This window comes from Corynebacterium nasorum, from assembly GCF_022345765.1.
Lineage (GTDB): Bacteria > Actinomycetota > Actinomycetes > Mycobacteriales > Mycobacteriaceae > Corynebacterium > Corynebacterium kefirresidentii.
The window spans coordinates 1-56,546 of sequence record NZ_JAKRDR010000017.1 but is presented as its reverse complement, the minus strand read 5'-3'; the positions used below and the strand labels follow the sequence as shown (position 1 = coordinate 56,546).

The 56,546-nt window shown below is 59.3% G+C and carries 53 protein-coding genes, 2 tRNA genes and 1 other RNA gene (1 of these 56 running past the window's edge); 27 read left to right on the top strand and 29 right to left on the bottom strand.

The annotated features are described in order from the left end of the window. The 7 genes from sucB to MHK04_RS10535 all read left to right on the top strand — a co-directional run. Positions 1-601, top strand: part of the annotated coding region (sucB, locus tag MHK04_RS10565; protein WP_239227066.1) for a 2-oxoglutarate dehydrogenase, E2 component, dihydrolipoamide succinyltransferase (this coding region is incomplete at its 5' end). Its footprint begins 573 nt before the window's first position; 601 of its 1,174 annotated nt are in view. Between the two features lie 292 nt (positions 602-893). Beyond that, positions 894-3,737, top strand: a complete 2,844-nt coding sequence (gcvP, locus tag MHK04_RS10560; RefSeq protein WP_239207510.1) for an aminomethyl-transferring glycine dehydrogenase — start codon at positions 894-896, stop codon at positions 3,735-3,737. Between the two features lie 2 nt (positions 3,738-3,739). Beyond that, positions 3,740-4,852, top strand: a complete 1,113-nt coding sequence (gcvT, locus tag MHK04_RS10555; protein WP_239207509.1) for a glycine cleavage system aminomethyltransferase GcvT — start codon at positions 3,740-3,742, stop codon at positions 4,850-4,852. Positions 4,853-4,888: 36 nt separating this feature from the next. Continuing rightward, positions 4,889-5,281, top strand: coding sequence for a glycine cleavage system protein GcvH (gcvH, locus tag MHK04_RS10550; protein ID WP_239207508.1), 393 nt, complete (start codon positions 4,889-4,891; stop codon positions 5,279-5,281). A gap of 80 nt (positions 5,282-5,361) precedes the next feature. After that, positions 5,362-6,171 carry a lipoyl(octanoyl) transferase LipB gene (gene lipB / locus MHK04_RS10545; RefSeq protein ID WP_239207507.1) on the top strand — a complete coding sequence of 270 codons (810 nt, stop codon included), beginning with the start codon at positions 5,362-5,364 and terminating at the stop codon, positions 6,169-6,171. Positions 6,172-6,292: 121 nt separating this feature from the next. Further along, positions 6,293-7,357 carry a lipoyl synthase gene (gene lipA, locus MHK04_RS10540; protein ID WP_023021157.1) on the top strand — a complete coding sequence of 355 codons (1,065 nt, stop codon included), beginning with the start codon at positions 6,293-6,295 and terminating at the stop codon, positions 7,355-7,357. Positions 7,358-7,438: 81 nt separating this feature from the next. Further along, positions 7,439-8,224 carry a DUF4191 domain-containing protein gene (locus MHK04_RS10535; protein WP_239207506.1) on the top strand — a complete coding sequence of 262 codons (786 nt, stop codon included), beginning with the start codon at positions 7,439-7,441 and terminating at the stop codon, positions 8,222-8,224. Between the two features lie 76 nt (positions 8,225-8,300). On the opposite strand, the gene MHK04_RS10530 is transcribed toward MHK04_RS10535, so the two are convergent. Next, positions 8,301-8,774, bottom strand: coding sequence for an RDD family protein (locus MHK04_RS10530; RefSeq protein ID WP_023021155.1), 474 nt, complete (start codon positions 8,772-8,774; stop codon positions 8,301-8,303). Between the two features lie 118 nt (positions 8,775-8,892). Between MHK04_RS10530 and glnA the strand changes: the two genes are divergently transcribed. The 3 genes from glnA (at position 8,893) to MHK04_RS10515 (ending at position 11,988) form a co-directional block, all read left to right on the top strand. Continuing rightward, a complete protein-coding gene (gene glnA, locus MHK04_RS10525; RefSeq protein WP_239207505.1) occupies positions 8,893-10,326 on the top strand; it encodes a type I glutamate--ammonia ligase in 1,434 nt (477 codons plus the stop codon). Positions 10,327-10,567: 241 nt separating this feature from the next. After that, positions 10,568-11,533 carry a TDT family transporter gene (locus tag MHK04_RS10520; protein WP_200288844.1) on the top strand — a complete coding sequence of 322 codons (966 nt, stop codon included), beginning with the start codon at positions 10,568-10,570 and terminating at the stop codon, positions 11,531-11,533. A 74-nt stretch (positions 11,534-11,607) separates the two neighbouring features. Then, entirely contained in the window at positions 11,608-11,988 is a 381-nt protein-coding gene (locus tag MHK04_RS10515; RefSeq protein ID WP_023021152.1) for a hypothetical protein, read from the top strand. Here the strand turns inward: MHK04_RS10515 and MHK04_RS10510 are convergent. The 4 genes from MHK04_RS10510 to thrC are packed head-to-tail and all read right to left on the bottom strand — an operon-like array spanning position 11,985 to position 14,963. Continuing rightward, a complete protein-coding gene (locus tag MHK04_RS10510; RefSeq protein WP_200288843.1) occupies positions 11,985-12,530 on the bottom strand; it encodes an NUDIX hydrolase in 546 nt (181 codons plus the stop codon). The two genes, MHK04_RS10515 and MHK04_RS10510, sit on opposite strands and share 4 nt — an antisense overlap. Before the next feature lie 29 nt (positions 12,531-12,559). After that, positions 12,560-13,348, bottom strand: coding sequence for a trypsin-like serine protease (locus MHK04_RS10505; RefSeq protein ID WP_239227063.1), 789 nt, complete (start codon positions 13,346-13,348; stop codon positions 12,560-12,562). A gap of 22 nt (positions 13,349-13,370) precedes the next feature. Further along, entirely contained in the window at positions 13,371-13,517 is a 147-nt protein-coding gene (locus MHK04_RS10500; RefSeq protein WP_200288841.1) for a hypothetical protein, read from the bottom strand. 3 nt (positions 13,518-13,520) lie between these two features. Continuing rightward, positions 13,521-14,963 (bottom strand): threonine synthase, encoded by a 1,443-nt coding sequence (thrC, locus tag MHK04_RS10495; RefSeq protein WP_239207504.1) that lies wholly within the window; start codon positions 14,961-14,963, stop codon positions 13,521-13,523. Between the two features lie 39 nt (positions 14,964-15,002). Here thrC and MHK04_RS10490 point away from each other — a divergent pair, with 39 nt between their 5' ends. Beyond that, a complete protein-coding gene (locus tag MHK04_RS10490) occupies positions 15,003-16,310 on the top strand; it encodes an MFS transporter (RefSeq protein ID WP_239207503.1) in 1,308 nt (435 codons plus the stop codon). A gap of 14 nt (positions 16,311-16,324) precedes the next feature. Here the strand turns inward: MHK04_RS10490 and MHK04_RS10485 are convergent, their stop codons facing one another. The 6 genes from MHK04_RS10485 to MHK04_RS10460 all read right to left on the bottom strand — a co-directional run bounded on the left by MHK04_RS10485 (position 16,325) and on the right by MHK04_RS10460 (position 22,725). Next, a complete protein-coding gene (locus MHK04_RS10485) occupies positions 16,325-17,032 on the bottom strand; it encodes an AAA family ATPase (protein ID WP_200288839.1) in 708 nt (235 codons plus the stop codon). A gap of 10 nt (positions 17,033-17,042) precedes the next feature. Further along, positions 17,043-17,261, bottom strand: coding sequence for a hypothetical protein (locus tag MHK04_RS10480; protein WP_023021145.1), 219 nt, complete (start codon positions 17,259-17,261; stop codon positions 17,043-17,045). Between the two features lie 145 nt (positions 17,262-17,406). Continuing rightward, positions 17,407-17,910: a hypothetical protein gene (locus MHK04_RS10475; protein WP_023027875.1), complete on the bottom strand. Its 504-nt coding sequence runs from the start codon at positions 17,908-17,910 to the stop codon at positions 17,407-17,409. After that, positions 17,867-18,211, bottom strand: coding sequence for a Cgl2226 family protein (locus MHK04_RS10470; protein ID WP_239207502.1), 345 nt, complete (start codon positions 18,209-18,211; stop codon positions 17,867-17,869). The genes MHK04_RS10475 and MHK04_RS10470 overlap by 44 nt, the downstream gene beginning before the upstream one ends. A 97-nt stretch (positions 18,212-18,308) precedes the next feature. Further along, on the bottom strand, positions 18,309-21,380 hold the full coding sequence (locus MHK04_RS10465) for a bifunctional [glutamine synthetase] adenylyltransferase/[glutamine synthetase]-adenylyl-L-tyrosine phosphorylase (RefSeq protein ID WP_239207501.1): 3,072 nt from the start codon (positions 21,378-21,380) through the stop codon (positions 18,309-18,311). Between the two features lie 7 nt (positions 21,381-21,387). After that, complete coding sequence (locus MHK04_RS10460; RefSeq protein ID WP_023021141.1) at positions 21,388-22,725, bottom strand: glutamine synthetase family protein; 1,338 nt, start codon at positions 22,723-22,725, stop codon at positions 21,388-21,390. A gap of 192 nt (positions 22,726-22,917) precedes the next feature. Here MHK04_RS10460 and MHK04_RS10455 point away from each other — a divergent pair, with 192 nt between their 5' ends. Then, complete coding sequence (locus tag MHK04_RS10455; RefSeq protein WP_023021140.1) at positions 22,918-23,976, top strand: DUF2786 domain-containing protein; 1,059 nt, start codon at positions 22,918-22,920, stop codon at positions 23,974-23,976. 135 nt (positions 23,977-24,111) lie between these two features. Then, a complete protein-coding gene (locus MHK04_RS10450; protein ID WP_200288836.1) occupies positions 24,112-25,842 on the top strand; it encodes a CYTH and CHAD domain-containing protein in 1,731 nt (576 codons plus the stop codon). A gap of 59 nt (positions 25,843-25,901) precedes the next feature. Here the strand turns inward: MHK04_RS10450 and MHK04_RS10445 are convergent, their stop codons facing one another. Further along, complete coding sequence (locus MHK04_RS10445; RefSeq protein ID WP_049361312.1) at positions 25,902-26,090, bottom strand: hypothetical protein; 189 nt, start codon at positions 26,088-26,090, stop codon at positions 25,902-25,904. A 259-nt stretch (positions 26,091-26,349) separates the two neighbouring features. Here MHK04_RS10445 and MHK04_RS10440 point away from each other — a divergent pair, with 259 nt between their 5' ends. Continuing rightward, on the top strand, positions 26,350-27,624 hold the full coding sequence (locus MHK04_RS10440) for a galactokinase family protein (protein WP_023021137.1): 1,275 nt from the start codon (positions 26,350-26,352) through the stop codon (positions 27,622-27,624). A gap of 12 nt (positions 27,625-27,636) precedes the next feature. Here the strand turns inward: MHK04_RS10440 and MHK04_RS10435 are convergent, their stop codons facing one another. The 5 genes from MHK04_RS10435 to MHK04_RS10415 all read right to left on the bottom strand — a co-directional run bounded on the left by MHK04_RS10435 (position 27,637) and on the right by MHK04_RS10415 (position 32,511). Next, a complete protein-coding gene (locus tag MHK04_RS10435) occupies positions 27,637-29,031 on the bottom strand; it encodes a ribonuclease catalytic domain-containing protein (protein WP_239204450.1) in 1,395 nt (464 codons plus the stop codon). A gap of 25 nt (positions 29,032-29,056) precedes the next feature. After that, an RNA gene (gene rnpB / locus MHK04_RS10430) (RNase P RNA component class A) lies at positions 29,057-29,506 on the bottom strand. Positions 29,507-29,521: 15 nt separating this feature from the next. Beyond that, complete coding sequence (locus tag MHK04_RS10425; protein WP_239207500.1) at positions 29,522-30,655, bottom strand: bifunctional RNase H/acid phosphatase; 1,134 nt, start codon at positions 30,653-30,655, stop codon at positions 29,522-29,524. After that, positions 30,655-31,371: a zinc ribbon domain-containing protein gene (locus tag MHK04_RS10420; protein WP_023021134.1), complete on the bottom strand. Its 717-nt coding sequence runs from the start codon at positions 31,369-31,371 to the stop codon at positions 30,655-30,657. The genes MHK04_RS10425 and MHK04_RS10420 overlap by 1 nt, the downstream gene beginning before the upstream one ends. Then, complete coding sequence (locus tag MHK04_RS10415; protein ID WP_239207499.1) at positions 31,372-32,511, bottom strand: Nif3-like dinuclear metal center hexameric protein; 1,140 nt, start codon at positions 32,509-32,511, stop codon at positions 31,372-31,374. A gap of 95 nt (positions 32,512-32,606) precedes the next feature. Between MHK04_RS10415 and MHK04_RS10410 the strand changes: the two genes are divergently transcribed. Together MHK04_RS10410 and MHK04_RS10405 are read left to right on the top strand one after the other, a co-directional pair. Next, entirely contained in the window at positions 32,607-33,098 is a 492-nt protein-coding gene (locus MHK04_RS10410) for a low molecular weight protein-tyrosine-phosphatase (protein ID WP_239207498.1), read from the top strand. A gap of 10 nt (positions 33,099-33,108) precedes the next feature. After that, positions 33,109-34,113: an SURF1 family cytochrome oxidase biogenesis protein gene (locus tag MHK04_RS10405; RefSeq protein WP_239207497.1), complete on the top strand. Its 1,005-nt coding sequence runs from the start codon at positions 33,109-33,111 to the stop codon at positions 34,111-34,113. Positions 34,114-34,331: 218 nt separating this feature from the next. On the opposite strand, the gene MHK04_RS10400 is transcribed toward MHK04_RS10405, so the two are convergent. Beyond that, a tRNA-Val gene (locus MHK04_RS10400) sits at positions 34,332-34,404 on the bottom strand. A gap of 68 nt (positions 34,405-34,472) precedes the next feature. Further along, positions 34,473-34,871 (bottom strand): DUF3052 domain-containing protein, encoded by a 399-nt coding sequence (locus MHK04_RS10395; RefSeq protein WP_023021130.1) that lies wholly within the window; start codon positions 34,869-34,871, stop codon positions 34,473-34,475. A gap of 337 nt (positions 34,872-35,208) precedes the next feature. Between MHK04_RS10395 and aceE the strand changes: the two genes are divergently transcribed. Then, positions 35,209-37,956, top strand: coding sequence for a pyruvate dehydrogenase (acetyl-transferring), homodimeric type (aceE, locus tag MHK04_RS10390; protein WP_023021129.1), 2,748 nt, complete (start codon positions 35,209-35,211; stop codon positions 37,954-37,956). Between the two features lie 115 nt (positions 37,957-38,071). Here the strand turns inward: aceE and MHK04_RS10385 are convergent, their stop codons facing one another. Further along, a complete protein-coding gene (locus MHK04_RS10385; RefSeq protein ID WP_023021128.1) occupies positions 38,072-39,070 on the bottom strand; it encodes an alpha/beta fold hydrolase in 999 nt (332 codons plus the stop codon). 27 nt (positions 39,071-39,097) lie between these two features. On the opposite strand from MHK04_RS10385, the gene MHK04_RS10380 reads away from it, so the two are divergent. Both MHK04_RS10380 and MHK04_RS10375 read left to right on the top strand, forming a co-directional pair. Then, positions 39,098-39,391 (top strand): acyl carrier protein, encoded by a 294-nt coding sequence (locus MHK04_RS10380; protein ID WP_023021127.1) that lies wholly within the window; start codon positions 39,098-39,100, stop codon positions 39,389-39,391. Beyond that, positions 39,388-40,173, top strand: coding sequence for an HAD-IIA family hydrolase (locus tag MHK04_RS10375; RefSeq protein ID WP_023021126.1), 786 nt, complete (start codon positions 39,388-39,390; stop codon positions 40,171-40,173). Before MHK04_RS10380 ends, MHK04_RS10375 begins: the two co-directional genes overlap by 4 nt. Before the next feature lie 82 nt (positions 40,174-40,255). On the opposite strand, the gene MHK04_RS10370 is transcribed toward MHK04_RS10375, so the two are convergent. Then, positions 40,256-40,666, bottom strand: a complete 411-nt coding sequence (locus MHK04_RS10370) for a hypothetical protein (RefSeq protein ID WP_239207496.1) — start codon at positions 40,664-40,666, stop codon at positions 40,256-40,258. A 501-nt stretch (positions 40,667-41,167) separates the two neighbouring features. Further along, positions 41,168-41,962 carry a serine hydrolase domain-containing protein gene (locus MHK04_RS10365; RefSeq protein ID WP_239207495.1) on the bottom strand — a complete coding sequence of 265 codons (795 nt, stop codon included), beginning with the start codon at positions 41,960-41,962 and terminating at the stop codon, positions 41,168-41,170. A gap of 156 nt (positions 41,963-42,118) precedes the next feature. Here MHK04_RS10365 and MHK04_RS10360 point away from each other — a divergent pair, with 156 nt between their 5' ends. After that, entirely contained in the window at positions 42,119-43,810 is a 1,692-nt protein-coding gene (locus MHK04_RS10360) for an alkaline phosphatase D family protein (protein WP_239207494.1), read from the top strand. Positions 43,811-43,956: 146 nt separating this feature from the next. Here the strand turns inward: MHK04_RS10360 and MHK04_RS10355 are convergent, their stop codons facing one another. Continuing rightward, positions 43,957-45,045, bottom strand: a complete 1,089-nt coding sequence (locus MHK04_RS10355) for an alkene reductase (RefSeq protein WP_239207493.1) — start codon at positions 45,043-45,045, stop codon at positions 43,957-43,959. Between the two features lie 143 nt (positions 45,046-45,188). Next, positions 45,189-46,796, bottom strand: a complete 1,608-nt coding sequence (locus MHK04_RS10350) for a mechanosensitive ion channel domain-containing protein (protein WP_239207492.1) — start codon at positions 46,794-46,796, stop codon at positions 45,189-45,191. Between the two features lie 147 nt (positions 46,797-46,943). Between MHK04_RS10350 and MHK04_RS10345 the strand changes: the two genes are divergently transcribed. Beyond that, positions 46,944-47,465, top strand: coding sequence for a hypothetical protein (locus MHK04_RS10345; protein ID WP_232212601.1), 522 nt, complete (start codon positions 46,944-46,946; stop codon positions 47,463-47,465). 24 nt (positions 47,466-47,489) lie between these two features. Here the strand turns inward: MHK04_RS10345 and MHK04_RS10340 are convergent, their stop codons facing one another. Together MHK04_RS10340 and MHK04_RS10335 are read right to left on the bottom strand one after the other, a co-directional pair. Further along, on the bottom strand, positions 47,490-48,545 hold the full coding sequence (locus tag MHK04_RS10340; RefSeq protein ID WP_239207491.1) for a trimeric intracellular cation channel family protein: 1,056 nt from the start codon (positions 48,543-48,545) through the stop codon (positions 47,490-47,492). A 106-nt stretch (positions 48,546-48,651) separates the two neighbouring features. Next, positions 48,652-48,725 (bottom strand) — tRNA-Ile (locus tag MHK04_RS10335). Between the two features lie 132 nt (positions 48,726-48,857). On the opposite strand from MHK04_RS10335, the gene MHK04_RS10330 reads away from it, so the two are divergent. The 4 genes from MHK04_RS10330 (at position 48,858) to MHK04_RS10315 (ending at position 53,273) form a co-directional block, all read left to right on the top strand. Continuing rightward, the gene (locus tag MHK04_RS10330; protein WP_239207490.1) at positions 48,858-49,763 is read left to right on the top strand and encodes a DUF5067 domain-containing protein; all 906 of its coding nucleotides are present in this window, start codon (positions 48,858-48,860) and stop codon (positions 49,761-49,763) included. 456 nt (positions 49,764-50,219) lie between these two features. After that, on the top strand, positions 50,220-51,035 hold the full coding sequence (locus tag MHK04_RS10325) for a PTS sugar transporter subunit IIAB (RefSeq protein ID WP_239207489.1): 816 nt from the start codon (positions 50,220-50,222) through the stop codon (positions 51,033-51,035). Positions 51,036-51,046: 11 nt separating this feature from the next. Continuing rightward, entirely contained in the window at positions 51,047-52,624 is a 1,578-nt protein-coding gene (ulaA, locus tag MHK04_RS10320) for a PTS ascorbate transporter subunit IIC (RefSeq protein WP_239207488.1), read from the top strand. A 37-nt stretch (positions 52,625-52,661) separates the two neighbouring features. Then, positions 52,662-53,273, top strand: a complete 612-nt coding sequence (locus MHK04_RS10315) for a hypothetical protein (RefSeq protein WP_239207487.1) — start codon at positions 52,662-52,664, stop codon at positions 53,271-53,273. A gap of 6 nt (positions 53,274-53,279) precedes the next feature. Here MHK04_RS10315 and MHK04_RS10310 read toward each other — a convergent pair whose 3' ends face one another. Beyond that, positions 53,280-53,762, bottom strand: a complete 483-nt coding sequence (locus tag MHK04_RS10310; RefSeq protein ID WP_239207486.1) for a MarR family winged helix-turn-helix transcriptional regulator — start codon at positions 53,760-53,762, stop codon at positions 53,280-53,282. Positions 53,763-53,862: 100 nt separating this feature from the next. On the opposite strand from MHK04_RS10310, the gene MHK04_RS10305 reads away from it, so the two are divergent. Next, the gene (locus tag MHK04_RS10305) at positions 53,863-54,282 is read left to right on the top strand and encodes an organic hydroperoxide resistance protein (RefSeq protein ID WP_023021113.1); all 420 of its coding nucleotides are present in this window, start codon (positions 53,863-53,865) and stop codon (positions 54,280-54,282) included. A gap of 54 nt (positions 54,283-54,336) precedes the next feature. Further along, positions 54,337-54,756: an organic hydroperoxide resistance protein gene (locus tag MHK04_RS10300; protein ID WP_023021112.1), complete on the top strand. Its 420-nt coding sequence runs from the start codon at positions 54,337-54,339 to the stop codon at positions 54,754-54,756. 83 nt (positions 54,757-54,839) lie between these two features. Here MHK04_RS10300 and MHK04_RS10295 read toward each other — a convergent pair whose 3' ends face one another. Both MHK04_RS10295 and MHK04_RS10290 read right to left on the bottom strand, forming a co-directional pair. Further along, on the bottom strand, positions 54,840-55,898 hold the full coding sequence (locus MHK04_RS10295) for an aminotransferase class I/II-fold pyridoxal phosphate-dependent enzyme (RefSeq protein WP_239207485.1): 1,059 nt from the start codon (positions 55,896-55,898) through the stop codon (positions 54,840-54,842). Between the two features lie 107 nt (positions 55,899-56,005). After that, on the bottom strand, positions 56,006-56,452 hold the full coding sequence (locus MHK04_RS10290) for a 6-carboxyhexanoate--CoA ligase (protein WP_239207484.1): 447 nt from the start codon (positions 56,450-56,452) through the stop codon (positions 56,006-56,008). Between the last annotated feature and the right edge of the window lie 94 nt (positions 56,453-56,546).

The following is a 56,546-nucleotide window of genomic DNA, read 5'->3' as shown; positions in this document are numbered from 1 at the left end:
CTGGGATATGCGCAAGAAGAACAAGCAGGCATTCATCGACAAGCACGGTGCCAACCTGTCCTTCCTGCCATTCATCGTGAAGGCTACCGCTGAGGCCCTAGTCTCCCACCCGAACGTCAATGCGTCTTATAACCCAGAAACCAAGGAGATGACCTACCACGCGGACGTCAACATCGCTATCGCTGTTGATACTCCGAAGGGTCTGCTCACCCCGGTCATCCACAAGGCACAGGACATGACCCTGCCGCAGATCGCGCAGCAGATTGCGGAGCTGGCTGATAAGGCCCGCAATAACAAGCTGAAGCCGAACGATCTGACCGGTGCTACCTTCACCGTGACCAACATCGGTTCCGAGGGCGCCATGCTCGATACCCCGATCTTGGTTCCGCCACAGGCCGGCATTCTGGGTACCGCAGCCATTGAGAAGCGTCCGGTGGTTGTCAACGAAAACGGCCAGGATGCCATTGCCATCCGCCAGATGTGCTACCTGCCATTCACCTACGATCACCAGGTGGTTGACGGTGCGGACGCAGGCCGCTTCATCACCACCATCAAGGATCGCCTGCAGACCGCGGACTTCCAGGCAGACCTCGAAGTCTAAAGGTTCTATCGCCGCTTAAAGCCTTCCAGCCCCACCGCGGGGCTGGGAGGCTTTTGCCATGTCTGGGGTGCCAAGTGGGGGTGATAGATCCGCCTTTAGCTGAACCATCCATCCCGTTTTATTCGAGGCTTTTCGCGGTCGTTCCCACTAAGCCCGTGGTGAGCGCCTTTGGAGCCACCTTAGACAGTGATGCGGTGCATAAAAGTTTCTCAAGGGGGATCGGCTCACCCATTATTAAACATATAATTAGGGCGGTTATAGCCATTGTCCCCCACTAAGGAGTCTCACTGACATGGAATTCATCTCCCGCCACCTAGGGCCGGATTCTACGGAGCAGGCCACCATGCTTGCGAAGGTAGGCTACGACAGCGTGGACGCGCTGGTCGATGCCGCCATTCCCTCCAAGATCCGCGCCGCAGAATTGCCTCAGCTTCCTGAGGCACTCTCGGAGGATGAAGCACAGGCTACGTTGCGGGAGTACGCCAACCAGAACACTGTGCTAAAGCCTTTCTATGGTCAGGGCTTTTCAGATACCCTTACCCCAGCGGTCATCCGCCGCGGTCTGCTAGAAGATGCTGGTTGGTATACCGCTTATACGCCGTACCAGCCGGAGATTTCCCAGGGGCGTCTGGAAGCGCTGCTGAATTTCCAGACCATGATTGAATCCCTCACTGGACTACCGATTGCGAATGCCTCTCTCTTGGATGAGGCTTCTGCCGCGGCTGAGGCCGTGGGCCTTATGTCCCGTGCGGTAAAGAAGGGCCGCCGTGTAGTGCTCGATTCCCGCCTGCACCCGCAGGTGCTTACCGTCGCCGCGGAGCGTGCCCGCGCGATTGACCTCGAGGTGGAAATCGTCGACCTGCGCGAAGGCCTCGTAGGCGAGGACCTCATTGGCGCCGTCATTGCCTACACCGGCACCGAGGGCGACATTTTTGATCCCTCTTCCCTCATCGAAGAGCTGCATACCCGCGGCGCGCTAGCCGCTGTGGTCACCGACCCGCTTTCCCTGCTTCTCTTGGAAGGCCCTGGCTCACTGGGCGCCGATATTGTACTCGGTTCCTCCCAGCGCTTCGGCGTGCCGCTCTTCTTCGGTGGCCCGCACGCTGCTTATATGGCGGTTACAGAAAAACTCAAACGGCAGATGCCTGGCCGCATCGTCGGTGTTTCTAAGGACGCGGATGGTCGCCCGGCCTACCGCTTGGCACTGCAGACTCGCGAGCAGCACATTCGCCGCGAGCGCGCCACCTCTAATATCTGTACTGCGCAGGCGTTGCTAGCTAATGTCGCCTCCATGTACGCCGTCTACCACGGTCCGCAAGGCCTCAAGGCTATCGCACAGCGCGTGCATGGGCTTGCCTCCAGCTTCGCCCAATCCGTCAAGGATGCCGGAAAGCAGCTGGTATCTGAAGACTTCTTCGATACAGTCACCGTCGCCGGCGTGGATGCCACCAGCATCAAGGAAAACCTCCAGAAGGAGGGATACCTCGTGCGCGCGATCGGTGAGGACAAGGTATCGGTGTCCTTCGGTGAGTCGGCGACTAAGGAGGACGTCGCCAAGCTAGCCCAAGCCTTCGGTGCCGAGGCGACTGAGGCTGACTTCGACCTGCCTAAGAGCCTGCAGCGCAGCCAGGAACCGCTCCAGCACGAGGTCTTCAACCGCATCCACTCCGAAACCCAGATGTTGCGCTACTTGCGCAAGCTGGCAGATAAGGACTTGGCGCTTGACCGCACCATGATCCCGCTGGGTTCTTGCACCATGAAGCTCAACCCCACCGCCGCCATGGAGCCGATTTCCTGGCCGGAATTTGCTGGCATCCACCCCTACGCCCCGGAAGAGACAACCGCCGGCTGGCGCGCACTGGTCGAGGAGATTGAAGGTTGGTTGGCCGAGATCACCGGCTATGCCAAGGTCTCCATCCAGCCCAACGCCGGATCCCAGGGCGAGCTGGCCGGCCTTTTGGCCATCCGCCGCTACCACGTAGCCAATGGCGATAACGAGCGCGATGTAGTACTCATCCCGGCTTCCGCACACGGCACGAATGCGGCCTCGGCTACGCTGGCTAACCTGCGCGTTGTGGTGGTAAAGACCGCGGACGACGGCTCTATTGATCTGGCGGATTTGGATGAAAAGATTGCCAAGCATGGCAACCACATCGCCGGCATCATGGTGACCTACCCGTCCACCCACGGGGTCTTTGACCCAGAGGTTCGCGATGTTTGCGATAAGGTCCACGCGGTGGGCGGCCAGGTCTACATTGACGGTGCGAATATGAACGCGCTGACCGGTTGGGCCCGCCCAGGGCAGTTCGGCGGCGATGTGTCCCACCTCAACCTGCACAAGACCTTTACCATTCCGCATGGCGGTGGCGGCCCAGGCGTGGGTCCAGTAGCAGTGGCCGAGCACCTTATCCCGTTCCTGCCCACCAATGCCGCGGATCCGCAGCTGGATGCAACCACTGCTACCCCGGTTGGGCAAGGTGTGCCTATTACCAGTACCAAGTACGGCTCGGCCGGTGTGCTGCCGATTTCCTGGGCATACCTAGCTATGAGCGGCGCGCAGGGACTTGCTCAAGCCTCCGCCCACGCAATTTTGGGCGCAAATTACCTGGCCAAGTCCCTGGAAGATTCCTTCCCTGTGCTCTACACCGGCAATGCTGGCTTGGTGGCCCATGAATGCATCCTGGATCTGCGCGCGCTTACCGACGCCTCTGGGGTCACCGCCGCGGACGTCGCCAAGCGCCTCGTAGACTTTGGCTTCCACGCCCCGACCCTGGCTTTCCCGGTGGCCGGCACCCTCATGGTGGAGCCCACCGAGTCCGAGGACTTGGGCGAGCTGGATCGTTTCATCGAGGCAATGCGCACCATCCGCGCCGAGATCCAGGAAATCATCGACGGCCAGGTGTCCTACGAAGGCTCCGTCATCCACCATGCTCCGTTTACCGCGGAGTCCGTTAGCGCCGATACGTGGGACTTTGTCTTCAGCCGGGAAAAAGCCGCTTGGCCAGTGAAATCCCTGCGCCACAGCTACAAGTACTTCCCGCCGGTGCGCCGCATCGACGAGGCCTATGGTGATCGCAACTTGGTCTGCAGCTGCCCGCCGCCGGAAGCATTCGATATCGACGATTCTGAGGAGTAAACATGACCGAACTTCTTACCTCCCCACTCAATGCCGAGCACGAGAAACTCGGCGCCACCTTTACGGCCTTCGGCCCATGGAACATGCCGCTGAAGTACCAGAACGAGCTAGACGAGCACCGCGCTGTACGCAACAGCGCCGGTCTATTTGACCTGTCTCATATGGGCGAAATCTGGGTCAACGGCGCCGACGCCGGCAAGTTCTTGTCCTATGCCTTCATCTCCAACTTTGAGCCCCTCAAGGTGGGCAAGGCCAAGTACTCCATGATCACCGCCGAGGACGGCGGCATCATCGATGACCTCATTACCTACCGCTTTGAGGAAGATAAATTCCTCGTCGTCCCGAATGCCGGCAACGCCGATACCGTGTGGGACGAGCTCAACAAGCGCGCCGAGAGCTTCGATGTCACCTTGAAGAACGAGTCCCGTGACGTGGCCATGATCGCCGTCCAGGGTCCTAAGGCCGCAGAAATCCTCGTCCCGTTGGTGGAAGACAATAAGCAGGACGAGGTCTACAACCTCGGCTATTACGCCGCCACCATGGGTAAGGTGGCGCGCACCTTTGCCATCATCGCGCGCACCGGCTACACCGGTGAGGATGGCTTCGAGCTCATTGTGTACAACTCCGATGCCGCGCAGCTGTGGGAAGAGCTGCTCAAGGCCGGTGCAGAATACGACCTCAAGCCGTGCGGCCTCGCCGCCCGCGATTCCCTACGCCTCGAGGCCGGCATGCCTCTTTACGGCAACGAGCTCTCCCGCGACATCACCCCGGTAGAGGCGGGCATGGCCCGTGCCTTTGCCAAAAAGGAGGCCGATTTCGTCGGCTCCGAGGTCGTCCGCCAACGCGCCGCCGAAGGCCCGCAGGTAGCGATCACCGGTCTCACCTCCGAGCAGCGCCGCGCAGCCCGCGCCGGTGCCGAGGTTTTCGTGGGCGATGAGAAGGTAGGCACGGTCACCTCCGGCCAGCCTTCCCCCACTCTGGGACACCCAGTGGCCATCGCGCTGCTGAATACCGGCGCGAACCTCGAGCCCGGCTCCGCTGTAGAGGTGGAGATTCGCGGTAAGCGCTATCCTTTTGAAGTAACCGCGTTGCCGTTCTATAAGCGCGACAAGTAAGCATCTTTTCAACCAGCCCGAAAGGACCACATCACCATGGCTAACCTTCCTCAAGATTTTTCCTACTCCGAAGACCACGAGTGGGTCAACGCTGCCGCCGATGCCGTTGCTGGCGCTACCGTGCACATCGGCATTACTTCCGTGGCTGCTGACCGCCTCGGTGAGGTCGTCTTCGCCGAACTGCCGGAGGTAGGCGATACCGTTACCGCCGGCGAGTCTTGTGGCGAGGTCGAATCCACGAAGTCCGTCTCTGACCTCTACTCCCCTGTCACCGGCACCGTAAAGGCCGTTAACGAGGATGTGCACGATGACTACGCTGTCATCAACAACGACCCGTTCGGCGAGGGCTGGCTTTTCGAGGTTGAGGTTGATGAGGCCGGCGAGCTCATGGATGCTGCCGCTTATGCATCCGCCAACGGCCTAGATTAATTCGACCCCACGCGGGAGGGTGTGCCACGCGCACCCTCCCGCTTTGCTTTGCCCACCGCACCAGAGGAAACTTTGAGTCTATGACTGCACCACGCGATCCTTTCTTCCCCGCCGAGCGTTCTATCCGCGCCTCCGATAAACCACTAGAGGTCCGTTTCTTGGGCCGGATGGACTACCAGGAGGCCTGGGACTACCAGGCCGAGGTAGCAGCCGCGCGCGCCAAGGGGGAACAAGACGATGTGGTGCTCGTAGTCGAACACCCCAATATCTATACCGCCGGCAAGCGCACCCAACCGGAAGATATGCCAGATAACGGCCTGCCCGTTATCACCGTTGACCGTGGCGGGCGCATCACCTGGCATGGCGAAGGCCAGCTGGTCATCTACCCCATTATCAAATTGGCCGAGCCCGTCGACGTCGTCGACTATGTCCGCCGCCTCGAGGAGGCCACCATCCAGACGGTCCGCCAGATGGGGGTAACCACCGCCGGGCGCATCGATGGCCGCTCGGGCGTGTGGGTTCCTTCCACTACCGAAGCCAAGGATCCCTCCGCTCCGAAGCGTGACCGCAAGATTGCCGCTCTTGGAATCCGCATTACTCGCGGGGTGACCATGCACGGTTTGGCGCTTAACTGCTGCAATACGCTGGAATACTACGACCACATCGTGGCTTGTGGCATCGATGACGCCGATGTCACCACCCTATCGCTGGAGCTCGGACGCCAGGTCAGCCTCGAGGATGCCACCCAACCGCTTTTGCAGGCGCTTGATGACGCCCTCTCGGGCCGCCTCATTGTCGCCGACCACACCTTTGGCTCAGCCCCTGATCCCACGAAGGTGGCAAATGAAAGGGCTAGACAGAGGCGTCGACAAGCGCGGCAAGAACCCTAGTTTGGGGCTGGCGCGGAATAGGATGTGACCGCGGCGACTTATACCTAGAAGAGCTATTAGCCATCACCACCATCAACCGATAAAGTGAGTTTTTGTGACTGTTAAGCCTGAAGGACGCAAGATGCTCCGCATTGAAAAGAAGAATGCGGAGTCACCCATCGAACAAAAGCCACGCTGGATCCGCAACCAGGTTCGCACTGGCCCGGGCTATGAGGACATGAAGTCCCGCGTGGCTGGGGCCTCCCTGCACACCGTGTGCCAGGAGGCAGGTTGCCCGAATATCCACGAGTGCTGGGAATCCCGCGAGGCTACCTTCCTCATCGGTGGCGATAAGTGCACCCGCCGCTGCGACTTCTGCGATATTGCCACCGGCAAGCCGGAAGAACTAGACCGCGATGAACCGCGCCGCGTAGCCGAAAATATCCGGGAAATGGATCTTAATTACACCACCATTACCGGTGTTACCCGCGATGATCTCCCCGATGAGGGTGCATGGCTCTACGCCGAGGTCGTGCGCAAGATTCACGAGCTTAACCCCCACACCGGCGTGGAAAACCTCACCCCGGATTTCTCTGGCAAGCCAGACCTGCTGGAGGAGGTCTTCGAGGCCAAGCCGGAGGTCTTCGCGCACAACCTGGAGACCGTGCCGCGCATCTTTAAGCGCATCCGCCCGGCCTTCCGCTACGAGCGCTCCTTGGACGTCATCCGCCAGGCACATGATTATGGCCTCATTACCAAGTCCAACCTGATTTTGGGCATGGGCGAGACCGAGGAAGAGGTCGAGGAAGCTTTGCGTGACCTGCGCTCTGCTGGCTGCGATATCATCACCATCACCCAGTACCTGCGCCCCGGCCCGCGCTTCCACCCGATTGAGCGCTGGGTGCGCCCAGAGGAGTTTGTGGCTCACTCCAAGCTGGCAAAGGAGCTCGGCTTCGGCGGCGTCATGTCCGGCCCACTGGTGCGCTCGTCCTACCGCGCCGGCCGTCTCTACGTGCAGGCCATGGAAAAGCGCGGCTTCGAGCTGCCGGAAAACCTCAAGCACTTGGCGGAAACCTCCCAGGGTGCTACCGCCCAAGAGGCCTCCACCCTGCTGGAGAAATACGGCCCATCGGAAGAAACACCCGTGACCACCCGCATGGCCAAGGCTCCGGCTAATGCGAATTCGGCGGCGGCCACCGTCCGCTAAACCACACGTTTTCATAACGGCCTGCGCTTTCCGCGTGGGCCGTTTTAACATTCATGCCCGTTGACCTTTAAAGTAGGAGCCATGGCGAAAGATGACAAGGCAGCACTAAAGGCTGCAAAGAAGCAAGAACGCGCGGCCAAGCGCCAGCAGCGTAAGCAAACCTGGTCCCAAATGTGGCAAGCATTTAATATGCAGCGCAAGCAGGATAAGGCGCTTATCCCCATCATGCTGGGCGCCTTCCTGGGCATGGGCTTGCTTTTCTTCCTGATCGGCCTGCTTTTCCACGGCCAGTGGTTCATGCTCATCCTCGGCTTGGGCATCGGCGCGCTGCTCGCAATGTTCCTATTCACCCGCCGCCTGGAGCGCGATATGTACAAGCGCGTGGAAGACCAGCCGGGTGCTGCGGGCTGGGCACTCGAGCAGCAACTGCGCAATACCGTGGGCATCGTGTGGTCCGTAAAGACCGGTGTGGCCGCTACCCGCCAGCAGGATCTTATCCACCGCGTCATCGGCAATGCCGGCGTCATCTTCGTGTGCGAGGGCAATAAGAATCGCGTGCGCCCTACCCTCAACCAGCTTAAGAAGCGCGTAGACAAGATCGCCGGCGGCGTTCCCATCTACGAGATCTTCGTAGGCAACGGCGAGGACGAGGTCCCCGTATCCAAGCTGCGCAATAAGGTCATGAAGCTGCCGCGCAACTTCAATAAGAACGAGACCTATGAAAACATCCGCCGAATCGAAGCCATGGATTCCATGCCGGGCACCACCCCGGGCATGCCCAAGGGTCCAATGCCCCACCAGGCGCAGAACATGGCCGGCATGAACCGCCGCATGCGCCGCGCCCAGCAGCGCAAAAAGAATAAGTAGGGCGCCTAAAGCGAATCCCTGCCGCACCATATGAGGTGTGGCAGGGATTTTCTCTTGCCCGGAAAATCCGGGCGACTTAGGAGCGAATAACGATGGTACCGGTGGCGCGGTCATGCATTCCGCGTCCATCCGCATCAACCATGGCTGCTGGGAACAGCACACCGGTGAGCACCGTGCGCAACGCCGCGCGCCATAGGCCCACGCGGGCGCCGGGGACGTCGAGTCGCGCCACGCCCATACCCAACAGCAGCATGCCGGGGGTGCGAGCAAAGAGCCAACCACACACGATGCCCATGATGACCCAGAGGGCGTAGCCCAAGAAAGCCACACCGCCGAGTTCCGTAGTAAACATGTGGATGAGGTTGGCGATGAGCATGCACACGATCCAGTCAATCGCCACAGCGCCGGCGCGGCGGCCAACGGAAGCTAGTGACCCCGGTCCGGACTCCGGAAGACCCAGCTTTTCTCCCGGCCAGCGACCGGGGCCTTCCATATCATCGTATTCGCCCGGAATATTTGGGCCGTCGAGCCACGTACGCTTATCTGCCATGCTCACCAATCTAGCGGGCGGAAAGTGAGATGTGAAACGAGGGGAATCGCAATCCCTAGGGCGAGAACCTAGTAGGCTATAGAGAGACAATTCACCGGTCAACAACGAGGAGACAAACGTGTCTTTCGAGACAGTGCAGGACATCGTCCAGTTTATTAAGGACGAGGACGTAAAATTCGTCGATATCCGTTTTACGGACGTCCCAGGCACCGAGCACCACTTTTCCATCCCAGCAGAAGAGTTCACCGTAGAAGATGCCGAAAGCGGCCTCGCTTTCGACGGCTCCTCTATCCGCGGATTCACCACCATCGATGAGTCCGATATGACCCTGCTGCCGGATCCAGCCACCGCGCATATTGATCCGTTCCGCACGGCCAAGACCCTGAATATCAAGTTCTTCGTCCACGACCCATTTACCTTTGAACCGTTCTCCCGCGACCCGCGCAACATCGCGCGCAAGGCGGAAGAGTACCTGCAGTCCACCGGCATCGCCGATACCTGCAACTTTGGCGCTGAGGCCGAGTTCTACCTCTTTGACTCCGTACGCTTTGGCACCGACGTCCAGCACGGCTTTTACGAGGTTGATTCCGATGAAGGTTGGTGGAACCGCGATAGCGAAACCAACTTCGACGGCACCCCGAACACCGGCTACAAGACCCGCCTGAAGGGCGGCTACTTCCCCACCGCTCCGTATGACAAGCACGGTGAAGTGCGCGACGCCATGGTGGAAAACCTGCAAAAGGTAGGCTTCCACATCGAGCGCTTCCACCACGAGGTGGGCGCCGGCCAGAACGAAATCAACTACCGCTTCAATTCCATGTTGCACGCGGGCGATGACATTCAGACCTTCAAGTACGTGGTCAAGCAGACCGCAGCGCAGTGGGGCAAGACCGCCACCTTCATGCCCAAGCCGTTGGCCGGCGATAATGGTTCCGGCATGCACGCCCACATGTCCCTGTGGAAGGACGGCAAGCCGCTGTTCCACGATGAAGCCGGCTACGCAGGTCTTTCCGATATCGCCCGCTACTATATTGGCGGCATCCTCCACCACGCTGGTGCTGTGCTTGCGTTCACCAACCCAACGCTGAACTCCTATCACCGTCTGGTCCCAGGCTTCGAGGCTCCGATTAACCTGGTCTACTCCCAGCGCAATCGCTCCGCTGCAATCCGTATCCCGATTACCGGTTCCAACCCGAAGGCTAAGCGCATCGAATTCCGCGCTCCGGACCCATCCGGCAACCCGTACTTGGGCTTTGCCGCCATGATGATGGCCGGCATCGACGGCGTAAAGAACCGCATCGAGCCACACGCTCCGGTAGATAAGGACCTCTACGAGCTGCCGCCTGCAGAAGCTGAATCCATCCCGCAGGCCCCGACCTCCCTCGAGGCTTCCCTCAAGGCCCTGCAGGAGGACATGGACTTCCTCACCGAAGGCGATGTTTTCACCGAGGACCTCATCGAGACCTACATCAACTACAAGTACGAGAACGAGATTAACCCCGTTCGCCTGCGCCCGACCCCGCAGGAATTTGAGATGTATTTCGATTGCTAAAGCTGCGCTAGCCAGCGTCCTATAGGGGACGAAAGGGCACGCGCCTACAAAGCTCAGTCCCGAGACCTTCAGTGGGTCTCGGGACTTGCTTTTTCTAAGCCGACCCCGCGAGATGCGATCGATGCCACAAGATGATCTAGGCTTGACCCCCGCCCCTAAATCCATACTTAGCGAGAGTTCTCACCAGCCCAAACGAGAGCAAAATTCTGATAACCCGACCGAAAGAAATTAACATGTGGGTGTGACTGATAGATTCCGCCAACTCCCAGCCCCCGGCCCCGCGTGGGGAGGCAGCCTCATGGGCACCTCCATCGTTTCGCGCCTACTCGTGGAAGAAGGCATGATGATCCTGGCCGGCATTTTTGCCGCCATTGCGTGCGTCATCTTTGTCGTCCTCACCGCGGGTTTCTTGCGCTACCGCCATCCCAGCTTCGAGCGCACCACAATGGCGGAATGGTCGATGTTTTTCATCGGAATCTTGGCGCTCGGCGCCGCGCTTTCCGGGCTCACGGACATTCCTACTTTCCGCCTCATAGGCTTTTGGATCGGTGGCCCAATTACGGTTATCACGTGGGCTATCCAGCTCACACGCTTTGATGGCGAGCCGAAGTTCACCTGGGGCCTGCCACTGGTTGGCCCCATGATTTCGGCCTCGGTTTCTGGTTGGCTGGCTCACGATTACGGCCAGTTCTACCACGTAATGGGCACGATATTTTTCTTCATGTCCCTGGTAACGGCGGTGCCGACCTTTGCTCGCGTGTACTGGGCCGCATGGCACGGGAAGGTGGATTTTACCGGCGCGAAATCAGCCACTGCCTGGGTACCACTAGGCGTGGTAGGCCAGTCCACCACGGCTATGCAGATTCTTTTCCCCGGCCCGGTATCCATTTATTACGGCCTGACTGCCCTCATCATCGCCATTCCGCTATCCATCTACGCGATGTTTACCTTCTATCCCAATGTAGCTCGGTGGGTCCCCTATTCCCCTGCCTGGTGGTCGTGCACCTTCCCGCCGGGAACCGTCAGCATGGGCGGCCACCAGCTGGCATTGGTCAATGGCTCCGAGCTTATCGACGCCATTGCGCTCACCATCCCGGTTCTCCTCACCGCGCACTGGATGCTGTGCTCCACCCGCTTCCTGAGCTGGGTATGGGAAGGCAAAAAGCAAACAGGCCCTGAAGAGCCACTTATCACTACAGGCCAATAAAAGGAGCAAAGAGGAGCAGCCACTATGCGAGACTCCAGCTTTGAAGATTCGAAGCGCCGCAACGGTCGCCGGTGATGTATAGTTCCTCCCCCATCACCTTCATCGCTTGGGAATGCGCGGACCTGACTGCAGTAAGACAGGTACTCGCCGGCGTGCAGCGAAACGGCATCTATCTCTACGGCGAGCACCTGCTCTTGGAGACGTCGTGGCTGGGCCAAGGCGCACGGGACTTCTACGCCACAGCATGGCGCTGGAGTGCAGATGATTGCCCGCTTTTCTATGAGTTGGCGCGACAGGGCAAGGTCCTCATCACCATTAATACTGCGGTGATTGCCTGCGGCGATAAAGAAGACATCGCTACTGCGCGCGACTGCATTGCACAAGAGCTTATCGCCGCCCGCAATCCGCAGCATCTGTGCAAGCTGCTTGCCGACGCCGCAACAAAGCCGACCTAAAGCCCTGGTTGCTCGCTGCGCTTCATCCAGCCCATACGTGGAACAAAGCCGCGGGGATGTTTCATCTGGGCTACTGCGTCAGCAATCATGAGGCGGTGGCGGCGCGAAACGCTATCGGGAAGCTTCGCCACCGAGAACCAATCCGCCTCGGTATTTTCTTCATCACTAATGACCGGCTCTGCGCCCTCTGCTACCGATACACGCAGCGCCGTTCCCATGAAGGTGCACTCATCGCCATTGGGATAGGTCACTGGGCCGGTTTGCCCTACGCCCAAAAGCGCTTCCACCTTGGCCTCGAGTCCGACTTCTTCTTTGACCTCTCGCAGCGCAGTGGTGGTAATTTCCTCGCCCGGCTCACAGATTCCTTCCACCGGTGTCCACACACCATTATCGGAGCGCTTGACTAGGAGCACGGAAGGAACCTCCCACAATGCGGCATCTGCGGGTACATCGCGGAGGATAATGGCGCTACAGGCCGGCACGAAGATCTGATCCTGACCAATCTTTTCGCGCAGCTGAACAATGAAATCTGGAGTCGGCATGCCACCTAGGGTAGATCAGTGCTGCCGATCTAGGCCATCGGGCCTAGAACCTTCTTGGCAAGCCGTTGAATATCGGTAGCCAAGGTGAAAGTCAGCTCCATATCCGTCTGTGTGTTCTCGCAGGAACGCCCTTCTTCGAGGGATTGCGTCGTTCCGGAGACCACGCCCACGATGGTCTGTTTGCCTTCTACCTCGCCATAGACCGGCCCGCCCGAATCGCCATTGGTACTGCACACGTGTGCCCGTGCAGCAAGCGAATCCCACTGGCGGTCCTGCCAGGTAAGCTGCGCAATTTCCGCATCATGGGATAGCGATCCACACGTCTCATTAGTAACCACGCCCAGCTTGCACACCTTCTGCGGCAGATGAGCCAGCGAGGTGGCGACGGTATTGTCTACTTCCCCGGGGACATAGTAATCAGCACTGCCGGTGATTTCGATAAAAGCTACGTCGAGGTCATAACTCTTTTCGGCGTAGTTATCAGAATAAATGACCTCACCAATGGGCTCGGCAGGATATTTGAACTCACCGTCGGCAGAGCCAGCCCAGACCTTATCGTGAGGTTTGCCGCAATGGCCGGCGGTAACGGCGATGGTGCGGGCGTCGGCAAGCGTAAATGACCATGCCGCCGTACAAGAGTGGTACTGGAAATAAGCACCCGGCTGCGGGTCATCGCCGGAGAGCTCAAGAGCCGTGCCCGGCGCGATCGGCGCCACGGCCGGGGAATAGACCTCATTAGGAATGAGGTTTTTATAAGACAGGGCAGAAAAACTTGGTTCTTCCCCACCCCGAATCGGGCTGCAGGCCGCGAGGAGCACGGCCGTGCAGACTGCACCAACGCTAGTTGCTATCCGCGCCCGCATCCCCGGCGTCGTCCTTAGCATCCTCATCCGTAGCCATCTCCGCCTGGGCCTTGAGATCGCGGATGAACTTTTCTGGGTCAAACTCGGTGTAGTGTTCTGGGCCGGCAAAATTTTCTAGGGCCATGAGCTAAACCTCCGTTTTCTGAATCGACGTGGTGATGTAATCCTTGACCACCGCAGCATCATTGGGCAAGTCCTTAACATGCCGCTCAGTATCGAGAATGCCAGCAAAACGCTCAGGCGGCTCGGGGGCAGAGCCAATGGCCTCTATGATGGTCTCTGCAAACTTCACCGGCAGTGCAGTCTCCAAGCATACGATGGGCGTCTCCACGCCTTCGCGCTGCGCCCCGCGGGCGACCTTAATGCCATCGGCCGTGTGCGGATCCACCAGGTAGTTGAAACGCTCGTGCACGTCTTTGATGGTGGCGAGGCGATCGGCGTGGCTGGAGGAGCCAGATAGGAATCCGTACTCTTGACCGGCGGCGGCGACTTTCTCTTGGTTGAGGCTGAAACCGCCCTCTTTGACCTTCGTGCCAAAAAGCTCCGCTGCTTGGGCTGCATCGCGGCCGAGCAAGTCGAACACAAACCGCTCAAAATTAGAGGCACGCGAGATATCCATCGACGGCGAAGACGTAGCCATGGTTTCTGCGGCAGGGCGCGGACGGTAGTTTCCTGTGCGGAAAAACTCATCTAGCACGTCATTTTCATTGGTAGCCACGATGAGACGATCGATGGGAAGCCCCATCTGGCGGGCGATGTGGCCGGCGCAGATATCGCCAAAGTTGCCGGTAGGAACGCTGAAGGAAACCTTCTGCTCGGCATTGTCGGTGACCTTCAGCCAGCAGGAGATGTAGTAGATCACCTGGGCCATAAGCCGCGCCCAGTTAATGGAATTGACCGCACCGATACGGTAGGTGGACTTAAAGTCGGCATCTCCCGAGACCGCCTTGACCACATCCTGGCAATCATCAAAGACGCCATCAAGGGCAATGTTGAAGATATTCGGGTCATCCAAACCAAACATCTGTGCCTGCTGGAAGGCCGTCATGCGGCCGGCCGGGGTGAGCATAAAAACGCGAATGCCCTGGCGACCTCGCATCGCATACTCTGCTGAAGAACCCGTATCACCAGAGGTAGCGCCCAAAATATTCAGCGTCTCCCCGCGGCGGGCGAGCTCATATTCAAAAAGCTCCCCCAAAAGCTGCATGGCCATGTCTTTAAATGCCGCAGTAGGTCCTTCAGAAAGGTGCCCGATAAAAAGGCCCTCCCCCAGTTCGGTAACGGGGACGATCTCGGGGTGTGCAAACTTGGGGCTGGTATAGGCCCGGGCGGCGATATCCTCGATATCTTGCGCTGGAATATCGTCAATGAAAAGCTTGAGCACCTCGGCCGCGAGTGCCGCATAGCCTTCATCCGCAAGGAGCGTCCGCCATGAATTTAAAGTGGCGAAATCCAACTGCGGGTAGCTCTCTGGCAGGTACAAACCTCCATCGGGGGCAAGCCCGCCAAGGAGAATATCCGTAAAAGATGCGGGCTGACGGGCGGTATCGCGGGTCGAAATATACTTCACACAAAAGAATCTTAGTAGTTAAGGCGTAAGGTATCAGCCATGTCGCAGCCGAATCCCAGAGAAGTCATTACCACTCAAGCTTTAGGCATTTGGGTGGCCGCCATGGCGGTCTACCTCGTAGCGATTACTGGCCGTACCTCTTTTGGCGTTGCCGGCCTGGACGCTATTGAGCGCTTCGATGTTGATGCCGGCCGTATCGCTGTTTTTACTTCCGTGCAGCTGGGCGTGTATGCCTTAGCCCAAATTCCTACCGGCATATTGATCGATAAATTTGGCCCACGCCTGCTCCTGGTAGTCGGCGCCGTCATCATGGGCATCGGCCAGGTTGTGCTGGGTTTTACCACCAGCTACGGCGTAGCCATCGCTGCCCGCATACTTATTGGCGCGGGCGATGCCACGGCGTTTCTCTCCGTGATGCGCATCCTTCCCTATTGGTTCCCGCTGCACCGCACGCCTATGTTTACCCAGGTGACCTCGTCGCTCGGGCAGATGGGCCAGTTCATCTCCGCAGTGCCTTTCTTGTGGTTACTGGGCGCAGCCGGCTGGACCGCCGCCTTCGTTACCCTTGGTGCGGTGGGCATTCTCGTGGCCATCGCCGCGATTGTGGCGGTGGCAGATTCACCGGAAAAGCTGGGCATTATCCCTACGGAAAAAGAACCGCCCAACTCTCAGGCCACCAGCATCCCGGCGCGCCTGAAAAAGGTATTCCGCTCCCCAGTGGCATGGCAGGCCTACTTCATTCACTACATCGGTATGCTCCCGCTCATCGTCTTTGTCATGCTCTGGGGAATGCCAATGATGACCCAAGGAATGGAGCTATCCAAGGCGAAGTCCAGCCTGGTGCTTACCTTGTTGGCGGTATTTTTGGTCCTCGTCGGCCCATTGCACGGCAAGATTTCCTCCCGAGCACAGCATGTCCGCCCGTGGCTCAGCCTGGGTTTCGTAGCGGTCCATGTACTGACCTGGCTCATTTTCTTTACCTTCGGCACCGACAGTGGTCTGGCCGCGATTTTGGTGGTGTCCTTCGTTACCGCGCTCTGCACGCCGACGGCTAACTATGGCTTCGATATCGTGCGCGAGCGCATGGATCGATCCGTGGTGGCCACTGCTACGGGCCTGGGCAATATGGGCGGGTTTACCTCCGGCATGCTGGGCGCTCAGCTCTTCGGCATGGTGCTGGACCATTCCTCTGCTGCCCCTAACTACTCCATGCCGGATTTCACTGCAGCCTCCGCGGCGGTGCTAGCCGTGTGGGTGGTCGGCATGATTGGTGTGGTAGTCACCCACTTCCTGCGGCGCCGCGCTGGCGAGGATGGGCCTTCTGTCACCATCGTGGAGGTTTCTTAAAGGCCAGAGCATGGTTACTCGGGGTTGACAATAAAGTGGATGGTTCCTTCAGGATCCGCTAAAAGCTCACGGGTAGCCGCCACGGCTTCCGCCTCATCGAAGGCGATGCGTTCAAAGCCAGTATCGTTTAGTTCCACAATGTCTGCCCCCGGGCAGGCCAAAAGAATTGGCGAGTGCGTGGCGATGATTATCTGCGCGCCGCGGTCAACCGCTTGGGCTATTTCCCCCACTAGGGCCAGCTGCCGGATAACGGAAAGTCCCGATTCTGGCTCATCAAGGACATATACGCCTTGGCCATTGATGTGCTCATAGAGCATGTCGAAGACGGATTGTCCGTGCGAGCGGCGAGATAAATCTACATTCTGGGACAAGGTGGAGCGGCCTGCGCGTTCGTCTGATGAATCTCCGCGTGCAATCAGATGCTCGTGTTTTTCAGCGCGTAGGAAATAGGCGCGTTGGATGACTTTATCCGTGACGCAGCGAATGGGGCTGCGGGGAACGATTTCATCGGGATCGTCCATCCGTCCACCTTCGGGAGAGCAGCCCAAATCACTGGCCACACCGGCGAGCAAACTAGATTTACCAATGCCGTTTTCCCCCACGAAGACGGTTACCGGCCTCCGCAGCTTAAAGCTTCCTAGGTCGGCCAAGTAATCGAAAACCGGCAGCTTTGCCCTGTAGTCATCGGGCTTAAATTTCAGGCTTAGGGCATCAATCAGCATGGCCTCTAGACTAATTCAGCTCATCCAATATGCGCAGCGCGTCTTCACGTGTAGCTTCCGCACCAAAGTTTTTCAGGTGGCCAGCCAGTTCACCAGTGGGAAGTGATTGGGCGATGGTATCGGCCGGCACGGTATTGACGGCATAGGCCACTCCTACCCCACCGGTGATGGGGATGGCGATGGCGGCGATTACTCCCACCGCGGTCGATAGCGTGGACTTGAAAGTCATAGTCTCCTCCAAAGGCTTCGGCACCGAGCACTATGCCCGTTACCAATTTGTGATGTTTTACCTTAGGAAGAGTTACTGCCAAGGCGATGCCTCGCAGCTGCGGGTTTCCTGGATTTTCGTCCCCAACTTGCACGGTAAAGACTGGTTAGTTTGCCGGGTAGCTTTCCGCCACAATCCCATCACTAGCCGGCATAACAAGGCCTCGCTCAAAAGCTACGAGAACCGCTTTTTCATCGGATTCGCTGATGTCACCGGCTTCCACTGCACTGCTCAGCTCACGCTCAAGGTACACGCGCACATCAGACTTACCGTTTTCGGTCTGGGTAATATCTCGCGGGACGGATTTTAGGGGAATGCCCAATGCCTTAGCTAGGGAGGTCACCCGGTTAGCATCGGTGGAATTATCGTCCTTAATGGCACCATTGACCTGCGCAGGAACGTCTTCTTGGACTACGCCACCGGCCACGGCCTCGCCCACGGTCTTTGTCCCTTTGGGTGGATTGTCGCGGTTGGTTGCCCATACCCCTACTGCGATGGCCACGATGACGGCCACGGCCACAAAGACCCACAGATAGATGAGCTTGCGGCGGTGCGCCCCACTGATTTTAGCCATGGAAACCAGCGCCATCGCTAAAAGAACCGTAGTCATTGCCGCGCTGGTTTTCGCCGCGATCATTTAGGGCATCAATGATGGAGCGAATGGTGGCCTCCCCTATGCGGTCGGCGCGGCCCCAAGAGCGAGGGGTTTGGCGGGAATTTTGCGGCGCTGATTCCGGGCTCGGCGGTGTGGGCTTTTGCTCCCGAGGGGTGGAGACCTCAATGGTCACTGTGGTGCCATCAAGGTGCAGGGCGTCGCCGTCGCGCACGCCCGCAGCACGCGCAGCGGAAAGCAATGCGGATAGCTCGCCTACCGTAGCGTTATCCACATCGAGTTGCAGCTTAAAAGACATAACTAGCCAGTCCTTCCTCTTTCCCATCCCACTCTAGAGTCCATCAGTGCAAAAAGTAAGGCTACGATGCCCACACCGGGGATTTTCAAGGGCAACTCTAAGAATGCTCGAAGGATTCCTCCTCGCCCCAAAAGACTTCATCGACTACCTTGCGGGCATGCCGGGTTAGTTTCAAATAGTGTTCCAAAAACTCCTGGTTATCTTCCGGTGCCCATCCGGCGGCACCGGCTACTTGGGCCAGCTGCGGGCCAGGTCCAGGCAGTTGGTCCACGCGCTTGCCGCGCACAAGCACTAGCGCATTGCGCGCGTCGGTAGCCATTAGCCAGGCTTCGCGCAGGTCAGATACCTGCCCGGCGGAAAGGATAGCGGTTTCTTCCAAAGCATCAAGCACGCGCAGCGTAGACGGATCATGGAGTTCGGCGTACTCGTGGGCATGCATCATCGTCAGTAGCTGAACGGTCCATTCAATATCGGTTAGCGCACCGCGGCCAAGCTTGGTGTGAGTATTGCGGTCCGCGCCGCGCGGTAGGCGCTCATTGTCCACACGTGCCTTCATGCGCCGAATATCGCGAATGGTAGATGCGCTGGCGCCGCCTTCTGGATAGCGGAAGCTATCCACCATGGACATAGAGCGCTCGCCTACCTCTTTATCCCCAGCAACGAAGGCCGCGCGCAATAAAGCCTGTAGCTCCCAGGACTCGCCCCATTCGCGGTAGTAACGCTCATAGGAGGAGATAGTGCGTGCCACCGCACCGGAGCGGCCTTCGGGACGCAGGCCTAAGTCGACATCCAGTGGCGGGTCTCCCGAGGGTTTAGACAAGCGGCGCCGGAGCTTATCGACGATCCCGATGGCCCACTTCACTGCCTCCCCTTCTGCAGCAGAGTCAGCATCCTGTTCGGCGGGTTCTGCTACCACGAGCACGTCCGCATCTGATCCGAAGCCCAGCTCCATGCCTCCCAGCCGGCCCATGCCAATGACGGCAATGCGCGCTGGTGGCTCCGCATCCTCGTTGGCTAGGCGCCATGCCCGCACCTCGGCGCGAAGGGCAGCTTCCAGCACGGCATCCCAAATGGTAGATAGCTCATAACACACCTGCTTGACCGGCATAAAGCCCAGCAAATCCGCACTAGCAATGCGGGCAAGCTCTACCCGGCGCAGCGAGCGAGCCACCGCCACCGCCTTATCTGGGTCGGCGTGGCGCTTGCTGGAATTAACCAGTGCTTTGGAGACCTGCTCGGGCTTGGTTTCCAGTAGCTTGGGGCCAGTGGCGCCGTCGGAAAGCTGCTTTAGCGAATCCGGCGCGCTAATAATCAGATCCGAGGTAAACGGTGACGTGCCCAGGATGTGCATGAGCCGCTGGCCCACAATTCCTTCATCGCGCAGCATGCGCAAGAACCACGACCTATCGTTCGCAGCCTCGGAAAGTTTGCGATAGTTCAGCAGGCCCATGTCTGGGTCTGCGGTATCGGAAAGCCATTCCATCAAGGTGGGCAGCAAGATCGCCTGGATGCGTGCTTTGCGTGAGGTTCCTGCCGCCAGAGAAGTCAGGTGCTCGAATGCGCGGTCCGGGTGGTTATAACCCAGCGCGGCCAGCTGCAGCTTGGCGGCCTCGGGCGAGAGCTTCAGCTCATCGGCGGACATGGTGACCACAGAATTAAGAAGCGGCCGATAAAACAGGCGCGAATGCAGCTCGGAGATGCGCAGGCGAATCCGGCGCAGGTGCGAAAGCATGCGCTCGGCTGCGGATTGAGTGCCCTGCGGGTAGAAACCGGCGATGCGTGCTAGCCACTTCATCCCGTCTTCATCATCGCTATCGGGCAGCGTGTGCGTTCGCCGGAAGCGCTCCAATTGCAATCGGTGCTCAAGCAAGCGTAAAAACTCATAGGCTTCAATGAGCTGGGTGCCGTCCTCACGTCCGACGTACCCTGCCGAAACCAATGCCTCCAGCGCATCCACTGTGGATAATGCGCGAAGCGTTTCATCGGAACGCCCGTGCACCAATTGCAAGAGCTGGACTGCAAATTCAATATCACGCAGGCCACCCACGCCCAGCTTCAGCTCGCGATGCTTGAGTTCTGCAGGAACATTAGCCAACACGCGGCGGCGCATGGCCTGGACGTCTTCTACAAAGGACTCGCGCTGGGAGGCCGTCCACACCATCGGGCGGATCTGATCCAGATAGTCCTGCCCCAGTGGTAGGTAACCGGTCATGGCGCGCGCTTTCAGGAGCGCCTGGAATTCCCAAGTCTCCGCCCACCGCTTGTAGTAGGCAACGTGTGATTCCAAAGTGCGCACCAAAGCACCCGATTTTCCTTCTGGGCGTAAATTCGCATCTACTTCGAAGAAGGTGGTGGAGCCAATGCGATTGAACTCCGCCGCCAGGCGTATTGCCCGTGGGGTTGCCTCACTGCCGACGAAAATGACGTCCACATCAGAGATATAGTTCAGCTCCCCCGCACCGCACTTTCCCATCGCCATGACTGCTAGTTGTGCGTCTACAGGCTCGTCCCCGTAGATGGTGCGCACAGCGCAGGCGAGGGAGGCGGTTAAGGCAGCGTCGGCAAGCGCGGTGGTCAGAGCCGTAATCTGGCGGAATCCTACCTCCGGCTGGGGTGTGGTCTGGCCCTTGCGTGCATGGAAGGTACCGGCCACATCGCAAGCGGCAATGCGCATCATTAACGTGCGGTAGGTCGTGCGCAGCGCCTGCTTATGCTCTCCCTCGCCGGCGCGGTAGGTGCCCGGCGCGCTAAGATCCTCACGCGCCGGATCGGGCCGATCAATATCCTGAGCAAATTCCGCGGGCTGGGCGTCGACGGCGCCGAGCAGGCTCTGCAGCATCTCTTCGGGCTGTGGGAGGGGCTTTTCTAGCTCTCGCCACAACTCAGGGTTTGCCGCGAGGTGATCACCAAAGGCGGTCGAAGCACCCAGCAGGGCAAAAAGGCGCACACGCACCGTTTCATTGGCGCGCACAGCCTCATCGAGCTCTGGGACTTGTTCATAGATGCGGATGAGATTGTTGAGGGCCAGGTCTGGATCCCCCACGGCCGCAAGGGTCCACAAAAGATTGACCGATTCAGGGTTATTCCAGCCCAGCTGCTCAATATCCGAAGCAGCATGCGGGCGGGTAAGGCCAAGCGTGGCCGGTGAAGGTACAGCAGCAGGACGCATTATTCTCCTAGAAGTTCAGGTTATTGCGCAGCTCAAAGGTGGTGATCTGGCTCTGATAGTGATGCCACTCATCCCACTTGGAGCGCAGGAAGAACTCAAAGACGTGCTCGCCCAACACCTCCGCCATGAACTCGGATTTTTCAAACTCGCGCAAAGCCTGGTCCAGGCTGGTGGGCAGATCCTTATATCCCATTGCCCGGCGTTCGCGGCGGGTGAGCTGGTGGACATCGTCCTCAGCTGGATCATCGAGTTCGTAGCCTTCCCGGATTCCTCGCAGACCGGCTGCCAAGAGCACCGCATAACCCAAGTACGGGTTCATGGAGGCATCAATGGAACGAATTTCTACCCGGCGGGAATCTTCCTTAGTAAGCCGGTAGGTGGGCACGCGGACCAACGCAGAGCGATTAGACACACCCCAGGTTGCTGAACCCGGTGCCTCGTTGCCAAACATCAGGCGCTTATAGGAATTTGTCCACTGATTAACAATGGCGGACATCTCCGTGGAGTGTTCCAGGATTCCGGCGATGAACTGTCGGCCAGTCTGCGATAAGGAAAATTCATCGTCCGGATCGTGGAAGGCATTGGATTGGCCTTCAAAAAGGCTCAAGTGGGTGTGCATGCCGGAGCCTGGCAGATGCTCGAAAGGCTTAGGCATGAAGGTGGCGCGCACGTTGGAGTTGGTTGCCACCTGTTTGATTACGTGCCGGAAGGTCATGATGTTATCAGCCATGGTCAGCACGTCCGCATGGCGCAGATCAATTTCTTGCTGCCCCGGTGCGGTTTCGTGATGGCTAAACTCCGTGGCAATTCCCAGTGATTCCAGCGCCAGCATCGCCTTCCTACGGAAAAGCGGGGCGGTATCATGAGTAGCCTGGTCGAAATAACCACCATTATCGGTCGGTACCAAGTCCGTGAGTTCGCGGCCACGCTCAAAAAGGTAGAACTCGATTTCTGGCGAGGCCATGCAGGTAAATCCATCATTGGCGGCCTCGGTAACCTGGCGGCGCAGGATATGGCGCGGATCCACCATGGAGGGCTGGCCGTCCGGCTGCGCGATATCGCAGAACATGCGGGCCGATTGCAGGTCCGGCTCATCCATATCAAAGGGCAGAATCTGGAAGGTGGAGGGATCTGGCAACGCGATGGTGTCAGACTCAGAGATACGAGAGAACCCTTCCACGGAAGAACCATCGAAGCCAACACCTTCTTCAAAGGCCGATTCCAGCTCGGATGGGCTCATGACCACGGATTTAAGGGCGCCCAAAATATCCGTAAACCACAGGCGGATAAAGCGGATATCGCGTTCCTCAACGGTTCGTAGGACAAATTCGTGTTGGCTATTCATGCCTTAGACCTTACCGGCTCACCTCCGAGGGATGTGCAGTTCATGCGACAGTTTTTCCAGGGCGAAATGCGCAGGTCGCAAGAGTATCTAGGGGGTATCAAGCGGGGGCTTTTCCTTCACGGGCCTACTGATGTGCATGCTTTGCTGAGGAAGCAAGCGAACACACGTACACCTTTTAAAGGACGAAGTTTTATGACCACCCACTGCGATGACCTTTCTGCTCACGTAATCGAACGCCTCATCACCGCCGCGCAACATGGTTGGGCACCGGCGGATTTAGAGCACGTCTTAGGCCCGCATGCTTACCCCATTATCTACCGTGCTAGCCCCCATGTGCCGGCACGGATTACCTCCCCTGCCTTACGCAAGGCTTGGCTACAAATGGCTCCGCCGGACGAAAATTTCATTCCGCGCGATAAGCTGCGCGCCATTATGAAAGAGCTAATTCACCTTCCTAGGCTGCGCGATACTGAACTTTTGGCCTTTGGCGAATCCTTGCGAGAAGACGGGCTTAGCGATAAACAACGCAAAATTCGTGCAAAGGTCCTAGGACTTTTACGCAAGGCTGAGTCCACCAGTTTTGAAGACGAGGCCGAGGTTCTGATTTCTAAGGCGCAGTCCCTGCAACAGAAGTATCGCATCGAGGATCTGCTTACTTCCGAGCTCCCCAATCTCATTTCCCACCGCGTGCACATCCACCCGCCCTATATCAAGCACCAGGCTTCCCTGCTCAGCACCATTTCTGACGCCAATGGATGCACCACGCTCCTCATCCATGACAAAGGCCTAGCCTGTGTCATCGGTGCTCCTGCCGACGCCGCCCATTGCGCCGACCTCTTTGCCTCCCTCAACCGCCAATGCGACTGGTTTATGCGTAACGGCGATGGCGCGGAAATCGCCCGCGCTACTAATTCCACTGCCGCATATCGCCGCAGCTTCCGCCTGTCTTATGCCGCCCGCATCGGTGAATTGCTCACCCAAGCCAATGAGGACGGAATTGCTGAAAACCTGCGTGAGTCTCAGTATTGCTCTCACCATGCAGAGGCTGTAGCCACCCAAACCCTTCCCGCTTTGCAAGCACGCACGGATCACGCCATCGATACCCGCAACCGCCTCTTTCCCAATCTCACAGAGATGTCGCTATCAATGAACAGTCTGCACGGCATCAACGATGGCATTGCCGCTGCCGATAAATCTCACTTGGGAGGCGACGCCTCAGGGCTCGGTTCAGTTCCAGAAATTACACGGTAATTTCCCCTGTTTGATACGGTTCTTGGCCCCCGTTCCCTGCTAGCGAACGGGGGCAGAGTATGGCACCGCAACGAGGTCATTACAGGTAAGATCACCGATGAGATTGATTAGGTCTAGAAAGTAGAAGGTACGTGAATGTCTACACAGTCTTTTCTCGAAGTTGAAGCGAAATTCTCCGTAGCCGAGTCCACTCAGCTCCCTGAACTGACCCGCCTTGAGGGAGTTGACCACGTCGCAGACACGCGCCACCACGCTCTTTCGGCCATCTACTACGACACTGAAGACCTCCGCCTCACCCACGCTAAGGTCACCCTCCGCCGCCGCACCGGTGGCAATGATGATGGCTGGCATATCAAGATTCCTAGCGAGGCTGGCCGTACCGAAATCCACGCAGAATTGGGAGAGCCTGTCGATGGCCGCTATGAAGTTCCTAGCGAGCTGCTCCATCAGGTTCGCTCCATTGTCCGCCACAACGAGCTCACCCCAATTGCTCAGGTAGACAACAAGCGCACCGAGATGGTCTTGGCAGATGCCGATAATAAGCCAGTGGCAGAGTTTTGCGATGACCACGTCACCGCCTTTTCCTTCCTTCCCGGCGGCGAGCAACAGTCGTGGCGCGAATGGGAAGTAGAGCTCGCAGGTGAGCTACCTGGTACCGAGGAAGGAACGCAGTTCATTCGCCGTGCTACCTCTCTTCTCATCGGTGCCGGTGCACGCGTATCTTCTTCCCCATCCAAGCTGAAATCGGCCTTGGGTGATTCTTATGCCAACGCCCCGCTTCCCCCGGCCCTGGTATCGCCGGACGTGGACCCGGATTCCCCTGCCGCCGCCGTGATCACCGCACTGCAAGCTAACCGCGACAAGCTGGTTGATTATGATCCACGTGTGCGCCGCGATGAGTGGGACTCGGTGCATCAGATGCGTGTAGCTACCCGCGAGCTGCGCAGCCACCTTCAGACCTTCCATGGCATCGTGGTCGGACCAGAAATCGAAAAAATTGAAGCCGATCTGAAGGAGCTCGCTGGCATTTTGGGCGTTGCTCGCGATGCGGAGGTTGTTGAAGAGCGCTGGCAGAAGCTGTTGGAGTCCGAAGATTCTGACACCTTGGATGATTCCACCCGCGAGCACATTGCGCAGGATATGGGCACCGCCTACCGCCGTGCGCACCGTCGCGTTGTCGCCGCCCTAGATTCCGAGCGTTACCTCGAGCTGCTAGAGTCGCTCGACCGCTTGCTCGCGGATCCGCCAACGGCCGATAAGCAACAGGAATCCGCTCCGGTAAATGATGATGCGGAGCAGACGGAAGAACTGTCCTCTACGGAGGAAGGCGCTGCTTCTTCCGAGTCCCGCGAGGATAACGCGGCTGCTGCAGAGAAGGCCAAAAAGAAGCCAGAGAAGAAGTCCAAGGACAAGTCCGCGGACATGGACACTGTGATGGCGCAGCACCTTGAAAAGGCCTATAACAAGCTGGTCAAGCGCCATAAGAAGGCCGTAGAGAATTGGGATAACCCGGAGCTGTCCCTGCACGAGCGCGAGGACTATTTCCACGATATGCGTAAGGCTGCAAAGAAGCTGCGTTATGCAGCAGAAGCAGCTGGTTCTGCCACCAACCTTAAGACCAAGCGTCTCTATAAGGCCTGCAAGCAGATGCAGTCGGTGCTCGGTGATTTCCAAGATTCCGTGACCTCGCGCGATAAGCTGCTCGAACTGGCAGATTCCGCTCGCCGCCGTGGCGAAAATACCTTTGGCTATGGCCTGCTCTATCAACGCGAGCGCACCATCGGGCTGAAGGCGCTGGATGATTACGCCGAGTCTTTCAAAGACATCAAGGCGGCGTTTAAGCCGCTGCGTAAAAAACTAAAGTAGCCGCGCTTCCCGGGCAGTTACCGGGAAACACGGCGTAGAAAAAGATGGCTGGAGGTTATTTACTTCCAGTCATCTTCTTTGTCTGCGGCATCTGCCGCATCGTTGCGGGCGTGGGCAATTTCGATAGCGTTTTCTGCTTCTTCACGGGTGTCATACGGGCCCATTCGGTTTTCCCAGCCAGAGGTCTTGCCTTGGCTGACTTCCTTGGTGGCTGGATCGAAGAACCACTTCTGGTCTGCATCGCTCATAAAACTATCCTCTCAGTCGTAGCGCCAGCGGCACCGGCTGATCGCTGCCGCTGGTATGGTTTGTGTCCACACTACCCACGCCGTCTAAGCGATGCCCGCTAGAATGTGGGGCAGCACATTTCTTTTATACGATTCCATGTCGTATTCCCCGCCGCCGCACCAAAAGGTGGCGGGCATTCGTTGCTTTAAGCGCACCGCCGCGTGCGAGTGGCAACGAAGACTACTGGTCCCAGAACCTGGAAAAGGAGCTTTAGCACCCATGCCACTGTGGTCAACGCCTGCAGAGCCTGTAGCCGAGCGCGCCGCCCAAGCACATACTGATCTCACGGGCAGCGCTCCAACTCATACCGCTAGCGCGCCGGCAACGTGGTCCCTTATTGGTGAACACATTGACCACTTCGGCGGCATTGTTGCCATGTGCGTGGACAAGCTACGTGCCGCTGCGGCAGTAAGCTCGCGCACCGATGGCGTGGTAGCGGTACATTTTCACCCGGCAGAAGGTGAGCCTGCCCATGATTCGATAAGCCTGCAAGCGCTCGCAGAGCTGGCAACAGCGCAACAACCCACCACGGATGCAGAGGGCCAGCCAATCATTCCGCCGGCTCCGGAGGGAGGGCTGGCTGCCCGCGTGGGTGGCATTGTCCACACGATGATTAACCGCCAGTTGCTCTCTCGTGAGACAGCCGGTGCGGATATCACCATCGCCTCCGACATTCCGGAAGGTGCTGGTTTGGGTGCGGATGCCGCCGCGGACGTCGCGGTAGCGCTGGCACTCATGGGGGCTGATGCTGACCTGGATGCGCCGCTAAGGGCCCGGGTGGCAGATGTATGCACCCAGGCCGTTACTACCTTTGGTGCGCGGCCGCCTTTGCGTGCCCGCCATAGCGCGGCTCTGCGCAGCACGGGTGAGGGCGTATGCATCATGGATTACGCCGACGGTTCTGTCACCCACGCACCGCACCTTGTTGGTCGCGAGATAGCTGCCTTCGCGGTGGCGGTGCCGGAAGATTTTTCCGCGCAGGAAGAAAAGGCCATCGCCGATATCCGCCAGCGGGAGCGCTTTATTGATGATGCCTGCCATTCCTTTGGCACCGATTCGCTGCGCTTGCTTCCAGACGCCCAACAGCGCGTCCTCGATTGGCTCAAGGCCGTCCACAAGGTCTACGGCGAGGAGGGACACCCGAGCATCAGCGCCGCTACGGAATGGATGGCCTTTTATGAGGAAGAAACCCAGCGGGTAGAAAAGTTCACCCGTTTCCTGCGCTCGCATCGCGGCGCGGAGCTCTTCCCCATCCTTTTGCAATCACAGTCCTCCCTAGCCAATATCTACGGCTTGGACTCGGCAGAAAAACTCGCCGAGCTAGTCACGGTCCGCGGTGCCGTAGCGGGGCGTTCGGCACACGCGGGCACATCGAACGCAGTCATTGCCTACGTGCCGGCGAAGAGCGCGCATAATTTTGCGGCCGACCTGGCAGACGATGGCCTGCTCGTAGTCGAATTACAGCCGGGCGAGGCCGCACGCGGCGAGAGCTAGTAGCCTCACCAGCTAGTCAGCAGGCCACGCAAAGAGTACCTCGCGCGAATCGGTATCCGCTGTCACCAGCGAGACTGTGGTTTCGCTGCCGGTTTCTGGCGCGCCTACAGATTGGGCGAAGACTGGTGGCTCCGGCACAAAAATCCGAGCTTTGTCCCGCTTTGCATCGCCGCTTACGACGGTGGCCGGGAAATTGGTGCCGAGCCAGGGGCGCAGCACGGTGGCCTCGGTGAGGTTGAGGCAGGCCTTATCCACTTGGGAGGCAAGCTGCGAGGTAGAACGCATTGCGCCAATGACCTCCGTGGCGCGCTCCCCCACCCAGCCGGGAACCTCGTAGTCGCCGCAGAGGGCTAGACAAACCTCGGTGGCGAACCTATCGGACAGGCGCCGCAGCGGCGCGGTCACGTGTGCATAGTAGCCGCCTATCCCGGCATGCACCTGCGCTTCCTGCTCTCCTAGCCACGCATAATCGGCGCCTCGCAGGAGGCTTTGGGCCTCGCGCATGACTGCCATGCCGCGTGGGGAATCGGCGTCGACGGTGAGGAGAAACTGGGGAATGGGGGCATCGCCAAGCGCAAAGCCCAGGGCTTGGGCCTCGGCGCGAAATTGGCGCTCGTGCTCCGGTTCGGCGGCGGGCAAAGTACGCAGAAAACCCACGCCCGCTTCCTGCATGAGGCGTCCCGCGCACATGCCGGCAAGCAGAGAGATCTCCGAGTTATAGTCCATGACCTCATAGCGAGGCTCGATAATGAGCTCAAAGGTGCCATCAGAATTTTCCACTACGCGCTGGGAGGGCAGGCGCAAGGAAATGGCCTCGCGGCGCAGGGAGGACTCCTGGCGCAATCGTCCCACCTCCGGCAGCAATGCAATAGACGGGTGCAGGTTACCGGCCGCCAAGTCCGCGTGCGCGCCCTCATAGTCCAGGCGGGCCTGGGAGTAGATGAGCGCGCGCTCGACGTGGAAAGACTCCACCTCACCGGCGTCATCTAGATCAAAGGTCCACAGCACGGCCGGTTTATCGGTTTTAGGCAGCAGTGAGGCACGGTCTTCGGAAAGCTCGGGCGGGTGCAGGCGAGCTGGCGCATCGGGAAGATAAATAGTCTGGCCGCGGCGGAAGGACTCGCGCTCCAGCTCGCTGCCGGGCTCAATAAAGGCGGCGACATCCGCAATGGCATAAAAGACGCGGTAGCCACCATCGCGCTTTTCCAGGTAAACCGCCTGATCCAAGTCCATGGAGCCGGCGGGATCGAGGGTTACGAAGGGAATATCGCGGGCGTCGCGGCGCGAGTCGGCATACCGGTCTTGCGCGTGGGCGGCCTGGTGGGTGACCGCAGCCGGAAAATCGGTGGCTACCGAAAATTCTGCGGCAATGGCGCGGAAATCGAGCGGGGCGGCGTAGAGCTTCATGTCCACCACCATAAACGTCTTGGGGCGAATGAGTCGGCCTATAAGCCGGATTCTGTCTAATCGCGGCACTCCCAAGGGAGCACCGTGCGGTGAACATCCATCTAGACCAACCGTTGCCAGTTGGTTCCAGCAGCTACCTTCAGGCTCGAGCGAGCAGCCTTAAAACGCCTGATCGGGCCCCGCAACGTGGCGGGGCCGTGATGCCTTGCTCCCGGTGGGGTTTACCCAGCCACCGCCATCACTGACGGTGCTGGTGCGCTCTTAACGCACCGTTTCACCCTTACCTTGTTGCTCCAACTTGGGCCGAAGCTCAAGCGGAGGCACAAGGCGGTCTACTTTCTGTTGCACTTGCCCGCGGGTTTCCCCGGGTTGCCGTTAGCAACCACCGTGCTCTATGGAGTCCGGACTTTCCTCGGCGCCCACGCGGCAGCAGCTCGCTGCCCGTATGAAGCGACGCGATCACCCGGCCGGCTCATTCGCGTTCCTTATTCTAGCGCAGGCCTGCCAGGTGGCCCACATCGTTAAATCCGTGCACCATAGAGCCGCCTTCCCAGAATTCCACCTGGGAAATGGCAGCCAGGTCTAAAAAGAGATGACCAAAGGTAGCCGGCCCAGCATCAAGCGCCTGGCGGATAAAGGACTTAATCGGATTGACGTGGCTTACTACCAGCACGGTTTTGCCCGCAAAGCGCTCTTGTAGCTCCTTGCGGGTAGTGCGCACGCGGCGGTTGACTGCCTGCAGCGATTCGCCGCCCGGACAGGCGACGCTCGCGTCATGCAGCCATTGCTCGTGCAGTTCCGGATCGCGCTGGTGGGCCTCGGCCGCAGTCTTGCCTTCCCATGCGCCGAAGTCCACCTCGATGAGTCCTTCCACGGTCTCTACCTCGATATCGCGGCCATTGGCCACGGCCGCCGCTGTCTCTTGGCAGCGGCGCAGGGGCGAGCAGACAATGGCGTCAAAATCGGCGTCGGCAAGCGCTTGGGCGGCGGCCAGCGCCTGCTTTTGCCCGAGCTGCGTAAGCCCCGGGTTGGCGCGCCCGGAGTACTGCTTAGCGGCCGACATGTCCGTCTGCCCGTGGCGCAGCAGGATAAAGCGGGTGGTAGGTCCGCGGTCCCCAAGCCAATCGGTGGGATGCGGCGCGGTGGTGTCGCGTTCCGTAGCCTGTGCCGGTTCGGCAGTATCTTTCTCCCCGACAACGATGCCTTCAGGATGTCCGGCGGCCGCGGCGTCCATGGCGTCATTGGATAGGGCGTCTGCCACCTTATTCTTGGCGCGCGGCACCCAGTTCAAGCTGAAGGAAGAAAAGCCGTTGATGTAGCCACGGGCGTGCAGGGCCAGCTTCTGCATGTCCGGGTGCTTGATCTTCCAGCGGCCGTTGATTTGCTCCACCACCAGCTTGGAGTCCATGTAGAACTCCACTTCGGTAGCGCCCATCTCGGTGGCGGCTTCCAGGCCGCGCAATAAGCCGTTGTACTCAGCGACGTTATTGGTGGACTTGGTACCTACTACGTAGACGATTTCGCGCAGGATGCGCTGCCCGCTGCCGTCATAAATAACGGTGCCGGAACCGGCCACTCCGGGGTTACCGCGGGAGCCGCCATCGGCGTAGATAATGACCTTCATTAGACCAAACGCACCAGGTAGGAGCCGCAATCGCCGCACTGCGGCAACTCATCGGCCGGGGCATTGCGCACGGCGTTTTGCTCCGCCGGCGGCAGGACAATGAAGCAGCCGCCACAAGCGCGGTTGGCCTTGAACTGGGCGGCGCCCACGCCGTTTTCCTCGCGCTGGGTATCGTACTCGCTCAGTACCCCGGCAGGCAGCTGATGGCGCAACTCGCCGATGCGCACGGCCGGGTCTTCCTGGTTGGCAGCCGCCTCCTGTGCCGCCTCGGCCGCGCGACGCAGCTTTTCCAGCTTGCGCTCGGACTCAGAAACGCGCGCACCGTGCACGTCCAGGTTAGAACGCAGCGCGTGCACCTCATTATGTGCTTCTTGTAGCTCGCTCATGAGATCTGCGATGCGGGACTTGGCGGCGTAGAGATCGTGCTCTAGGTCCTTGCGCGTTTCTGGATCTACGGCAGCACCTAGCTGGCGCTTATCATCGCGCTCGCGCTGGCGCAGCTTGCGCTCATCGGCCTGGATGCGCAGGATTTCAGTCTCCATGTCATCGACGGCCATCTGCGCGGAGCCGGAAGCATCCAGTAGGCGCTTGTGTTCTTCTTTAGCCTTGTCATACTCGGCTTGTTCCGGGATTTCCTTCTTCGCGCCATGGCCCTGCGAGCGTTCCAGGTTGGCCAGCTCCAGCAGTACCGGCTGTAGTTCTTGCGATAGTTTCACTTATGACTCCTTTGGGTGCGCAGAGATAGTCCACGGGTCGGTGCGCAGGCTGATAATTTCCGTATCCAGTTCTAAAGCATTCTCTACGATATCGCGCGCCTGGGCCGTCCACGGAAATTCGCTGGCCCAGTGGGCAGTATCGATGACGGCCGGGCCACCGGCGCGCAAGTGCTCATCCACTGGGTGGTGGCGCAGATCCGACGTGACATACACGTCTACGCCCAGCTTCGCGGCCGCGGAGAGGAAGGAATCTCCCGAGCCGGAAGAAACCGCGACGGTGCGCACCTTTTGTTCCGGATCCCCGGCGGCGCGGATGCCCCAGGCGGTCTCCGGCAGGGCATTAGCCACCTGCTGGGTGAACTCGCGCAGGGTCATCTCCTGCGGCAGTTCTCCCACGCGTCCGAGGCCGAGCGCCTTATCCAGGTCTTGGTGACCGGCGGTTTCCGCGATGTCATAGGCCGGTACTTCATAAGGGTGCGCGGCGTGCAGGGCCTGCAGCAAGGCGGAGCGAAGCGCGGCCGGCGCGACGAACTCGACGCGGATTTCCTCGCCGCGGTGCAGGGCGCCAATTTCTCCCTCCGCCGGGTCTGCTCCCTCTTCCGGCTGGAATTGGCCCGTGCCCGCAATATCGAAGGAGCAGTGGGAGTAGGCACCGATGTGGCCCGCGCCGGCGTCGAAAAGCGCCTGCTTCACCTCCTCGGCCGCGGCAACCGGCACGTGCACGCCCCACTTATCCACGCCCTGGGGCTCCGGCACGATGGGCCGGCCGGGGTTGATTCCTACCAGCTCCGCGAGCTTGTCGTTGACGCCCGGCCGCGCCTTATCCGCGTTGGTGTGGGCCGCAAAGAGGGCAACGCCACTGCTCAGCAGCGTGTGTATGACCTTGCCCTTGGGCGTATCGGCCGCCACGGACTCCACCCCGCGCAAGAGCAATGGATGGTGGACCACGAGCATATCCGCGCCGAGTTCTACCGCCCGCTCCGCTACCGCCTGGGTGCAGTCCAAGGCAAAAGCCACGCGCTTGACCTCCGCGGTCGGATCACCGCAGATAAGCCCCACGGCGTCCCACTTTTCCGCCAAGTGCGGCGGGTAGGCCTCATCGAGTACGCGGCGGACATCGCCCACGCTCACAGCGGACATGGAGGTACTCCTTTATGCTCGTTTCATGGAATAGTTACTACTGCTATATCCTATCTTCCGCACCACAGTACTATTCGCGCGAAGGGGTTTTCCGCATGACCGAATCCGCTACCCGCTCCGGCCTCTACCTCGTCTTTGTTTGCACCGGAAATATCTGCCGCTCCCCCATGGCAGAAATCATCGTGCGCGATGAGATGGAAAAGGACATGCTTGACCTTGTCGCCACCGTGGACTCCTGCGGCCTCGGCGGCTGGCATGTGGGCCAAGGAGCCGACCCGCGCGCCATTGCCGAACTGCGCCGCGGCGGCCACGATGGCGGTTCCCACCGTGCGGCCAAGCTGGGGGCCGAGCACATGGATGCTGATCTCTTCATCGCCATGGACAAAGGCCACCGCGACGCCCTTATTGAGCGAGGCATCGACCCGGACAAGATCCGCTTGATGCGCAGCTTCGATCCCAACTCCCCGGAAGACGCGGACGTGGCAGACCCTTACTATGGTTCCGCCGCCGATTTCGAGACCACCCGCAACAATATCGAGGCCGCCGTGCCTGGCCTGCTGGATTGGATTCGCGCTCACCACGACTAAACTAGGCCCCATGCTAAAGACGTTCCTTAAGCCGGGTTGGGTTCTACTGCTGCTGTTCGTCGTGGCCTTTTCTTACCTCGCTTTTACCGTCCTCGCCCCGTGGCAGCTGGGCAAGGACGATGACATTGTGGAACGCAACGAGCTCATCACTCACGCCTATGAGGCTGACCCCCAGCCGGTAGAAGACCTCGTGGATGACCACGGTGCTATCAAAAACGATGAGTGGTCCCGCGCGACCCTGCACGGCCGCTACCTGCCAAAGGATGAGGTGCTACTGCGCCTGCGCCCGGCCGAGTCTGGCCCGTCTTACCAGTCCTTGGTCCCCTTCCGTACCGATTCCGGGCTGACCATCTTGGTTAACCGCGGCTGGGTCAAGGCCGGCGAGGCCAACGCTGTACCGGATATTCCCGCCGCTCCTTCGGGCGAAACCACTATTACCGCCATGATCCGCGCCGACGAAGCCCAGCACCAGTCCGCCCCCATTAAGCAGGAGGGCTACCAGCAGGTCTATTCCATCCATACGGAGCAGATTGCCTCGCTTATCGACGCCCCCTTAGCCCACGACTACATCCAGCTTTCCGCGGACCAGCCCGGCGTGCTCAACCCCATGCCCATCCCGCAGCTCGACCGCGGCAACCACCTCTCCTATGGCTACCAATGGATTGCCTTTGGCATCATGGCCCCGCTGGGTTTGGGCTATTTCGTGTGGTCCGAAATCCGTGAGCGCCGCCGCCTGCGCGACGAGGAAGAGGCCCTCGCCGCCCTCGACGCCGATGCTTCCACCCCCTCCGAGCCTGGCTCTAGTGACGCCTCCGCCGCGGACCACACGCCCGCAGAACCAACGGCCGGCGCTGACTCCGCACCCAGCGAGCACGAAGCCGCGAACGACGATTCCACGGCCGTTCCCGCCGCGTCCTCCTCGCATGCCGCCAGCCGCCGCAATCGCTCCCGCTACGGCGACTCCAAACCAGATCACTACGCCAAACTAAACCAGCGCCGCCGCGAGCGCTACTAAGCCGACAACCCGCAGCCGTGGCTGAAGTGCCTGAGTACTTAGCCGAAGCCTAAGAAGCAGCCACGCTAATAGGGCTACTTCCCCAACTGCCATGCACAACGTGGCCGAAAGTTGGCCCACAGGCGCCTTAAGCCTTGAGTCCCTCCCGGGCTAGCCCGTGCCCATGCATACGGAAAAGACCGCCTCCCGGAAATCAATCCGAGAGGCGGTCTGTGTTGTGCGGCCTGAGGGGATCGAACCCCCGACCTATTGGGTGTAAACCAATTGCTCTTCCAGCTGAGCTAAAGCCGCATGCGCTCTTGCGCTGTTAGAAACAGTAGCGCAGGTTGCTAGAGCAACACAAATCAGCAGGTAAAGCCCTACTTCTTGGTGTATCCGCGCTGCACCAAGCAAGAGCCTTGCCACTCGCCTAGGCGCTCTGCCTTGGTCTGCACCAAGCCGGCCAGCTGAGCGGACTCAGAGATGAGCCCTGGCTCTACGGTGCCAGGCTTTCCGGCACCCGGGGTAAGCAGCCAGACCGCACCGTTATCGGCCAGCGGACGGCTCGCGTCAACGAGTCCATCCACAAGGTCGCCATCCTCGTCGCGCCACCAAAGAAGGACTACATCGCACAGCTCGTCATTTTCTTCTTCCAAGAAATCATCGCCGAGCACGGCTTCGATCGATTCAGAGATCGCGGTATCGCAATCCTCGTCCCAACCAAGCTCTAGGGCGATTTGCCCTTCCTTGATTCCGAGCTTGACTGCAGCGTCAGCCACTATGCATTTCCTTCCTAATTTGGTGAATGTCCGGTCCGCGCATCCCCCGCATCCTGCGGGTAAATCGCGGCTTAATAGAAGTATTTTAACGCCCACCGGCCCCTTTTACCCGCCTAAGGGGCGCAATTCCCCCATTTTGCAGGCCCTCCCACCACTTCGCCCAGTTCCGCAGAGTTTGCAAACTACCCTCTTTTACCCCAATAAACCCGGTAAAGATACTGGTTATGACGATGTAACGTACCGCACGTCCCCTTAAGTCGGGCTTCACAACCATTGTGGATCTGTGAGCGCGTATCCTAGTAAGCAAACTGTGCAGACCCTTATACAGGAGGTTTAAATGGCCGAGAAGGACGCCACCAAGGGCGACTCCAACTTCCCGCTCATCCGCGACGGCGTTGCATCGTATCTTCACGATAATGATCCAGAAGAGACCCGCGAGTGGATGGATTCCCTCGATGGTCTGCTGGAGCACTCCGATCCGGAGCGCGCACGCTACTTGATGCTGCGCCTGCTCGAGCGCGCTACCGCTAAGCGCGTTGAACTGCCTTCGTTGACGTCCACGGACTTCGTCAACACCATCCCAACCTCCATGGAGCCAGAGTTTCCTGGTGACGAGGAACTGGAAAAGCGCTACCGCCGCTGGATCCGCTGGAATGCGGCCATCATGGTGCACCGTGCACAGCGCCCAGGAATTGGCGTAGGTGGCCACATCTCGACCTACGCGGGTGCTGCCCCGCTCTATGAGGTGGGCTTGAACCACTTCTTCAAGGGCAAGGATGATCCTTCGGGCGGCGACCAAGTCTTTTTCCAAGGCCATGCCTCACCGGGCATGTACGCACGTGCTTTCATGGAAGGCCGCCTGACTGAAAAGGACCTTGATAGCTTCCGCCAGGAGGTATCCCGTGGCGAGGGCGAGGGGCTGCCGTCCTACCCGCACCCACGCCTGATGCCATGGTTCTGGGAATTCCCCACCGTGTCCATGGGCTTGGGCCCGATTAACGCTATCTACCAGGCACGCTTTAATAAGTACCTGGAGACTCGCGGCATCAAGGACACCTCCAAGCAGCACGTATGGGCTTTCTTGGGCGATGGCGAGATGGACGAGCCAGAATCTCGTGGCCTACTGCAGATCGCGTCGCTCTACGAGCTGGATAACCTCACCTTCGTGGTCAACTGCAACCTGCAGCGCCTCGATGGCCCGGTTCGCGGTAATACCCAGATCATCCAAGAGCTAGAATCCTTCTTCCGCGGTGCCGGCTGGGAGGTCATCAAGGTCATTTGGGGTCGTGGCTGGGATAAGCTGCTGGAAAAGGACACCGAAGGTGCCTTGGTCAACGTCATGAACACCACCTCTGACGGTGACTACCAGACCTTCAAGGCCAACGATGGCGCCTATGTGCGCGAGCACTTCTTCGGCCGCGATGAGCGCACGGCCAAGCTGGTAGAAGACATGTCCGATGATGAGATTTGGGCACTGCGCCGCGGCGGCCACGATTACCGCAAGGTCTACGCCGCCTATGCTCGCGCGCTGGAGAACAAGGGCACCGGCAAGCCAACCGTCATCCTCGCGCACACCATTAAGGGTTACGGCTTGGGCCACAACTTCGAGGGCCGCAACGCTACCCACCAGATGAAGAAGCTGACCCTGGATGACCTGAAGCGCTTCCGCGATAAGCAGGAAATTCCTTTCTCCGATGCGGAGCTGGAAAAGGATCCATACCTGCCGCCGTACTACCACCCAGGCAAGGACTCCCCGGAGATCAAGTACATGCTGGAGCGTCGTAAAGAGCTCGGCGGCTTCCTGCCGGAGCGCCGCGAGGACTTCACCCCGCTGGAGGCACCGGCTCTGGACAAGCTGCGCTCTGTACGCAAGGGCTCTGGCAAGCAAGAAGTAGCCACCACCATGGCCTTGGTGCGCACCTTCAAGGAAATTATGCGCAACAAGGAGCTGGGCAAGCGCGTCGTGCCGATCATTCCGGATGAGGCCCGCACCTTTGGTATGGACTCCTGGTTCCCGACCATGAAGATTTGGAACCCCCGCGGCCAGAACTACGTGCCGGTGGACCACGACCTCATGCTCTCCTACCGCGAAGCTACTGACGGCCAGATCATGCACGAGGGTATTTCTGAGGCCGGCGCCGCTGCCTCCTTTACCGCTGCGGCAACGTCCTACGCTACCCAGGGCGAGGCCATGATTCCGCTCTACATCTTCTACTCGATGTTCGGCTTCCAGCGCACCGGCGATGCCTTCTGGGCAGCCGGCGACCAGATGGGCCGCGGCTTCATCATTGGCGCAACCGCCGGCCGCACCACCCTGACCGGTGAGGGCCTGCAGCACATGGACGGCCACTCCCCTGTCTTGGCTGCGACCAACCCGGCCGTGGTTTCTTATGACCCGGCCTTCGGCTACGAGGTTGCCCACTTGGTTTCCCGCGGTATTGAGCGCATGTATGGCAAGGACAACGAGGCCATCATGTACTACCTCACCGTCTACAACGAGCCGGTACACCAGCCGGCCGAGCCGGAGGATTTGGACGTGGAGGGCCTGCACAAGGGCATCTACCACTTCAATACCGCAGAGAGCGGCTCCATTGCTGCCAATATCCTGGCTTCCGGTGTAGGCGTGCACGAGGCGCTGCGCGCACAGCAGATGCTTGCCGACGACTTCGATGTCAAGGCCTCCATCTTCTCCGTCACCTCTTGGAACGAGCTGGCCCGCGACGGCGCCCGCCGTAACAAGGAAGCCCTGCGAAAGGGCGAGGAGCCGAGCGAGGCTTTTGCTACCTCCCAGCTCAAGGGCTACGAGGGTCCGTTCGTTGGTGTCTCTGACTTCACCACCGAGCTGCAGGAGCAAATCCGCCCGTATGTTCCAGGCACCTACATCACCTTGGGCGCGGACGGCTTCGGCTTCTCCGATACGCGCGAGGGCGCTCGCCGCTACTTCAATATCGACGCCGAGTCCATCGTCGTCGCAGTGCTCGATGGCTTGGCTCGCGAGGGCAAGATTGAGCGCTCCGTTGTGGAGAAGGCAGCCAAGGATCTCAAGCTGGATGATCCGACCGTGACCACCCACATCGAAGACTAATCCCCGCTTTGGTGCTGGCTAGGCCCGCGCCACGCGCTACAAGAAAGGCGCCGCCGGCTTCCCCGCCGCGGCGCCTTTTGCGTACCCAGCAAACGGGCTTATGCATCCGGCCCGTCTATATCGCATCAAGGACGCGGCCAAGGGCCGCGGAGATAGCCTCGGGGTCTTCGAGGATCACCATGTGTCCGGAGCCTTCCACCGTCTGCAGGTTCGCGGCGGGCCAATGCTTACAGAGCACCTCGGATTGTGAACGCGGGGTGACAATATCGGCGGTTCCGACTACCACCTCGCCCTTGAGCTTCGCCAGCCGTGGGGCGGCGCCGTACTCGGCGTGTTCCAAAAGGTCGTCGAAGAAGCCGGAGTAGGAGGCCAAGGGGGTATCGAGAAGCATGGCAACGTGAAATTGCAGCTTCTCCATTTGTGGAAAGCCGGCCAAGGTCGCAGCAAAAAGTGGCGCAATGAACCGGGCGGCCTCAAAGCGCGCGCTATCGACGCGACCAGGCAGGCGCAGACAGAGGCGGTAGAGCGCATGCAGAGATTTCGACTGCAGAATCTGCGCTACGCCCTTTGCTGCAAAGCGGCGCATCGAAGTTGAAATTAGCAGCGCGCCCTTGATGCGCTCATAAACCTCGGCTGGAGCACGGCGGATGAGGTTTAAGGCAACCATGCCGCCCAGGGAATGGCCGACGATGACCAGGTTGCCACGGGGAGCGCGCTCTCGAATGACGGCGAGGACGTCGTCAGCCGCCGTATCAACGGTGCACTCCTCTGGGGCGACCGTGGAGGACTGGCCGTGCCCGCGCAAATCCACCAAGAGTGCACGCGCATTGCGACCGCGGAGATAATTGGCCTGGTCATAATAGGCTTCCGCGGATAAGCAATAGCCGTGAATGAAGACCACGGTTACTGGCGCGTCTTCGCGCCCCACCTCGTACCAGGCAATATCTAGGCCATCGTGTTCCACAGTGCCGGAAGCGCTGACCTGGGTAAGGCCCGGCTCGGTGGAGGGATCATGCAATCCGCCATAGAGTTTTTCTAGCTCGGCGCGGTGCGAGGGGCGCAGGCGCTTGAGCCAACTACGCGCCACAACGGAAGAACGTTTTCTCAATGCCATAACGGGATCAATACTAGACTGGTGGGCATGGCAAACGACCTCAGCGCCCAATTACAGGCAAAGTTCAACGCGAGCGCGCCGGAAAAGGAGCCGGAGCGCGATACGCTCGGCCAGCTCCTCGCGCTCATAAACAAGGTCACCGGTACCGAGGAAGATCTGAGCCGGGATAAGCGGCTGAAGGATATTGGCGTCGAATCGCTAGATCTAGTGGAGCTGACCGTGCGCGCGGAAGAGACCTTCCAGGTGCGTTTTTCTGAGGAAACGATGCTCAACTGCGAAACCATCGGCGATATTGCCGAGTATGTGGAGGACCACCAATGATTTCTTATCTATCCGATATGGACGGCGTACTCATCAAAGAAGGCGAGATGATCCCTGGCGCCGATAAATTTATCCAAGCGCTCAAGGATAATGACATCGAGTACATGGTGCTGACCAATAACTCCATGTCTACTCCACGGGATCTTTCTGCCCGCCTGCGCAATACCGGCTTGGATATTCCTGCCGAGCGCATCTGGACCTCCGCCACCGCCACCGCGAATTTTCTTTCCAGCCAGGTAAGCTCCAGCAAGGCCTATGTAGTGGGTGAATCCGGCCTTACCACCGCCATGCACGAGGCTGGGTGGATCCTTACCAACGATGACCCTGATTTTGTGGTGCTTGGTGAGACCCGCACCTATTCTTTTGAGGCCATCACGAACGCGATTAACCTCATCCGCAATGGTGCTCGTTTTATCGCCACCAACCCAGATGTCACCGGCCCTGCCCCAGAAGGAGTATTGCCGGCCACCGGTGCCGTGGCTGCACTGATTACCGCCGCCACCAACCGCGAGCCTTATTACGTGGGCAAGCCCAACCCAGTCATGATGCGCTCGGCGCTCAATCATATTGGTGCCCACTCGGAGCACACGGTGATGATTGGTGACCGCATGGATACAGACGTTAAGGCCGGTCTCGAGGCCGGCATGCGCACTGTATTGGTGCGCTCCGGCATCTCCGATGACCGAGAGATTTCTCGCTACCCCTACCGCCCTTCTGCCGTGCTGAAATCGGTGGCCGAGCTGCCGGACAAAATCTTTGATCCCTTCGCCGAGGAGGAATAGGCCGCCCTCAACCGGCCCTACTTATGGCAGAAGGAAAAGGGAGGGTGGACCAGCAGCTGTTGGTCCACCCTCCCTGTGCTTTCTACGGCAGGCGCACGGCAGCAGTAAAGCCGTGGCGCTGTGCAAGGTAGCGCACGACGCAGTCCAGCGCATCTAGCTCTTCGCGGGTGCCGGTCAGCACCTGTTGGCAGCCAATACCGCTGTCTGAGTGGGCACAGGCTTTGCCGCCTCGAGCAAGCGCCGCGACAGAAAGCCCATCCCGGAACCAACGAGTGCACCACTGAGCGGTCAGTGGGTCATCGCCCGGAATGATAAATTCCGACTCGGTACGGATGCACCGATCCATGGCGCGTTCAATCTCCGAGCGCAGCGAGCGCGGCATCCCGGAAATCTTGAGCACACCGGTAACCACGGTGGCACCACCGTTGACGGAGGGCCACGCGGAGGTGGAGGCCGGCTGTTCAACCGGCGCAGGGTTAACGCACGTATTCATAGCCGATTCTCCCTCGACATAGATCACCACCGCACGAGGCCTGCCGGCCCGGCGCGATGCAAGACGAGCTTCGTCTTCCCCAACGAACTGTCTGATGCGTCTGCACACAATTTTCCTGCGTCACACCTCCCCCTACAACCCTCAACTTTCACTTCAACCCCCGTTTGCTAAACCTCAACCCCAGGTACAGACTGGGACTAAAGTTGCAGGTGAAACCAGTGTTATTAATGTGAAACTTGGCCTTTTCTGTGAACTCCCTAGGCTTGTTCTATATTCTCCACCAGACGGCCTGCTCATGGGCGCGAAAACCCTATTTGACTTACCTCCAACAGCGGCTAGTTACAGGCACGCCGCGATCCCAAGTTTTATGGCCCCTACCGCACAAAAATCCTCGATTTTTCCCACCCTGCGGGGGAGCCTTCCACCGTGCCGCTTCCCCGATAAAAGGTTATAGACACGCGCTAGCGCACTGGAGGCGCTAGCTCCGCCGAGTCCGGACGCCTACAAGGCGTTCCAGATGGAGGTATTCGTATCGTGCCAGAGTGGCTTGCACCATTCGCCAAAGTCACGGTCCGTGAGCGCCACCATGGCATACTCGCCGGCCACCCAGAGGTAGGTGCCGGACATGCCAAAGTGACCGACGGCGTCGGCAGGCAGGGCGCCCATCCAGTGTTCTTTGTCGCCGTGGATTTCAAAACCAAGGCCCCAGGTACAATCTTTAAAACTGCCGTAGCCCGGGACAATGCCGCGCAGGCCACCAAAATGGACGCGGCGCATATCGGCCACGGTGGATGGGTGCAGCAGCTGCGGCTCCTGGACTTCCGCAGCAAAGGCCGCCAAATCTTTCACCGTGGAGACCAAGCCGTGACCGGCCGAACCTTCGAGACGAGTGGAATCCATGCCCGACGGGGTAAGTACACCCTCGCGTAGGTACTCGGCAAAGTCCATGCCCGTGGCATCGGCCACGGTATCTGCGGCCCACTCATAACCGGCCGAGGAATAGATGCGGCGTTCGCCAACCGGCTTCTGCGGCTCTCGGGAGTCAAAGGAAATGCCAGAGGCGTGTGCAAGCAGGTGTTCCAGGGTCGAGCCCTCCGGACCGGCCGGCTGCCCCAATTCCACCGCGCCTTCTTCCACGGCAAGCATCACGCCATAGGCCGCAACCAGCTTGGTCACCGATGCCACTGGAAACTCGCGGGCGGTATCTCCTACCGTTTCTATGACCTCGCCGCGGTGCAGCAAAGCACCGGCCACCGTATCCGCGGGCCATTGGCTGATCTGGCTAAATTCACTCATGCCCTCCAGCCTACTGAGCCAAGCCCGCCCAAGGCCCGCACTCTAGGGCCGGGCGAGGGGCAAGGAAGTTAACCGCCAGTTAAGACAAAAAGAACTCTTTATGTAATTGGCCTAGGATCGCTTGCACAGGCGGCAAACATGACGAAGCTTTAAATCATGCCTAATAATTCTCAGAATCAGTCCGCTTCTGCCCGCGGAAACGTCAATCGCCGCCGCTTCCTGCAAACCACCGGCACCGCCGGCGCCGCCATCGCTTTGTCCACCGCCGCCGCCAACTCTGCCAATGCCCAAAGCAGCCTCTCCCCGCGCGTGGAGCAGCACATGGTAGAGCCCCAACTGGGCGAGCGCCCCTTCCTCCACGGCGTTGCCTCGGGCGATCCTATTCCGGATTCGGTCATTTTGTGGACCCGCGTAACCCCGGATGCCGATGCCATGCCGGGATCCGGCCTGGGCGAGGCCACCCGGGTGGAGTGGGAAATAGCCAAGGATGAGGGGTTCGGGGACGTCGTCAAGCAGGGCGAAGTGACCACCGACGCCAACCAGGACCACACCGTGCACGTGGATCCGCACGGCCTAGAGCCGGAGACCGTGTACTTTTACCGCTTTAAGGCGCAGGATAAGTACTCGCCCATTGGCCGTACCAAGACCGCCCCGGCGCTGAGCGCCTCCCCAGAAGAGCTCACCTTCGGTGTGGCTAGCTGTGCAAACTGGGAGTCCGGCTTCTTTAACGCCTATGGCGATATTGCCCAGCGCGGCCGCGCCGACCAGCTGGATTATATGATCTTCTTGGGCGACTATATCTACGAATACCCGCAGCGCGAGTACGCCGGTAATGGCCCGGTGCGCCTGCACCACCCTGCGCACGAGATTATCTCGTTAGAGGATTACCGGATTCGCTTCGGCCGCTACCGCACCGATGAAAACCTGCAAGCCGCACACGGGGCACTGCCGTGGGTTGTGGTGTGGGATGACCACGAGGTGGCCAACGATAACTGGCGCGAGGGCGCCGAAAACCACACCGAGGGCAAGGAGGGTGCCTTCCTCGACCGCCGCAAGGCCGCAATGCAGGCCTACTTCGAGTGGATGCCGGTGCGCGCAACCAATCCTTCCGAGCAGGGCCACCTCTACCGCAGCCTGACTTTTGGTGACCTGGTGGAACTAACCATGATGGACCTGCGCACCTACCGCGATGAGCAGGTGCGCTTTGGCCCGCACAAGATGGCCGCAGAAGGCCGCACGATGCTCGGATCCGAGCAATATAATTGGCTGCTCAATAAGATTGAGACCTCTTCTGCGAAGTGGAATATGCTGGGCAATTCCGTCATGTTCTCCCCCATGAACCTGGCTACCCTGCAAAAGGATGACAAGACCAAGCCGGTTTCTTCCTCGCTGTCTTCCAATATCACCGGCATTCCGGTCAATGGCGACCAGTGGGATGGCTACTCTGCAGAGCGCCGCCTGCTTATCGACGCCCTTTCCAAGCACGATGCCCACACCCTCTTTGTCACCGGCGATATCCATTCCGAGTGGGCGCATAATATCAGCAAGGATGGCCGCATCTTTGGCGCCGAGCTGGTCTGCGCCTCCGTTTCTGCGCCCAATGTCAACGAGCAGCTCAAGCTGCCGGAAGGCAACGAGCTTTCCAAGCTTGCCGAGCGTTACCTGCTAGGTGCCAACCCGCACACCCGCCACGTGGACTTGGACCACCACGGCTATAGCTTTGTAACCGTGCGCCCGGATTCCGCAGAAATGCACTGGCTGCGTGTGGATAACCTGCTGTCCGCTAAGTCCCCGGTGCGCGAGGCTGTGACCATGACCTGGCGCCCAGGCAAGGGCTATACCAAGTAGTTGTAAGTTCTGTCACATGACAGGCACTTGGTGTTAACGAACGGGTAGTACACCTTCGATAGGCATAGTGAAAGACCCTCTCTGGGGAATTTCACTACCTATCACTCTGATGCCTCTCGGCCCCCCTTTATGCCGCGGATTTTTACCTAGTCCGCGGCATATTCATAATCAATGTAGCCACGCTCGCCGCCCAGGTAGAACGTATCCTGGTCCGGCTCGTTGAGCTCCAAGCCCTCACGCCAGCGGCGCACTAGGTCCGGGTTGGCGATGAGCTGGCGGCCCACCACTGCGGCATCCACGTAGTCCAGCTCGATTTCACGCTGCGCGTCTTCCTTAGAAGTCACCGTAGGGAAGCCGTCATTCATCAGCACCTTGGTCACGCCATTTGCGCGGGCTTTTTGCGCCAGCGTGGCGATAAGCTCGCTTTCCGGCTCACCGTGCAGCAGGGACACATAAGCCAGGTTCAGCGGTGCCAGGGCATCGAGCAGTCCGCCGTAGGTGGCCAGCATATCGTCCTGGTCATCCTCGATGACCTCCTGCACATTGTGGGCCGGCGAGAATCGCACACCTACGCGGTCGGCGCCGATTTCCTCCGCCACGGCGCGGATGACCATCTCCGGCAGGCGCCAGCGATTTTCCGGGCTGCCGCCGAATTCATCCTCGCGTTTATTGGACGAGGCCGCCATAAACTCATGCAGCAGGTAGCCATTCGCGCCGTGGATTTCCACGCCGTCGACGCCGGCGTCAATTGCCCGGCGCGCACCCTGGCGGAATTCCTCCACGATGCGCGGCAGCTCTTCCTTCTTCAGCTCGCGCGGGACCGGCGCATCCATTTTGCCGGAAAAGCCACGGACGGTTCCGCCCCAGTCGAAGGAGCTCGGGGCCTCTGGATCTGCACCGTCAATTAGATCTGGGTGGCTGGTGCGGCCACCATGCATGATCTGCATGAACAAGGTGCCGCCGGCCTCGTGGACTCGGTCTGCTACCGCACGCCAGCCTTCTGCCTGCTCCTCGGTGGCAATGCCTGCCTGGCCTGGGAATGCGCGGTTGGTCCACGCGGGGAAGGTGCCCTCCGTGACAACCAGCCCGGCCGTGGCACGCTGCGAGTAGTACTTCTGGTGCAGCTCGGTAGGCACACCGCTTTCGCCTGCGCGCTGGCGGGTCAGCGCCGCCATGGTCACGCGATTATCTATCGTGTATCGGCCAAGTTCCAGAGGCTCAAATAGTGAAGTCATGCTAGGTGCAACGCGCAGCTAGCTCGCACTATTTCCCCTTTGCCACACAAGATCATTTCTGCACGTCAAGAGCTACGACATGAGCGATCATGCCGGCTTTGCCAACCACGAAAGGAAGCAGTGGTCGAAATGGAGGGCACATCCTACTGACGAGGCTCTGCCGGAATCTCTGTGCCTGCGCTACCGGCCGTTCCGGAAGCTTGGGCGCCGTCGCCGGCGTCGCCTCCCGCAGTGGGCGCAGTGCCGGCGCCGGTCCCGGAATCTGTCCCCGCGTTGTCTGCGCCATTGGGGGCACTCGGGGCCGGGGAGGCATTACCAGTAGCGCCTGTTCCCTGCCTGCCGCCGGCAGGCGTATCAGTCGTGCCAGCGTCATTCGTACCCTGTGGGTAGTCGGTCTCCGTAGGAGCGGCACTGTCTTCCGTTGGTTCGGACTGTGTACCGGTCTCGGTGGTTGCTGGGGTGGGTTGGTTTGAGGGGGCGTCGGAAAGCTGTGAGGAGGAGGTTTCCTTGCCGCTATCGCGCCAGTGCTCGGGCGAGAGCCAGCCCGCGTCCGCATTTTCGGGATTGCTCGAGGCCAAGGCCAAGGCACCGACGACAAACAGCGCGAGGACAAGGCCCGTGGTGGAGGCGCGGACTCGGCCGCCGAAGGTGGCGATCTTTTGAAACTTGCTATTGGTCTCCAAGCCACGCCAGATGCCCTGGGAGGGCTCTGGTTCTTGATCATCCGCATCAGACAGCGCGGGTTTTCCGGGGCCGTCACTAGCCGGGCCATCCACCTCAGCGTCCGCGGTGGCGGCACTGCGCTCCACCTTCGTCTCAGGGTGGCAGCCCTCCCCTGCGGTGGAAGCATCCTTTACGGATTCTTGAGCCGCGGTATTTCCCTGCGGTGGGGTCAGCGGGCGCTGCAGTTCATCGAGATCGGCCACATTGTAGTGATCCCAGAACTCCGAGAGCAGCGCCGAGCGAATGGCGCGTTCCACCGCCCATTGGCGGGCCGGGTTAACGGTGACCAGTACGCGGTAGGTCACGTGCCACGATTGGCCGGCGGCCTGCGGGGCAACCAGCTGCGTGGCTGGCAGCACCTCGAGCTCGCCGTTGACATCCACGGCGATGGATGGCTCTTGGATAGCCTGCTCAGAAATGGTGCGCACCCGGCGCGTGATCTCCGGCAAGGTCTCGCCTTCTTGCACGGGCACGTCGAAGTTGACCACGGCACGCGACCATTCCTGGGAATAGTTTGTTACCGCCCCGGCAGAACTATTGGGCACGGTGACGAGCTCGCCGGTGGGAGTGCGCACCTTGGTGGTGCGCAGAGTCAGCATCACCACGGTGCCTTCCACATCGGTTACGCCATCAAAGCTGACGTAATCGCCTACACCGAATTGCTTTTCCGAAAGGATGAAAAAGCCGGAGAGGAAATCCGCAATGATGGACTGGGCGCCAAAACCCACGGCGGCCGAAACTATCGTCGCCGGCACCGCCGCGCCTACCGCAGGAACGCCGATATTGGTCAGCGCCGCCCAAATGATGAGGAAGTACGCGATGGCCTGCACGATGTAGACCAGCGCACCGGTCAGCGCCAGGCGCGCCTTGGTGGATTCTTCATCTTCATCGAGGCGGCGCTCTATGATGCGGATCGCCAGCCTGCCGATGCGTGGGATCAAAATGCCTATGAGCAGCAGCGCGATAAGCGGTAAGCCGTGGTCAACGAAGATGCTCCACAGCTCGTAGAAGTAATACTTCAGGTTCATGCCTCTACCGTAGGTGGCGGAGCTGAAAACTGGATGCCAGTTCACTGCCAGCCACCATGCAAACACTCCCCCCTCGCACAGCCCGTTTCCCCCTATGCCCTGCACAGACTCCGGCACCCGCCGCCTTGTTTAGCTACGGTATGGGGCATGAAGAAATCATTCCTTATTCCCTTCTTTTCCCTAGCCCTTTTTGCCACCGGTTGCGGCGGCAGCGACGAGACCGCCACCACCATTTCCACGGTGAAAGAAACCGTTACGGAAACGGCCAATGAAACGAGCTCTACAGAATCCAGCACCGAGGAAACGTCCACAGAAAAAACGACCACGGAAGTAGCAACTACAGATGCCGCGCAGCACGCCGAACCACAAACAGAAAATCAGGAAGCCGTGCAACCGCCTACCGAAAACCGGCAGCAGGAAAACACCGCGCAGTACCAATGCGCGGACGGCACCTGGGTGGAGTTTGCCGCGTTGTGCAAGGAATCAAACGCTCAACCGCCAGTACAAGCGCCCAATGGGCCGAGTGCGGAGTGTCCGGCCTACCTGTGCGGCTATGGCAACGATGCCAACGGCAACCGGAATAAGAGCTCCGGAGAAATCCAGACCCAATATGGCTGCGAGCAAGGCTATATCACGGACCCGCAGGTTTGCGGCGCGGTTGGGCGCTAAGCCGCCGCGCTAAAGAACCGCGGGCTAGTCGCGGGAGTCATAGCGCTTCATGAGGCGATCAATGAGTTCATCAGTAAGCTTGTCATCTTCCAAAATGGCATCCAGGAGGCGTTGGGATTCCTCGTGGGAGACCTGTTCCTCCTCGTTGTAGGAATCACCGGTGAGGTCCACGCCGAAGTCCGTGTCCTCGCCTTCAGCTACCACTGCGCTGAGCTGATCCACATCAGACTCGAAGGACTCCAGAAACTCGCTGGCCTCCGCCGCGGCTTCTTTGCGCCGCTTACCGGAGCGCACTTCCTTTTCAATGCGCCGCTGCAGCGCTGCCTCCATCTGGCGGTGGCGCCAAGAACGTAGGCGGTGCGGCTCTAGGCGACGCCCCACTGCACGGCTCTTATTTTCGGCTTTCTTGGCCAACACCTTAACCTGTGCGGCGGTGTCATTAATAGGTGCCCAATCCTGATAGGCCGGCACGCGCCACCCAGCCCAAATGCCTAGCAGCGCCAAGAAGATGGAGACCAACGGCCCAATAATCATGCCCACTGCCATCATGTCGAAATGGTGGCCTACCAGCACAATAATCGCACAAGCCACGGCCGGAATGACTGTTGGCTGGTTATCACCGAAGACGCTCGGCTCGCGCCCCATCACGATGTCACGAATCATCGATCCGCCCGTGGCGGTAAACACGCCCATCATGATGCATGGAATAAGCGGCAGGCCGTAGGTAATAGCCTTCACCGCGCCGGTAGCGGCCCAGAGGCCCGAAACGACGGCGTCGCCATGCGCCTGCAGATAATCCCAGGTCTTGCCTTTGAAGTAAACAAAGCGAGCAATCAGCGCGCCGGTAAAAGCCAAGTAGAGGTATTCCGGCTGGCTCATTGCCGCGACGGTGCCGCGGTTAATGAGCACGTCGCGCACCATGCCGCCGCCTAGCGACGAGAACATCGCAATGAAGAAAAAGCCGATGATATCGTAGCCGCGCTTACGCGCCATAGTGCCACCGATAATTCCCATCAGCAGCACACCACTGATATCGGACCAGCGGTAGAGAGATTCAATGAGCGGATCTACTTCAACCATATAGTTATTAGACTTCACCGCCCGCCCTTGCGCAATCAGCACACCCATATGCGCAGATAAGCACAAGGAGGCGCCAGCACTGCTTGCCGACGCCTCCCTATCACCGTGGGGCCAGCGGGGCTCGAACCCGCGACCAACGGATTATGAGTCCGTAGCTCTAACCGACTGAGCTATAGCCCCACGCAGATTGCACGCCCACTTGGGCGACTCTCTGCCCTGAAAAGATTAGTCAAAGAGCGGCCAAAGACCAATTTGCCCCCTTCGCTATTGAGTATTTGTACGCTTCCTACCCCCTGCGGGTAGAAGTTAATTATGCGCAAACTACTCTCTTCTCTCATTCTCGTCTCTGCTCTCACGCTTACCTCCTGCTCGGATAGCGGTAGTGACAGCTCAAAGACGAGCGACTCCAGTAATTCCGCGTCCGATGCACAGGCCGATGCGAAGTCCGTAATTGGAACGTGGAAGCAAGAGGACAGCGCTTCTGAAGATGGCTGGATGGAGGCCAGCATCACCGATGACGTCATCACCATCGAATGGGTCATGGACAACGGCGAAAATCGCATGATCTACTGGATTGGCACTTTTGACGCTCAAGCCGCCGCATCCGGTGAGACCGTTACTTCAAACCGCGATGCCGTTGCCACCGACTCTGAGTGGATGGCCGCTGGGTCCGACAAGAAAGATTTCTCTATCGATGACGACACCTTAACTTTCAAGGTGGCGTTTGAAGATGAGGAATTCACCACACATATGAAGAAGATGAAGGATGAACCGACAACCGTTAATGAGCTAAAGAGCACAGATTTCAGCCAAACCTTTAAAGATGGAGTCTTGGATGTTCCAGCCGCCAAGTTCGAAATTACCGATCACCGTGTTATTAAGCCCGGTGAGCCTGGCAATGAAATAGGTGAAAAGCCACTTCTCGTCTTTAACTATGACGTAACGAATAAAACGGATGAAACCCTAACCACCACCGACTTTGTCGTGTACTTCACCGCCATCCAAGACAATGATCCGAATAAAGTAAACGAGCTCGACCTCGGTTCCTATATTGATCCTGAAACTGACGATACTCAGCTTGAGCAGATTAAAAAGGGAGGCACTGTCGCTGGAACCATAGCCTACGAGCTCGATGATCTAACTACCCCTGTGGACCTTGTTGCAACTAAGTCCTTCAGCCAAGATGAAATCGGACGCCAAACTTTCGAGCTCAATTAACTGCCCGTATACAACGCGCTTAAATCTCCCGTTCTAGCCGATACAGGAAGCGAAGCCCGCCGAGATACAACGCCCAAAGGAAATCGAGCCCATTTCTCACTGAGGCAGGCAGTACTTGACAGGCGTAGCCAGGCCCCTCCTGTATCCAATGGGAGGGGCCTGTTGTAGTGCGCAAAGCAGCACTTTAGCTGTGTTTCTCCCCGCGCCAGCGGGGATTTCTCATTTCCCTTCCCCTTAGCACAGGTCCATTTCCAGGTCCGGCCTTTCCGAGAACACACGGTCCCCTTTGCATTGCGACCACGCTAAAGACCGATAGAGCCAATTCGACCGCCCCTTGAGCGGTTGCAACTCCCCCAGTGCAAACGTTACCCCTGCATTTACCTCCCGTTTCTCCACGGCATAAAATCAAGAGTGACATTGACCTTGATGTCACAGCATTTGTGATGGGAGATACATATGACGACACTAGATTCCCTCTTGGTGCCCGGTGCCGTGGACTTGCACGGCACCGCCAAGGACTGGCGAGCAGCTATCCATCTTGCGGGATCGCTGCTTGAAGAAGCTGGCACGATAACCGCAGACTACACGGAAGCAATGGTGCACTCCGTGGAAGAAACGGGCCCATATATTGTCGTGGCTCCCGGTTTCGCTTTTGCGCACGCGCGCCCTTCGGAGGCGGTAAAAGAAACCTCACTGTCGTGGGTGCGCCTGGATAAGCCGGTGGAATTCGGGCATGATTCCAATGACCCTGTAGACCTCGTCGTAGCGTTTGCCGCACGGAGTGACTCCGAACATCTGCAGGCGATGAAACAGCTCGCAAAGCTGCTAGCCACCAAACGCGACGAGCTTGATAGCGCAGAATCTGAAGAGGGGCTCCGCGCAGTCCTCACGGCATCGACGTCGAGTAAGAAACGCGCAGCTTCCACAGCAACGTCGGGGCCAAAGGCGCAACCAGCGAAGCAAACGGCCGCCGATTCTGTTGCCTCCAAAGGAAAAATTCTCACGGTATGCGGCAACGGGCTAGGTACGTCATTGTTCCTCAAAAACACCCTCGAGCAGGTGCTCGATGAGTGGGGTTGGGGTCCTTACCTCACCGTGGAAGCTACAGACACCATCTCTGCCAAGGGCCGCGCAGGCGAGGCGGATTTCTTGCTCACCTCCGGCGAAATTGCCGCAACGCTTGGCGATGTCGGAGTCCCCGTCTACGTCATCCAAGACTTCACCTCTATGCCTGAAATCGATGGGGCTCTGCGCGAGCTCTATGACATCTAAGGAGCATCCTCATGGACTTTCTTCTTGCTATAGCGAACTTCCTGGTAAATGAAATTCTCTCCGTGCCAGCGTTTCTCATCGGCATCATCACTGCGGTGGGTTTGGCAGCGATGGGCCGCGGTACCGGCAAAACCATTGGCGGCGCCATCAAGGCCACGCTCGGCTTTCTCCTTATCGGCGCTGGTGCAGGCCTAGTCACCGATTCTTTAGAGCCGCTGGGGGCCATGATTACCGGCGCCACGGGCGCCCAAGGCGTGGTTCCGACCAATGAAGCCATCGTAGGCATTGCGCAGGATCAGTTCGGCAGCCAAGTCGCTTGGATCATGATCTTAGGCTTTGTGGTTTCGCTGCTGCTCGCCCGCTTTACGCCAATGAGCTACGTGTTTCTTACCGGTCACCATGTTCTCTTCATGGCGACTCTTCTCACCATGGTGCTTGCACCAGCCGGGTATTCCTCGTGGATTGTCATCGCCTTCGGAGCAGCGCTCCTTGGCATTCTTATGGTTTCGCTCCCCGCCATCGCGCACCCATTTACCCGCCGCATTACCGGCGATGACTCCGTGGCCATCGGACATTTTGGCACTGCGGGGTATTTGGCTGCGGGCGGCGTCGGCAAGCTGGTGGGCGGCAAGGGTAAGAAAATGTCGCCCTCCACTGAGGACCTGAAATTGCCGGAAGGCCTGCGCTTCTTGCGCGATTCCATGGTGGCAACCGCGCTATCCATGGCGCTGATGTACGTGGTCCTCGCCGTGCTCTTCATTGCTCGCGCCGGTTCCGAGGAAGCCTTCACGGCCTTTCCAGATGGCGCCACTAATGTGAGCAATTTCTTGATGCAGTCCGTGACCCAAGGACTCCAGTTTGGCGTAGCCGTGGCCGTCATCCTGTTTGGCGTCCGCACCATCCTGGGCGAGCTCGTGCCTGCTTTCCAGGGCATCGCAGCCAAGGTGGTGCCCGGCGCGATCCCTGCACTGGATGCCCCCATCGTCTTTCCTTATGCCCAGAACGCAGTGCTCATCGGATTCATTTCTTCCTTCCTCGGCGGACTTGTCGGCCTCGCCGTCCTGTCTACCTGGCTCAATCCAGCCTTTGGCATTGCGCTGATTCTGCCCGGTTTGGTGCCGCACTTCTTCACCGGCGGTGCAGCAGGCGTTTATGGCAATGCCACCGGCGGCCGCCGTGGTGCCGCGCTCGGTGCTTTTGTCAACGGCCTCATCATTACTTTCCTGCCGGCATTCCTCCTCGGTGTCCTTGGTTCCTTCGGCTCCGCGAATACCACTTTCGGCGACGCTGACTTTGGCTGGCTCGGCCTGCTGCTGGGCTGGTCCATTCACGCCGATGGCGCCCTGGGCCTCGTCTTCATTGCCTTCATTGCGCTGGCCATTCTGGCCTTGGGGTGGGTGTGCCAGCGCAAGCTTGTCGACGTCCACTGGGACCCCACTCCCCACCGCCCTTCCCCCACCAGCAACGCCGATGCCGCCGCAACCAGCGGTGCAACCGGCGCACCCACTTCCGCCAGCACAGCCACAAAGTACCCGAAGGTTCTGCCACCCGAAGGTGCGCCAGTTCCACCCGCTCGTATAGACCATTAGCCGCGCGCCACACCCCGAAGGGCGCTACAGTATCCCTATGCAACGCCCTTCCATTCTCCCTCTCGCGTCCGTGCTCCTCGCTACCGGTCTTGTGCTGAGCGCCTGCGGCTCCGGTTCAGACTCCAACTCTGATTCCACCCCAGCAGAAGAGCCAGCCTTCTCCACCGCGCAAGATAGCAACTCCCCGGCTGGTGAAAATGCAGAAGAAACCAGCCCGGAGAAGGAAACGAAGCAACGTCGCACCGAAACGGTCACCAAAGAGGCAGCCCCAGAGCAGCCCACACCACCGGCCGGCGGCAAACACAACATCCATGTAGGCCAGATTGGCGGCTACTGTGGCACATCATCGTCGGGCGATTCCATCGACGCCGGCGATGCGACCTCCTGCGAATTCGCCGCCGCGGTCTTTGATGCCGCGATGCAGGCCAGCTACACTCTGCGCTCCCCAGATCCCACGGTGACATCGGTATACCACGCGGATGTCTCCGCCAGCAGCCCGGTGACCAAGCAATCCTATGACCTTGACTGCCGCATGGGCAGCGACCAGCGAGTTCTCACGTGCGAAAGGCCCGGAGACAAAACAGTTCGCGCCTCATTCGAAACCGCCGACAAAAGCATATGGTCCAGGCGCGTGGCCACGACGAACTAAGCCCCCCTACCTCACAAAGTCTTCTTCGGACGGCCACGGTAGCTCCACGTCGACGGGAGTAGCGGCAAGGACATCGAGAGACTCTTTAAATTCCACTAGGTCGAGGCCCAACTTCTCATAGGCCTCGACCATTGCTTCGGGGATGCACTCGGCGCGGGAGCGCAGGGCGTCGCCGTCGGCGGTGAGGCTAGCGAGGGTGCGGCGCTCGTCGGCGGGATCACGGCGTCGCTCCACGTACCCCTGCTTTTCTAGGCGCTTAAGCAGCGGGGTAAGCGTGCCGCTATCCAGACCGAGGCGGGAATCAATGAATTTAAGTGGCACCGCGTCGTCGGCCTCCCACAGCACCAACATGACCAGGTATTGGGGGTAGGTCAGCCCCAGCTCATCGAGGAGTGGCCGATAGGAACGCACTACCGCCCTACTCGCACGGTAAATCGAGAAGCACAGCTGACTATCGAGAGAAAGGTAATCAGTGGGCGCGTCATTCATAGCCAAAAGTATAGACGTCAAGAAAACATTGCCCACAATTTAATTGTGTACAATCAAAATTAGATATTAAAACCGGATTGTAAAATCGAAAGGAGCAATCATGGACGCCATGTACACCACCGAGGCACTAGCCACCGGAGCAGGCCGCAATGGCCACGCCACCGTCAAGGACTCTGACCTCGACTTCGCCCTAGCCATCCCGAAGGAAATGGGCGGCAGCGGCGAAGGTGCCAACCCAGAGCAGCTTTTTGCCGCCGGCTACGCCGCTTGCTTCCACTCCGCTCTGCAGGCCGTGGCCCGCAACCAGAAGGTCGAGTTGGGTGACTCTGCGGTGGGTGCACGAGTGGGCATCGGAAAGCAGGGCGAAGGCTTCCAGCTCGCAGTGGACCTGGAGGTTTCCATCCCAGCTCAAGACAAGGCCACAGCCCAGCAGCTTGCCGACGCCGCCCACCAGGTCTGCCCCTACTCCAATGCCACCCGGGGCAATATTGAGGTCACCGTCAACGTCGTCGAGGACTAGAATTCTTGCGTACAATCGGCGGACGTACAAAGACCCGATAGAAAAGGAGTCATTATGGACGCCGTATACACCACCGAAGCACTGTCCACCGGAGCAGGCCGCGACGGCCGCGCCGTAGTCAAGGATTCCGATCTGGACTTCACCATGACCGCCCCAAAGGAAATGGGCGGCAGCGGTGAGGGCGCTAACCCGGAGCAGCTTTTCGCTGCCGGTTACGCCGCCTGCTACCACTCCGCACTCAAGGCAGTGGCCAAGGACAAGGGTGTTGACGTGGAGAATTCCTCCGTCGGCGCCCGCGTTAAGCTGGGCAAGAACGACGAGGGCTTCTTCCTCGGCGTTGACCTCGAGGTCACCATCCCAGGCGTTGAGGATGACAAGGCACAGGAGCTTGCCGACGCCGCACACCAGATGTGCCCTTACTCCAAGGCCACCCGCGGCAACATCGAAGTCAACGTTGGTGTTGCACAGGACTAATCCTTCAAGATTTTGTCCCAGCCCACGCCGCGCCAATGTGCGCCGCGTGGGCCCTCTTTTATGCCTGCTGGCACACCACCGGCCTACAGATGGAGAGATTCCAGTTCATTGCAAAGCGCATCAATCTGTGTCTTGGTGTGGGTAGCCATTAAAGTCACCCGCAAGATTGCGGCTCCGTGAGGTACGGTAGGCCACCGAATTGCGGGGACTATGAATCCTCGTTCAAGCAGCGCGGCGCTCGCTTCCATCGCTACAGATTCATCACCCACGTGAATAGGAATGATAGGCCCTTCTGGCTTCAAGGTTCCCCTGCGTTGATGCCAATAAGAAAAATTGTCCTGCAGACCGCCGACTAGATTCGGATTGGTTTCCAATAGGTTTACGCCCGCAATAATAGCGGCGCAATTAGCCGGCGTGGGCGAAGTGGAAAATACAAAAGAACGCGCTTGCTGGCGCAATAGTTGGGCTACTGGCTCGCTTGCTGCCACAAAGGCGCCTTCAGCTCCGAGAGCTTTACTGGCGGTAATGAGCTGAATATCGGGCCGAATGCCAAAGTGCTCTGGAAGCCCACGGCCAGTAGCTCCTATAGTGCCAAAGGCGTGGGCATCATCCACCATCAACCAAGCCCCGTGGTTGTCTGTGACTTTATATAGGTCGGACAAAGGGGCGAGCACGCCATCCATAGAAAACAGACCGTCTGTAACCACGAGTGCGTATTCGGTTGTTCTGGTGGATAAAGCCTTGTCCACGGCCTCTACATCGCGGTGCGGGGTCACAACCACGGTCGCGCCGTTCGCCTTGGCCAGCCTGCAGCCATCGATAATGCTGGCGTGATTTCGAGCGTCTGAGACAATAGTGAGCTCTGGTGACGCTAGGGCCTGCAATGTAGAAATATTGGCCTGATAGCCACTGGCAAAAAGCACCGCATCGGGATAGCCGGTGAAGCTTGCTACAGCAGCTTCCGCTTCTATGTGCAGTTTCCCCGAGCCAGTGGTCAACCGCGAGCCACCGGATCCAACGCCGTATTCATCGATGGCTTCTTTTGCCGCATGAGCGATGTCTGGGTGCTCAGCTAAGCCCAAATAGTTGGAAGAGCTAAAAAGAACCGCCTCGCGAACACGGTGGTCTCCCGCCTGCTGCACTATCGCGCTAGGGGTTTGCCCACTTGCAAAAACAGAAGGACTCCGCCGAAGTCCGTCCTCGTCCCATTTTTGAAGTCGAGCCTGTACGGCCTGTTCAAGGCTAGGGTTCATGCTATCGAGTTCACTTCTACTAGGACGGGTTGGCTTTCCAGATACTCAATGAGCGCTAAGACATCAGCTCCCGGCCGGATAATAAAAGCGCGTCCTCCAGCCCGCGAGCCAGGTTCTTTGATGTGCGGCACCCGATGATATGTGCCAGCCACACAAACATAGCCCGTGGTGTAGGCGGGGTCATCGGAGATGCACAGTTCCGCGAGAATATCTGGGTGCGCAGCAACTTTACTGGCAAGAATAACTGCCTCGAGAGCCGCGTTTTTACCCACGCTTTCCGTGGAAAAGGCCAACTTAGCACCGATATGGCTTACGCGTATCCCCCTTTGCAGATCGGGTTCAAGACGGTCGGCTTGGGCGGCGTCGATAAGCATGGCACCGCGCATATCGCGGACCTCAAAGGTTGTTTCAATGATCGTGCTGTCAAGGGGTGAATGCGCCACTTCGACCGGGAGGTAGTTGTGACGCGTTGGACTCCGAAGGATGTTAAGGATGCTGCTGTTGAGCGCGTGGTGGCAGGCGAGGCAGTTAGCCTGG

What these genes read in the sequence shown, in the direction of transcription:
- MHK04_RS10530 (WP_023021155.1), bottom strand. Translation starts at nt 8,774, where the DNA reads ATGGCAGATAAGCGTACGTGGCTCGACGGCCCAAATATTCCGGGCGAA.
- MHK04_RS10440 (WP_023021137.1), top strand. Translation starts at nt 26,350, where the DNA reads ATGCCACTGTGGTCAACGCCTGCAGAGCCTGTAGCCGAGCGCGCCGCC.
- MHK04_RS10345 (WP_232212601.1), top strand. Translation starts at nt 46,944, where the DNA reads ATGAAGAAATCATTCCTTATTCCCTTCTTTTCCCTAGCCCTTTTTGCC.
- lipB (WP_239207507.1), top strand. Translation starts at nt 5,362, where the DNA reads ATGACTGCACCACGCGATCCTTTCTTCCCCGCCGAGCGTTCTATCCGC.
- MHK04_RS10460 (WP_023021141.1), bottom strand. Translation starts at nt 22,725, where the DNA reads ATGAATAGCCAACACGAATTTGTCCTACGAACCGTTGAGGAACGCGAT.
- aceE (WP_023021129.1), top strand. Translation starts at nt 35,209, where the DNA reads ATGGCCGAGAAGGACGCCACCAAGGGCGACTCCAACTTCCCGCTCATC.
- gcvT (WP_239207509.1), top strand. Translation starts at nt 3,740, where the DNA reads ATGACCGAACTTCTTACCTCCCCACTCAATGCCGAGCACGAGAAACTC.
- MHK04_RS10445 (WP_049361312.1), bottom strand. Translation starts at nt 26,090, where the DNA reads ATGAGCGATGCAGACCAGAAGTGGTTCTTCGATCCAGCCACCAAGGAA.
- MHK04_RS10535 (WP_239207506.1), top strand. Translation starts at nt 7,439, where the DNA reads ATGGCGAAAGATGACAAGGCAGCACTAAAGGCTGCAAAGAAGCAAGAA.
- MHK04_RS10485 (WP_200288839.1), bottom strand. Translation starts at nt 17,032, where the DNA reads ATGCTGATTGATGCCCTAAGCCTGAAATTTAAGCCCGATGACTACAGG.
- MHK04_RS10360 (WP_239207494.1), top strand. Translation starts at nt 42,119, where the DNA reads ATGCCTAATAATTCTCAGAATCAGTCCGCTTCTGCCCGCGGAAACGTC.
- MHK04_RS10385 (WP_023021128.1), bottom strand. Translation starts at nt 39,070, where the DNA reads ATGGCATTGAGAAAACGTTCTTCCGTTGTGGCGCGTAGTTGGCTCAAG.
- MHK04_RS10490 (WP_239207503.1), top strand. Translation starts at nt 15,003, where the DNA reads ATGTCGCAGCCGAATCCCAGAGAAGTCATTACCACTCAAGCTTTAGGC.
- MHK04_RS10415 (WP_239207499.1), bottom strand. Translation starts at nt 32,511, where the DNA reads ATGTCCGCTGTGAGCGTGGGCGATGTCCGCCGCGTACTCGATGAGGCC.
- MHK04_RS10470 (WP_239207502.1), bottom strand. Translation starts at nt 18,211, where the DNA reads ATGTCTTTTAAGCTGCAACTCGATGTGGATAACGCTACGGTAGGCGAG.
- MHK04_RS10375 (WP_023021126.1), top strand. Translation starts at nt 39,388, where the DNA reads ATGATTTCTTATCTATCCGATATGGACGGCGTACTCATCAAAGAAGGC.
- MHK04_RS10305 (WP_023021113.1), top strand. Translation starts at nt 53,863, where the DNA reads ATGGACGCCATGTACACCACCGAGGCACTAGCCACCGGAGCAGGCCGC.
- lipA (WP_023021157.1), top strand. Translation starts at nt 6,293, where the DNA reads ATGCTCCGCATTGAAAAGAAGAATGCGGAGTCACCCATCGAACAAAAG.
- MHK04_RS10325 (WP_239207489.1), top strand. Translation starts at nt 50,220, where the DNA reads ATGACGACACTAGATTCCCTCTTGGTGCCCGGTGCCGTGGACTTGCAC.
- MHK04_RS10410 (WP_239207498.1), top strand. Translation starts at nt 32,607, where the DNA reads ATGACCGAATCCGCTACCCGCTCCGGCCTCTACCTCGTCTTTGTTTGC.
- gcvH (WP_239207508.1), top strand. Translation starts at nt 4,889, where the DNA reads ATGGCTAACCTTCCTCAAGATTTTTCCTACTCCGAAGACCACGAGTGG.
- MHK04_RS10515 (WP_023021152.1), top strand. Translation starts at nt 11,608, where the DNA reads ATGTATAGTTCCTCCCCCATCACCTTCATCGCTTGGGAATGCGCGGAC.
- MHK04_RS10330 (WP_239207490.1), top strand. Translation starts at nt 48,858, where the DNA reads ATGCGCAAACTACTCTCTTCTCTCATTCTCGTCTCTGCTCTCACGCTT.
- MHK04_RS10365 (WP_239207495.1), bottom strand. Translation starts at nt 41,962, where the DNA reads ATGAGTGAATTTAGCCAGATCAGCCAATGGCCCGCGGATACGGTGGCC.
- MHK04_RS10455 (WP_023021140.1), top strand. Translation starts at nt 22,918, where the DNA reads ATGACCACCCACTGCGATGACCTTTCTGCTCACGTAATCGAACGCCTC.
- MHK04_RS10475 (WP_023027875.1), bottom strand. Translation starts at nt 17,910, where the DNA reads ATGACTACGGTTCTTTTAGCGATGGCGCTGGTTTCCATGGCTAAAATC.
- gcvP (WP_239207510.1), top strand. Translation starts at nt 894, where the DNA reads ATGGAATTCATCTCCCGCCACCTAGGGCCGGATTCTACGGAGCAGGCC.
- MHK04_RS10350 (WP_239207492.1), bottom strand. Translation starts at nt 46,796, where the DNA reads ATGAACCTGAAGTATTACTTCTACGAGCTGTGGAGCATCTTCGTTGAC.
- MHK04_RS10425 (WP_239207500.1), bottom strand. Translation starts at nt 30,655, where the DNA reads ATGAAGGTCATTATCTACGCCGATGGCGGCTCCCGCGGTAACCCCGGA.
- MHK04_RS10300 (WP_023021112.1), top strand. Translation starts at nt 54,337, where the DNA reads ATGGACGCCGTATACACCACCGAAGCACTGTCCACCGGAGCAGGCCGC.
- MHK04_RS10510 (WP_200288843.1), bottom strand. Translation starts at nt 12,530, where the DNA reads ATGCCGACTCCAGATTTCATTGTTCAGCTGCGCGAAAAGATTGGTCAG.
- MHK04_RS10310 (WP_239207486.1), bottom strand. Translation starts at nt 53,762, where the DNA reads ATGAATGACGCGCCCACTGATTACCTTTCTCTCGATAGTCAGCTGTGC.
- MHK04_RS10480 (WP_023021145.1), bottom strand. Translation starts at nt 17,261, where the DNA reads ATGACTTTCAAGTCCACGCTATCGACCGCGGTGGGAGTAATCGCCGCC.
- MHK04_RS10435 (WP_239204450.1), bottom strand. Translation starts at nt 29,031, where the DNA reads ATGAAGCTCTACGCCGCCCCGCTCGATTTCCGCGCCATTGCCGCAGAA.
- MHK04_RS10465 (WP_239207501.1), bottom strand. Translation starts at nt 21,380, where the DNA reads ATGCGTCCTGCTGCTGTACCTTCACCGGCCACGCTTGGCCTTACCCGC.
- MHK04_RS10340 (WP_239207491.1), bottom strand. Translation starts at nt 48,545, where the DNA reads ATGGTTGAAGTAGATCCGCTCATTGAATCTCTCTACCGCTGGTCCGAT.
- MHK04_RS10380 (WP_023021127.1), top strand. Translation starts at nt 39,098, where the DNA reads ATGGCAAACGACCTCAGCGCCCAATTACAGGCAAAGTTCAACGCGAGC.
- MHK04_RS10315 (WP_239207487.1), top strand. Translation starts at nt 52,662, where the DNA reads ATGCAACGCCCTTCCATTCTCCCTCTCGCGTCCGTGCTCCTCGCTACC.
- ulaA (WP_239207488.1), top strand. Translation starts at nt 51,047, where the DNA reads ATGGACTTTCTTCTTGCTATAGCGAACTTCCTGGTAAATGAAATTCTC.
- MHK04_RS10370 (WP_239207496.1), bottom strand. Translation starts at nt 40,666, where the DNA reads ATGAATACGTGCGTTAACCCTGCGCCGGTTGAACAGCCGGCCTCCACC.
- MHK04_RS10450 (WP_200288836.1), top strand. Translation starts at nt 24,112, where the DNA reads ATGTCTACACAGTCTTTTCTCGAAGTTGAAGCGAAATTCTCCGTAGCC.
- MHK04_RS10405 (WP_239207497.1), top strand. Translation starts at nt 33,109, where the DNA reads ATGCTAAAGACGTTCCTTAAGCCGGGTTGGGTTCTACTGCTGCTGTTC.
- MHK04_RS10355 (WP_239207493.1), bottom strand. Translation starts at nt 45,045, where the DNA reads ATGACTTCACTATTTGAGCCTCTGGAACTTGGCCGATACACGATAGAT.
- MHK04_RS10500 (WP_200288841.1), bottom strand. Translation starts at nt 13,517, where the DNA reads ATGGCCCTAGAAAATTTTGCCGGCCCAGAACACTACACCGAGTTTGAC.